This window comes from Flavobacterium sp. AC274, assembly GCF_979258275.1.
In genome coordinates this window covers 4,902,071-4,959,741 of the sequence record NZ_OZ409852.1, presented here as the reverse complement: position 1 = coordinate 4,959,741, position 57,671 = coordinate 4,902,071, and the positions used below count along the sequence as shown (strand labels likewise).

Annotated in this window: 33 protein-coding genes and 2 rRNA genes (2 of these 35 running past the window's edge); 29 read left to right on the top strand and 6 right to left on the bottom strand. The window is 35.4% G+C overall.

Features of this window, described 5'->3' with window-relative positions:
* Together ACZZZT_RS22390 and rrf are read left to right on the top strand one after the other, a co-directional pair.
* Positions 1-1,461 (top strand): 23S ribosomal RNA (locus ACZZZT_RS22390) (it extends 1,418 nt beyond the left edge of the window).
* Between the two features lie 150 nt (positions 1,462-1,611).
* Positions 1,612-1,721: ribosomal RNA gene (gene rrf / locus ACZZZT_RS22385) — 5S ribosomal RNA — on the top strand.
* A gap of 572 nt (positions 1,722-2,293) precedes the next feature.
* Here rrf and ACZZZT_RS22380 read toward each other — a convergent pair.
* On the bottom strand, positions 2,294-3,313 hold the full coding sequence (locus tag ACZZZT_RS22380; RefSeq protein ID WP_073392705.1) for a proline-specific peptidase family protein: 1,020 nt from the start codon (positions 3,311-3,313) through the stop codon (positions 2,294-2,296).
* 212 nt (positions 3,314-3,525) lie between these two features.
* On the opposite strand from ACZZZT_RS22380, the gene ACZZZT_RS22375 reads away from it, so the two are divergent.
* Both ACZZZT_RS22375 and nagB read left to right on the top strand, forming a co-directional pair.
* Positions 3,526-5,625 carry an alpha-L-fucosidase gene (locus tag ACZZZT_RS22375; RefSeq protein ID WP_463462004.1) on the top strand — a complete coding sequence of 700 codons (2,100 nt, stop codon included), beginning with the start codon at positions 3,526-3,528 and terminating at the stop codon, positions 5,623-5,625.
* A 144-nt stretch (positions 5,626-5,769) separates the two neighbouring features.
* Complete coding sequence (gene nagB / locus ACZZZT_RS22370; RefSeq protein WP_042566718.1) at positions 5,770-7,683, top strand: glucosamine-6-phosphate deaminase; 1,914 nt, start codon at positions 5,770-5,772, stop codon at positions 7,681-7,683.
* A 433-nt stretch (positions 7,684-8,116) separates the two neighbouring features.
* Here the strand turns inward: nagB and ACZZZT_RS22365 are convergent, their stop codons facing one another.
* The 3 genes from ACZZZT_RS22365 to ACZZZT_RS22355 form a co-directional block, all read right to left on the bottom strand.
* Entirely contained in the window at positions 8,117-8,830 is a 714-nt protein-coding gene (locus ACZZZT_RS22365; protein ID WP_463462003.1) for a LytR/AlgR family response regulator transcription factor, read from the bottom strand.
* Positions 8,831-8,897: 67 nt separating this feature from the next.
* Positions 8,898-9,467 (bottom strand): sensor histidine kinase, encoded by a 570-nt coding sequence (locus tag ACZZZT_RS22360; RefSeq protein ID WP_463462002.1) that lies wholly within the window; start codon positions 9,465-9,467, stop codon positions 8,898-8,900.
* Between the two features lie 17 nt (positions 9,468-9,484).
* A complete protein-coding gene (locus ACZZZT_RS22355) occupies positions 9,485-9,955 on the bottom strand; it encodes a hypothetical protein (RefSeq protein ID WP_463462001.1) in 471 nt (156 codons plus the stop codon).
* 121 nt (positions 9,956-10,076) lie between these two features.
* Between ACZZZT_RS22355 and ACZZZT_RS22350 the strand changes: the two genes are divergently transcribed.
* From ACZZZT_RS22350 to ACZZZT_RS22270, 17 genes are all read left to right on the top strand, one after another.
* Entirely contained in the window at positions 10,077-12,320 is a 2,244-nt protein-coding gene (locus tag ACZZZT_RS22350; protein ID WP_463462000.1) for a GH92 family glycosyl hydrolase, read from the top strand.
* A 34-nt stretch (positions 12,321-12,354) separates the two neighbouring features.
* A complete protein-coding gene (locus tag ACZZZT_RS22345; RefSeq protein WP_463461999.1) occupies positions 12,355-14,232 on the top strand; it encodes a sodium:solute symporter family protein in 1,878 nt (625 codons plus the stop codon).
* Between the two features lie 206 nt (positions 14,233-14,438).
* The gene (locus ACZZZT_RS22340; RefSeq protein WP_073394232.1) at positions 14,439-15,404 is read left to right on the top strand and encodes a glycoside hydrolase family 130 protein; all 966 of its coding nucleotides are present in this window, start codon (positions 14,439-14,441) and stop codon (positions 15,402-15,404) included.
* An 8-nt stretch (positions 15,405-15,412) separates the two neighbouring features.
* Positions 15,413-16,483 carry a carbohydrate-binding family 9-like protein gene (locus ACZZZT_RS22335; RefSeq protein WP_463461998.1) on the top strand — a complete coding sequence of 357 codons (1,071 nt, stop codon included), beginning with the start codon at positions 15,413-15,415 and terminating at the stop codon, positions 16,481-16,483.
* Positions 16,484-16,490: 7 nt separating this feature from the next.
* The gene (locus ACZZZT_RS22330) at positions 16,491-17,570 is read left to right on the top strand and encodes a putative glycoside hydrolase (protein WP_463461997.1); all 1,080 of its coding nucleotides are present in this window, start codon (positions 16,491-16,493) and stop codon (positions 17,568-17,570) included.
* Between the two features lie 212 nt (positions 17,571-17,782).
* Complete coding sequence (locus ACZZZT_RS22325; RefSeq protein WP_042566710.1) at positions 17,783-18,808, top strand: isoaspartyl peptidase/L-asparaginase family protein; 1,026 nt, start codon at positions 17,783-17,785, stop codon at positions 18,806-18,808.
* 477 nt (positions 18,809-19,285) lie between these two features.
* Positions 19,286-22,426 (top strand): beta-galactosidase, LacZ type, encoded by a 3,141-nt coding sequence (lacZ, locus tag ACZZZT_RS22320; protein WP_463461996.1) that lies wholly within the window; start codon positions 19,286-19,288, stop codon positions 22,424-22,426.
* Between the two features lie 7 nt (positions 22,427-22,433).
* Entirely contained in the window at positions 22,434-24,755 is a 2,322-nt protein-coding gene (locus ACZZZT_RS22315) for a glycoside hydrolase family 20 protein (protein ID WP_463461995.1), read from the top strand.
* 98 nt (positions 24,756-24,853) lie between these two features.
* The gene (locus ACZZZT_RS22310) at positions 24,854-26,338 is read left to right on the top strand and encodes an alpha-L-fucosidase (RefSeq protein WP_463461994.1); all 1,485 of its coding nucleotides are present in this window, start codon (positions 24,854-24,856) and stop codon (positions 26,336-26,338) included.
* A 10-nt stretch (positions 26,339-26,348) separates the two neighbouring features.
* The gene (locus ACZZZT_RS22305; protein ID WP_463462483.1) at positions 26,349-28,589 is read left to right on the top strand and encodes a GH92 family glycosyl hydrolase; all 2,241 of its coding nucleotides are present in this window, start codon (positions 26,349-26,351) and stop codon (positions 28,587-28,589) included.
* Between the two features lie 12 nt (positions 28,590-28,601).
* Positions 28,602-31,262, top strand: coding sequence for a glycoside hydrolase family 3 protein (locus ACZZZT_RS22300; RefSeq protein WP_463461993.1), 2,661 nt, complete (start codon positions 28,602-28,604; stop codon positions 31,260-31,262).
* A gap of 255 nt (positions 31,263-31,517) precedes the next feature.
* Positions 31,518-33,200, top strand: coding sequence for a SusC/RagA family TonB-linked outer membrane protein (locus ACZZZT_RS22295; RefSeq protein WP_463461992.1), 1,683 nt, complete (start codon positions 31,518-31,520; stop codon positions 33,198-33,200).
* Positions 33,184-34,626, top strand: a complete 1,443-nt coding sequence (locus ACZZZT_RS22290) for a TonB-dependent receptor domain-containing protein (RefSeq protein WP_463461991.1) — start codon at positions 33,184-33,186, stop codon at positions 34,624-34,626. The genes ACZZZT_RS22295 and ACZZZT_RS22290 overlap by 17 nt, the downstream gene beginning before the upstream one ends.
* A gap of 25 nt (positions 34,627-34,651) precedes the next feature.
* Positions 34,652-36,253, top strand: coding sequence for a SusD/RagB family nutrient-binding outer membrane lipoprotein (locus ACZZZT_RS22285; protein ID WP_463461990.1), 1,602 nt, complete (start codon positions 34,652-34,654; stop codon positions 36,251-36,253).
* Between the two features lie 195 nt (positions 36,254-36,448).
* Positions 36,449-37,777, top strand: a complete 1,329-nt coding sequence (locus tag ACZZZT_RS22280) for a sugar MFS transporter (protein ID WP_463461989.1) — start codon at positions 36,449-36,451, stop codon at positions 37,775-37,777.
* A 73-nt stretch (positions 37,778-37,850) separates the two neighbouring features.
* Positions 37,851-38,897, top strand: coding sequence for a sialidase family protein (locus tag ACZZZT_RS22275; protein WP_463461988.1), 1,047 nt, complete (start codon positions 37,851-37,853; stop codon positions 38,895-38,897).
* Between the two features lie 199 nt (positions 38,898-39,096).
* Entirely contained in the window at positions 39,097-40,080 is a 984-nt protein-coding gene (locus ACZZZT_RS22270; RefSeq protein WP_463461987.1) for a M20/M25/M40 family metallo-hydrolase, read from the top strand.
* 226 nt (positions 40,081-40,306) lie between these two features.
* Here ACZZZT_RS22270 and ACZZZT_RS22265 read toward each other — a convergent pair whose 3' ends face one another.
* Complete coding sequence (locus ACZZZT_RS22265) at positions 40,307-40,897, bottom strand: hypothetical protein (RefSeq protein WP_463461986.1); 591 nt, start codon at positions 40,895-40,897, stop codon at positions 40,307-40,309.
* Positions 40,898-41,151: 254 nt separating this feature from the next.
* Positions 41,152-41,604, bottom strand: a complete 453-nt coding sequence (locus ACZZZT_RS22260; protein WP_463461985.1) for a DUF1810 domain-containing protein — start codon at positions 41,602-41,604, stop codon at positions 41,152-41,154.
* A gap of 782 nt (positions 41,605-42,386) precedes the next feature.
* On the opposite strand from ACZZZT_RS22260, the gene ACZZZT_RS22255 reads away from it, so the two are divergent.
* From ACZZZT_RS22255 to ACZZZT_RS22220, 8 genes are all read left to right on the top strand, one after another.
* Complete coding sequence (locus tag ACZZZT_RS22255; protein WP_463461984.1) at positions 42,387-47,600, top strand: hypothetical protein; 5,214 nt, start codon at positions 42,387-42,389, stop codon at positions 47,598-47,600.
* A gap of 258 nt (positions 47,601-47,858) precedes the next feature.
* Positions 47,859-49,778, top strand: coding sequence for a hypothetical protein (locus ACZZZT_RS22250; RefSeq protein WP_463461983.1), 1,920 nt, complete (start codon positions 47,859-47,861; stop codon positions 49,776-49,778).
* Positions 49,779-50,887: 1,109 nt separating this feature from the next.
* Complete coding sequence (locus tag ACZZZT_RS22245; RefSeq protein WP_463461982.1) at positions 50,888-53,062, top strand: hypothetical protein; 2,175 nt, start codon at positions 50,888-50,890, stop codon at positions 53,060-53,062.
* A gap of 916 nt (positions 53,063-53,978) precedes the next feature.
* Entirely contained in the window at positions 53,979-54,563 is a 585-nt protein-coding gene (locus tag ACZZZT_RS22240; protein WP_463461981.1) for a hypothetical protein, read from the top strand.
* On the top strand, positions 54,511-54,801 hold the full coding sequence (locus tag ACZZZT_RS22235; RefSeq protein ID WP_463461980.1) for a hypothetical protein: 291 nt from the start codon (positions 54,511-54,513) through the stop codon (positions 54,799-54,801). Before ACZZZT_RS22240 ends, ACZZZT_RS22235 begins: the two co-directional genes overlap by 53 nt.
* Positions 54,764-55,279 (top strand): gliding motility-associated C-terminal domain-containing protein, encoded by a 516-nt coding sequence (locus tag ACZZZT_RS22230; RefSeq protein WP_463461979.1) that lies wholly within the window; start codon positions 54,764-54,766, stop codon positions 55,277-55,279. Before ACZZZT_RS22235 ends, ACZZZT_RS22230 begins: the two co-directional genes overlap by 38 nt.
* A gap of 30 nt (positions 55,280-55,309) precedes the next feature.
* Entirely contained in the window at positions 55,310-56,224 is a 915-nt protein-coding gene (locus tag ACZZZT_RS22225; RefSeq protein WP_463461978.1) for a PorP/SprF family type IX secretion system membrane protein, read from the top strand.
* Between the two features lie 19 nt (positions 56,225-56,243).
* Positions 56,244-57,671: the 5' portion of an OmpA family protein gene (locus ACZZZT_RS22220; protein ID WP_463461977.1), read on the top strand. The gene runs 555 nt beyond the window's last position; the window shows 1,428 of its 1,983 coding nt (coding positions 1-1,428); its start codon is at positions 56,244-56,246; the stop codon falls past the right edge of the window.

The following is a 57,671-nucleotide window of genomic DNA, read 5'->3' as shown; positions in this document are numbered from 1 at the left end:
AATATTCCCGTACTACTAATTACTGTGATGGGGTGACGGAGTGATGAAAGCGCCGCGAACTGACGGAATAGTTCGTTGAAGTACCTACCTATAAGATCTGCAGGCAAATCCACAGATCTTGGGGAAATACGATAGTACTCGGAGTCTTCGGACAAAGAGATAGTGCGCCTAAGGGCTTCCAAGAAAAACCTCTAAACTTCAGGTAATTAGTACCAGTACCGTAAACCGACACAGGTAGTTGAGGAGAGAATCCTAAGGTGCTCGAGAGATTCATGGCTAAGGAATTAGGCAAAATAGACCTGTAACTTCGGGAGAAAGGTCGCCAGCGCAAGCTGGCCGCAGTGAAGAGGTCCAGGCGACTGTTTATCAAAAACACAGGGCTCTGCAAAATCGTAAGATGAAGTATAGGGCCTGACACCTGCCCGGTGCTGGAAGGTTAAGAGGAGATGTTATCTTCGGAGAAGCATTGAATTGAAGCCCCAGTAAACGGCGGCCGTAACTATAACGGTCCTAAGGTAGCGAAATTCCTTGTCGGGTAAGTTCCGACCTGCACGAATGGTGTAACGATCTGGACACTGTCTCAGCCATGAGCTCGGTGAAATTGTAGTAACGGTGAAGATGCCGTTTACCCGCAGTGGGACGAAAAGACCCTGTGCACCTTTACTATAGCTTAGTATTGACCTTGGATAAATGATGTGTAGGATAGGTTGGAGACTGTGAAGTGGCGTCGCCAGGCGTTGTGGAGTCATTGTTGAAATACAACCCTTTGTTTATCTGAGGCCTAACCCCGTTTTGCGGGGGACATTGCTTGGTGGGTAGTTTGACTGGGGTGGTCGCCTCCAAAAGAGTAACGGAGGCTTCTAAAGGTTCCCTCAGTACGCTTGGTAACCGTGCGTAGAGTGCAATGGCATAAGGGAGCTTGACTGAGAGACATACAGGTCGATCAGGTACGAAAGTAGAGCATAGTGATCCGGTGGTTCCGCATGGAAGGGCCATCGCTCAAAGGATAAAAGGTACGCCGGGGATAACAGGCTGATCTCCCCCAAGAGCTCATATCGACGGGGGGTTTGGCACCTCGATGTCGGCTCGTCACATCCTGGGGCTGGAGAAGGTCCCAAGGGTTGGGCTGTTCGCCCATTAAAGTGGCACGCGAGCTGGGTTCAGAACGTCGTGAGACAGTTCGGTCTCTATCTACTGTGGGCGTTAGAAATTTGAGTGGATCTGATTCTAGTACGAGAGGACCGAATTGGACAAACCTCTAGTGTATCTGTTGTCCCGCCAGGGGCACCGCAGAGTAGCTACGTTTGGAAGGGATAAGCGCTGAAAGCATATAAGCGCGAAACCCACCACAAGATGAGATTTCTTTTAAGGATCGTGGAAGATGACCACGTTGATAGGCTATAGATGTAAAGGCAGTAATGTCATAGTCGAGTAGTACTAATAATCCGTAAGCTTATGTACACCCTTTTCTCCCGACTACGGTCGGGAGAAGAAACTTTCTAAAAAACACTTTTTTCTTTATCTCAGTATGTTAAGATATTGTTTAATTGATAATTAACAATTTATAATTGATAATTAATAATTAAAAGTTACCTCAAGTAACAACGACCTTAAGGTGGTTATTGCGGCGGGGCTCACCTCTTCCCATCCCGAACAGAGTAGTTAAGCCCGCCTGCGCAGATGGTACTGCAGTTATGTGGGAGAGTATGTCGTCGCCTTTCTTTTGAAAAACCCTATCCTAATCGGATAGGGTTTTTTGTTTTTAAAACATTTTGAAATATAAAAACTTCTTATTTTGGAATTTAGAGCTAAAACAGATTAATTCAAATCTGTGCAACAACAAAATTTATGCATAAATGTTTAGTATAGTCTAAAAAGAAATAAATCTACATTTTTGACACCTCTGAATTGTGATCTAAAACTTTTATTTTGCATTAAAAGAGTCTGTCGGAAGCATTGGTGTTTCTGTTTATATGATTTGATAGGTTTATTCTCGTTCTAATATTGCATTGAATGATTTAAATCCCGATTGGTTTACTTTTTCATGCCATTTGATCGTCTGGAAAGATCAATGATTTTATTGGTTATCTTTTAAAGATATTATACAAATTCTGGTAGGCTATATGCTTTTTAGATATCCGGAATTCAAATAATAACACAGACTCTGTCTTGATTGCTCAAACCATTTGATTTGTTCTTTTATATAAATGTAGTGACTAATAATTATAAAAAAAACTCCTAAGTAAGGAGTTTTGATTACAATGTTAACTTTATTTTTTTTAAACTTTTTAAATTAAAATTTATCATTATTTACATCATTTACGAATTGGATAACCCCATTCATAAAGACTTTTTGATCATCCCACATTGCTAAATGACTTCCATTAGGACAGTAAAGGTAACGTCCTTTTTGAACTAATTTACTTTGCTCTTCCATTGCTTTTGGATCCATAGTGTCATATTTTGCCCCAATCATTAAAGTTGGTATTGTAAGTTCATGAAGACGATTCTTAATGTCCCATTTGGCTAAACGCCCACTAATCCCGAATTCACTTGGTCCCTGCATCAAGGTATAGATCTCTCCATTTACATGTTTGCTGGCTCTGTTTAGACCATCCGGCCATTCTTTTAAGCGGCATAAATGTTCTTTATAGAAATTTGGGATAAGTAATTCCATGTAACGTGGATTATTGAAATCTTTTTTAGCTTCTAATGCTCTTATTTCTGCAAGAATTTCCGGTTTCATTTGTTTGGCTAATACTTCATCTGCATATTTTCCATATTCTGGCGCACTGGCAACCATATTTGCGACTAATAGACCTTTTATGTTTTTTTGGTATTTTAAAGCATATTCCATAGCTAGAATCCCTCCCCAAGAATTTCCTAAAACATAAAAATTGTCTTTATCAGCACCAATTGCTTTTCGAACTTGTTCTACTTCATCTACGAAACGCTCTGTTGTCCATAAACTACTGTCTTTTGGCTGGTCGCTGTAATATGATCCTAATTGATCGTATTCATAAAACTCAAAACCTTCACGTTGAAAATAGGTTTCGAAACACTCCATATATTCATGTGTCATGGCCGGACCACCATGTAATAATAAGATTTTTATTTTTGGATTCTTTCCAAAACGTTTTGTCCAAACTTTAAATTCCCCAACTGGTGTTTTAATTGGAATCATTTTTACTCCGGCTGATTCCACAGCGGTATTTTGACCATAGGTAAAATAATCTGAAAGTGTTTGTGATTTATTTTCATTTTTACAGGAAATAAATAAAGCAACGAATGCTAGAAGGATGATAGAACGCATATTTATAATTAAATTATTAGTTTCTGGTAGATTTATTCTACATCTAAAATACAAATTTTAATTATACTTTGATATTTATGTTTTACGAAGAAAAAACATCCCAATACTCTTTAAAAAACGTCATTGGTCGAAATACTATACAATCAAATACTCATTTACATTAAATTTATATTTTTAATTAGCTAACCACCAAAATTTTAATTGCAATCGTAATGAAAAACCTTTTTCTTTTACTGAGTTTTTTTTGTTTACTATCATCATCTGTCAATAGTCAGGAATTGGTAAAATCTCCGGAACCTTTTGGGCCACTTCCTACGCAAAAACAGATAGATTGGCAGGAAATGGAGTTTTATGCTTTTGTGCATTTCTCCTTAAATACTTTTACAAATAAAGAGTGGGGCTATGGCGATGAGTCTCCGCAACTTTTTAATCCAACGAATTTAGATGTTCGTCAATGGGCGCGCGTGGTAAAGGCAGCCGGAATGAAAGGGATTATATTAGTAGCCAAACATCACGATGGTTTTTGTCTATGGCCTTCTGCTTATACGGAACGTTCTGTCAAAAATTCTCCATGGAAAAATGGGAAAGGTGATCTTGTTAAAGAGTTAGCTGCCGCTTGCAAGGAATATGATTTAAAACTAGGCTTATATCTTTCGCCTTGGGATAGAAATCATCCGGAATACGGAAAACCAGAATATATTACTTACTTCAGAAATCAGTTAAAAGAATTATTAACTAATTATGGTGATGTTTTTGAAATGTGGTTTGATGGTGCTAACGGTGGTGATGGATATTATGGTGGAGCAAACGAAACAAGAAAAATAAATACGCTTGAATATTATAATTGGGATGAAACTTATAAAATGATTTATGAGTTAGCTCCAAAAACATTAGTTTGGGGAGTTGGACCTGCAGAAGCAAGATGGATTGGAAATGAGGAAGGCCGGGCTGGAAAAACAAATTGGTCGCTTTTACGCCAGAAAGATGAATTGGCTGGTAAAGTACATTATACCGAATTTATGTCAGGACATGAAAATGGTGAAAAATGGGTTCCAGGTGAGGCCGACGTATCCATAAGACCGGGATGGTTTTACCATAGTGTTGAAGATGACAAAGTGCGTCCTTTGGATGAAATGGTTGATATTTATTATGAATCTATTGGTCGAAATGCTACTTTATTATTGAATCTTCCTGTGGACAGAAGAGGTTTGGTTCATGAAAATGATGAAGCAAGATTAAAAGAATTGGTGGCAACAATAAAAGAAGATTTTAAAACTGAATTATTGGCAGGAAGTAAAATAAGTGCCGATAATGTTAGAGGAAAGAGTAAAGAATTTGTTGCCAAGAATGTTACTGATGGAAATAAAAATACATATTGGGCAACAGATGACAATGTAAAAACTGCATCAATTGTGTTTGAATTTGATAAACCAACTGCTATTGATCGTGTTCTGCTTCAGGAATATATAAAATTAGGACAGCGTGTTAAGGCTTTTAACATTGAAGCTAAAGTTGATGGAAAATGGAAAACTGTTGCAACTGAAACAACCATTGGTTACAAAAGAATTTTAAGAATTGACCGGGTTATTGCTTCGGCATTAAAAGTGAATATTACAGATTCGAAAGCTAATATTGTAATTTCAAATATTCAGGCTTTTAATGCACCTACTTTTGTTCGAATGCCGGAAATTCAACGTGATAAAAATGGAAATGTTACTATAAAATCTGAAGAAGGAAATAGTATTTATTATACCGTTGACGGAAGTAATCCAACAACAAAAAGCACATTCTATAAAGATATATTTAAATACAACAAAGCCGTTCAGATAAAAGCGGTTGCATTCAATAAAGAAGAAAAAATATATAGTGCTGTTAAAACGGCAAAGTATGGAATTTCTAAAGAAAAATGGAAAATTGTTGCTGTTTCGAGTGGAGATTTAAATTCATCTATCAAAATAATCGATGGAAATCCAAATACAGATTGGGGATTTGGAAATGAAACCAATAAACTTCCGCAAGAAGTATCAATTGATATGGGAGCAATTCTTAAAATTGCTGGTTTTACTTATGTTCCGCAGCAAGTTGGAAATAATCTTAATTTGATTTCAAAATATGAATTCTATACAAGTTTGGATAACGTAAAATGGACATTACAATCTGATGGTGAGTTTTCGAACATCAAAAATAATCCAATAGAACAAGTAAAAACATTTGCCGAAACGAAAGCAAGATACCTTCGTTTTGTAGCAAAATCTGCTGAAGGAAAAGGACAGACAGTTTCTATCAGCGAAATAAATGTAGTTGAAAAGTAAAATAAGACATCTCAATTAGAAGAAAAAAATTTTAAAGTTTCTAATTATGTCTTTTACCGAAGCTAACGGGTCATTAGTCGAATTTTTAATTTTATCGGCAGAGTAATTCTTAATTTTATATTATAAATTAAATGAAACAGGCAAATGATTAAAGAAGGCATAAATTTTAAAGAAGCTGGAAAATTCGAAGAAACTCGTTTTGAGAAGATTCATAACGTGATTTTCGAATCATCAAAAGAGGCTTCAATATTAGTTGCTCAGGAAATAGCAAACATAATTCAAAGAAAAGAAGAATTAAACGAGCCTTGTGTTTTAGGATTAGCAACAGGATCTTCGCCAGTAAAAGTTTACGAAGAATTGGTTCGCTTGCATAAAGAAGAAGGTTTGAGTTTCGCAAATGTAGTAACCTTTAATCTGGATGAATATTATCCAATGGATAAAAATAATATTCAGAGTTACTATCATTTTATGCATGAGCACCTTTTTAATCATGTTGATATTCATCCGGAAAATGTAAATATTCCGGACGGAAAAATAAGTAATGAAGATTTACAACAATATTGTATCGATTATGAAATGAAAATTAAAGCCTACGGAGGTTTAGATTTTCAACTTTTAGGAATTGGAAGAACAGGTCATATTGGTTTTAACGAACCGGGATCTCACGTTAATTCAGGAACGAGAAGTATTACATTGGATCATTTGACTCGTACAGACGCGGCATCATCATTTTTAGGAATAGATAATGTACCTAGAAAAGCAATTACAATGGGAATTGGTACTGTAAAAAATGCCAAAAGAATTGTACTTCTTGGATGGGGAATCAGCAAAGCTGAAATCATTAAAAAAACAATTGAAGGAAATATTTCTTCGCAAGTACCGGCAACGTATCTACAACAGCACAACAACACAACTTTTGTTTTAGATACCGAAGCTTCATCAGAATTAACACGAGTAAAAACTCCCTGGTTGGTAAAATCAGTGATTTGGGACGAAGAGTTAAAACTGAAAGCTGTAGCCTGGTTAAGTGAATTGACGAAAAAACCTTTCCTGAAATTAACAGACAAAGATTATAACGATAACGGTATGTCTAGTGTGTTGACGGAAGAAGGAACTGCGTATGATTTGAACATTAAAATGTTTAATAAAATGCAGCAGACTATTACGGGATGGCCAGGTGGAAAACCAAATGCCGATGATACTTACAGACCTGAACGTGCAACGCCGGAAAGAAAAAGAATTATCATTTTTAGTCCGCATCCAGATGATGATGTTATTTCGATGGGAGGAACTTTTGACAGATTGGTAGAGCAGGGTCACGATGTGCACATTGCATATCAAACTTCAGGAAATATTGCAGTTTCTAACGAAGAGGCTTTAAAATTTGCTGAGATTTCGTTGTCATTAAATCCGAACTCTTCTGAATCTGAAAAGATCATTAATTTTTTGAAAACCAAAAAGCACAATGATATTGATTCTTTAGAAGTTAGAAAATTAAAAGGAAGAATTAGAAGAAGCGAGTCTTTGGCTGCTACAAGATATTTAGGTTTACCGGATACGAATGTTAACTTTTTAGATCTACCATTTTATGAAACTGGAACAGTTAAGAAAAATAACCTTGGAGAGGCTGATATTCAAATTATGTGTGATATTATCGAAAGGATAAAACCACATCAAATATATGCAGCAGGAGATTTAGCAGACCCTCATGGAACCCATAAAGTTTGTTTAGATAGTTTGTTTGAAGCTTTAAAAAGATTAAAGCACAAGAAATTTATGGACGAATGCTGGGTCTGGTTATACAGAGGAGCGTGGCATGAATGGGAATCATACCAAATCGAGATGGCGGTTCCGATGAGCCCTGATCAGGTTCTTAAAAAACGTCATGCCATTTTCTATCACCAATCTCAAAAAGATGGAGTTATGTTTCAGGGAGATGATAGCAGAGAATTCTGGGTAAGAGTTGAAGACAGAAACAGATTAACAGCAGAAAAATATCATGCTTTAGGTTTGGCAGATTATTCAGCTATTGAGGCGTTCAAAAGATATTATTTTTAGTTAATTTTTTTACAATACAATAAATTATTTTTTAAATGGTTTATTTTGGTTAGTTACCTGTATGAAGATGCGGCCTTTTGGCCGCATTTTTTTTGCTTTTTTGTTTGTGAGTTTTACTGCAAAGAGTGCAAATATTTTTCGCATAGTGCGCGAAGATTTTTATCTGAAAGTAATTATAAGTTTTAGAAGTTCGCTAAGCTTGTAGAAGTTTAAACTCATTTTATGTCATACTGAGCGTCCCGAAGCTTCAGGAGAAGGACAGCAAAGTGATTTCTCAATCAAAATAAAAAAATATAAAAAGTTGCAATGACAAACCAACCCGACAGGTTTTTAAAATCTGCCGAGTTTAGAAACATACACGTCAAAATAAAAAAAACCTTTGTCAAAGTTTTAAACTTTGACAAAGGTTTTCTCATAATATAATAAGTAATTTTTAAATCGAAGAATTCAAAATTCTCTGTTTTACATGATCAATATATGATCTTCCAATTACATATCTAAGACCTTCAATTTCAATGCTATTTCCTTCAACGGCATCAATTTTATCAATTGCAATGGTGTAAGATCTGTGTATCCTTAAGAAATTTCTTTCAGGTAATAAATCGGTAAAGTCAGATAATGTACTGTGTATAATATATTTTCCTGTCAGGGTATTTATTTTTAAATAATCTTTTAAACTTTCGATTACTAAAATTTCATTAAAAAAGATTTTTTTCATTCTCTTCTTATCAATCTTAACAAATATAAAAGGACTTTCAGGGCTACTTTCCTGAGGAAGACTGTTGTTGCTGTTTAGTCTTTTGCTAATTTTGTTTAGCGTTTTCATTAACCTTGGAAATTCTATAGGTTTTACCAAATAATCCAAAACGTCCAATTCGTAAGTTTCTATTGCAAACTGACTGTAAGCACTTGTTATTACAAGTATCGGCGGATTATCCAGACTTTTTATAAAATTTATACCATCAAGAACCGGCATGTTAATGTCCAGAAAAATGACATCGACTTTGTTGTTTTTTAAAAAATTTAGACCTTCTATCGGATTACTAAAAGTATTTATAACCTCAAAATTTTCAATAGGCTCCAGATAGTTTTTGATAACATTAATCGCTAATGGTTCATCATCTATGATCAAACAGTTTATTTTCATTTTCGATTATTTTGGTGAGAGAAATAATTTTAGTAAGTATAGTTGGTAAAAAAGATGCTAATGCTTGCTAAGAGACCTTGATTACAAGCTTTACGACAAAAATATCCTTTTTATTTTTAAATGAAAGCTTATAGTCGTTTTTATTATAACCTAATTCGAGTCTTTTTTTGACATTCTCTAAACCTATACCACTAGACTTGTTAAAATTGTCCTTATGTTGCGTAATTTCAGGCATAGGATTACTAATAGTGAAATGCAGAAAATCTCCTTTTACCTTGAATTTGATATCGATTAGTACTTTTCCCGTGTTTTTATTAACGCCATGTTTGAATGCGTTTTCCAGAAACGTTAATAATATAATAGGACTAATTTCTTTATCATGAATGTCTCCCGTAATTTCCATATTTACTTCCAGGCGATCATCGTTTCTGATTCTTTCTAAATCCAGATAATTTTGAATGCATAGTATTTCATTTTCTAAACTTTGTCTGGTGCTTTTTGTGTCATACAGCATATAACGCATTAATTCAGATAGTTTAAGAACGATTTTTGGCGTTTTGTTTGATTTTTCTACCGATAAGGAATAAATATTATTAAGCGTATTAAAGAAGAAATGCGGAGAAATTTGAGATTTCAAAAAAAGCAATTCCGTTTCTAACTGTGATTTTTCAAGATCTGTAACTCTTTTTGTTCTTTCAAAAAGTCGAAAGTAATCTTAATTGCCGTTACAAAAGTCATCACATAAAGTTCTCCCATCATCATATCAATAGTATAATTGAGTGTCAATTTATCTATCGTTTCAGGACCTTCGGGCCAAACTTCGTGTGTTATTAATAAATAGGTAAGATTAAATTTCAAAACTACCATTATAAAGATAGCGCATAAAATAGAAATAACATACTGCAGGTATTTCTTTTTATAAACCAAATTAGGCATCAAAACCAAAATATTCAAATAACATAACGCCATGTGAATTGGAAAACCCAACAAATTTGTTTTGAACGAATAACCATAATCATTAAAATAACTTCCCCATCTAAAAGTATTAAATATGAAATAAGTTAACCAAAATATAATGTGATACTGCAATTGAATGCGGTATAACCTGCTTGAATTTAAAATCATAATAATGTGACGTTTTGTGACTTTTTTTGATGTTTATCTAAGTTTATACGTCATCCGTCTAAATTAGTTTTGGTAAAAGTCGTATTTGTTTAAATTTAAAGTTAAATTAAGATTGTTTTATATGAAGAAATTTACTCTGCTTGTTTTGTTCGTCATTTTGGTTACAAGTTGCAAAATAAATGTAAACAAAAATAACCAACAAGATAATTTTTTTACTAATCACGTAAATCCTTTTATCGGTACAGGCGGTCACGGACATACTTATCCGGGTGCAACTGTTCCGTTTGGAATGCTTCAGGTAAGTCCGGACAATGGTATTTCGAGCTGGGATTGGTGTTCAGGGTATCATTATTCAGATTCTATCGTTGCAGGTTTCAGTCATTTACACTTAAGCGGAACAGGAATTGGAGATTTGGCAGACATATTATTAATGCCAACAAATAAAAAACTTGATTTAACTACAAAAACAACTTCACGAGATCAATTACCTTATAAATCAAAATACAGTCATGTTAACGAAAAAGCAACACCGGGCTCTTACCAAGTTTTTCTTGAAGATCCTAAAATCAATGTAGAATTAACTTCTTCACAACGCACCGCATTCCATAAATATACATTTGCCAAAAACGATAAACAATCTGTTGTAATCGATCTTGGTTTTGCAATTAATTGGGATAAAGCCTTAAAAACTTCCATAACAGTTGAAGATCAATTTACTATAAGTGGTTATCGATATAGTATGGGCTGGGCAAAAAATCAAAAAGTATTTTTTGTTGCAAAATTTTCAAAACCTATTACAGAATCTGTTTTATTGGCTAATAAACAAATAGTTACAGGTAAATCTGCAGAAGGAGAAAACACAGCAGCACAATTATTTTTTGATGCCAAAAATAATCAGGAACTATTTGTAAAAGTAGCCTTATCATCTGTTAGTGTGGCTAATGCCAAAGATAATCTGGATGATGAAAATTCAAATTTTGAAAACACAAAAACAAACGCAGTCAATATCTGGAATACTGCATTAAATAAAATAGAAGTCGAAACGCCGGTCGACTCGTTAAAAACCATCTTTTATACCGCGATGTTCCACACCCAAGTTGCCCCTGTAGCCTATAGTGATAAAAACGGTCAGTTTAGAAGAGAGGATGATCAAATTGTTACAGCAAAAGATTATACCGCTTATTCGACCTTATCACTATGGGATACTTTTAGAGCCGAAAATCCTTTATTGACTTTATTGGCACCAAAGCAAACATCAGACATTGTAAACTCAATGTTAGCGTATTACGATACTAAAAAAATATTACCGGTTTGGACACTCTACGCCAACGAAACAAATACAATGACAGGATATCATTCCATTCCGGTAATTGTTGACGCTTATCAAAAAGGTATAAAAGGTTTTGATGCCGAAAAAGCCTATCAAGCCATGAAAGCCACCATGATGCAGGACGAACGCGGATTGAATTTCTACAAAAAATACGGTTACATTCCGTATAATTTATTGGACGAATCTGTTACCATAACTTTAGAATATGCTTATGATGACTGGTGCGTGGCACAAATGGCAAAAGCGTTGGGTAAAACTGAGGATTATCAATTTTTCTTAAACCGTTCAAAAGCTTATCAATATTTATTTGATTCGAAAACCGGATTTATGAGAGGAAAATCGGAAGATGGAAAATCATGGAACGAACCTTTCGATCCAAAACATTCGAATCACAGAGAACACACCGATTATACCGAAGGAAACGCCTGGCAGCATAGTTGGTTTGTGCCTCATAATGTAGACGATTTTATTGCGCTTCACGGAAGTAATGAAGTGTTTACAAAACGATTGGAACAGCTTTTTACAGAAAGTTCAGAAATTACAGGAAGCAATGTTTCTGCAGATATTTCAGGATTAATAGGTCAATATGCACACGGAAACGAGCCAAGCCACCACATTGCTTATATGTTTAATCACGCCAATCAGCCGTGGAGAACGCAATATTGGGTGCGTCATATTTTAGACACACAATACAACACAACACCAAACGGATTGAGCGGCAACGAAGATTGCGGACAAATGTCGGCGTGGTATGTTTTCAGTTCAATGGGATTATATCCAATGAATCCCGCTTCTGGCGAATACGAAATAGGAAGTCCGATTTTCGAAAAAGCAAAAATCAATCTCGAAGGAGGAAAATCTTTTGTAATCGAAGCAGAAAATGTTTCAAACAAAAACTTTTATATACAATCGGCAACGCTTAACGGTGTTCCTTTCAATAAAACAGTAATCACCCATAAACAAATACTACAAGGCGGAATTTTGCATTTTGTGATGGGAGCGGAACCCAATAAAAATTGGGGAACAAAACATTAAAACCACGTAACTAACTAAAAAACAAATAAAATTAATGGACATTATTGACGTATCAATCATCGTAGCTTATATCCTGCTCTCCGTGGGAATAGGAATTTGGATTTCAAGAAAAGCATCAAAAGGATTAGATGATTATTTCCTTGGCGGGAAAACAATTAAATGGTATTTCCTTGGTCTGAGCAACGGATCTGGAATGTTTGATGTTTCAGGAACTTCCTGGATGATTGGCGTACTGTTTCTATATGGTGTAAAAAGTTTTATGTTTATGTGGCTGTGGCCGATATGGAATCAGATTTTTGTAATGATGTTCCTTGCAGTCTGGATCAGAAAATCGAAGGTAATGACAGGTTCTGAATGGATTTTAACCCGTTTTGGGAGCGACAGAGCCGGAAAAGCATCTCATATTATCGTTGCCATTTTTGCCATTATTTCTACAATTGGTTTCATCGCTTACTTTTTTGAAGGAATCGGGAAATTTGTAACCATCATTCTTCCTTGGGATTTAACGCTTCATTACGGCGATTTAATTCTCCTGACTTCAGAAAGATCTTATGCCTTAATAATTATTTTGTTAACTACAATTTACACTGTAAAAGGCGGAATGTTTTCTGTAGTAGCAACAGAAGTTGTACAATATTTAATCATGATTGTTGCCGGAGTTTTAATCGCCGGTTACGCTTTTATCAACTATACAGATTTACAAATCAATTCTGTCATTACAGAAGAATGGAAAAATGTTTTCTTCGGATGGCAGTTTGAAACCCAATGGGGTGATAAATTCCAAACCTTCAATAATTTAATTGATTCTGAAGGATATAAAATGTTTGGTGCTTTTATCGGAATGACATTGTTTAAAGGATTTTTTGCCAGTGTTGCAGGGCCAACCCCAAGTTACGATTTACAAAGAATTCTTTCTACAAAATCTGTAAAAGAAGCCGCTTACATGAGTGGTTTTACCAACCTGATTTTGTTCATTCCAAGATATTTACTAATTACCGGAATTGTAGTAATTGCATTAGTAAACCTTGCGCCGGAGTTAAACGCAAACACAGGTTTAACAGGAGCTGATTTAGAGTTATTAATGCCAAAAGTCGTTAACTTGTACATTCCCGTTGGAATAAAAGGAATTCTTCTTGCTGGTTTATTAGCCGCATTTATGTCTGGATTCTCTGCTTTTGTAAATGCAGGCCCGGCTTATATCGTAAATGATATTTATAAAAAATATTTTAAACCTGTTGCAACAAACGCACATTATATTAAGGTAAGTCAGATTTCTTCTTTCCTTGTTGTTGGCTTAGGTGTTTTCATGGGATTCTTCGCAGATTCCATAAATTCATTAACGCTTTGGATTACAAGTGCTTTATACGGAGGTTACGTAGCGGCCAATTTCTTAAAATGGATTTGGTGGAGATTTAATGGCTGGGGTTATTTCTGGGGAATGTTCGCCGGATTAGTCGTAGCGTCTTTACAATTTGCTTTAGGACAAGCCAAAGGAAGTTTATCCGAAGGTTCATTCTTGTATGATTTAGCGCAAGTACAGGCAATTTATTTATTTCCAATAATATTCGGTTTCTCAATTTTAGGATGTCTTTTAGGAACTTTATTAAGCAAACCAACAGATATGGAAGTTTTAAGATCTTTTTACAAAAACGTAAGACCTTGGGGTTTCTGGAATCCGGTTTATAAAACATTAAAAGCAGAAGATCAGGCTTTCGAAAAAAATAATGATTTCTGGACAGATATGATGAATTGCGCCATCGGAATTGTATGGCAATCGAGTATGATTTTATTACCGATATTTTTCATCATCAGAGATTATCCAAAAGCAATTACAGCATTGGTTGTGTTTTTAGTGACAACAACAATTTTGAAATTTACATGGTTAGATAAAGTTCGCAGAATAGAAGATTAGATAATTAGCCAATTAGATAATTAGTCAATTAGAAAATTAAAAGAACTACGACAGCTTTGTCAAATTTTTAAACTTTGACAAAGCTTAACAACCCAGTTTGTCATTCCGAGGAATGACAAGATTGCGCGGAGCTTCAATTTTTTTTCAGAACAACAAACAAAAAAACAACAAACAAAAAACAAACTATAATAATAAAGAAAGAGAGCATGAGTACAATTCCTTGGCAAGACAGACCCGAAAACAGTAACGATGTAATGTGGAGATATTCTGAAAATCCAATTATTGACAGATACGCAATTCCATCATCAAATAGTATTTTTAACAGTGCAGTTGTTCCTTTTGGAGACGGATTTGCAGGTGTTTTCAGATGTGATAACAAAGCAGTTCAAATGAATATTTTTGCCGGTTTTAGTAAAAACGGAATCGATTGGGACATTAATCACGAACCAATCGTAATGCAGTCTGGTAACACAGAAATGATCGAATCGGCTTATAAATACGACCCACGTGTGGTTTGGATTGAAGATCGTTACTGGATCACTTGGTGTAATGGTTACAACGGACCTACAATTGGTATTGGTTACACTTTCGACTTCAAAGAATTTTTTCAGTGTGAAAATGCCTTTTTACCATTCAACAGAAATGGAGTTTTGTTTCCACAAAAAATAAACGGAAAATACGCCATGTTAAGCCGTCCAAGTGATAACGGACATACACCTTTTGGAGATATCTGGATCAGTTACAGTCCGGATATGAAATATTGGGGAGAACACCGTTTGGTGATGAAACCATCTCCATTTGAGCAAAGTGCATGGCAATGTACAAAAGTAGGAGCAGGACCAATCCCAATTCTTACCGAAGAAGGATGGTTAATGTTATACCACGGTGTTATCAATACTTGCAACGGTTTCCGTTATGCAATGGGAGCAGCACTTTTAGAAGAAAATGCACCAGATCAGGTAAAATACAGAACACAGCCTTATTTATTAGGACCTGCAGAAATTTATGAGCAAGTTGGAGACGTAGGAAACGTGGTTTTCCCATGTGCTGCTTTACATAACATCGAAGAAGATAAATTAGCCGTATATTATGGTGCAGCAGATACTGTTGTAGCAATGGCATTTGGTAAATTAAGTGAGGTAATTCAGTTTACAAAAGATAATAGTTTATAGAAAAAAGCATGCATTTAAAATTTAAATGGTTAACATTTGTTTTAGTATTTTTTTCGATTGCGGGTTTTTCGCAATCGAAAAAAAATACCGTTATACCTAAAACTTACGTAGCGGGTAAAACTATAAATCCAATTGTAATCGATGGAGACGAGTCTGATGCTGCCTGGAGCAAAACAGATTGGACAGACCTTTTTGAAGATATAGAAAATGGCATAAAGCCAAAATATGGAACAAAAGTTAAAATGCTCTGGGATGAAACCAATTTTTATATATTAGCAAAGCTTGATGAGCCACATGTTTGGGCAAATTTAAAACAACGCGACACCATTATTTTTTACAACAACGATTTTGAAGTTTTCATTGATCCCGATAGCGACACTTTTAACTATTATGAATTAGAAATTAATGCTTTAAATACAGCTTGGGATCTGTTTCTGTCAAAACCTTATAGAGAAAATGATAACGTAGTATTAAATGACTGGAATATTCCGGGCCTGAAATCAGCGGTAAAAATCAACGGAACGCTTAATAACCCAAACGATACTGATGAAGGTTGGGTACTTGAAATGGCAATTCCCTGGGCATCTTATAGAAAATCCTATAATGAACAAAATGTGCCCGCAGATAAATTTTGGAGAGTCAATTTCTCAAGAGTTAATTGGCAGCATACCATAAAAGACGGAAGTTACGAAAGAAAGAAAGATGCCGAAGGAAAATTTTTACCCGAATACAATTGGGTTTGGTCGCCAATGGGTGTAATCAATATGCATGAGCCGGAAAAATGGGGTTATGTTTATTTTTCTTCGAAAGAAGGAAAAGAGACCTTTACAATTCCGCAGGAAGAAAAAGTGAGATGGGAATTGTACACGTTGTTCAGAGCTCAAAAAGAATATTATCAGAAGAATAAAACGTGGGCAAAATCAATACAAAATCTTACTAAGGAAACCATTAGTGTCGACGGTAAAATTTTAAAACCAGTATTAGAAAATCACGCTTCAGGATACAATATTTCAGTAAAAAGTCCTTTTTCTAACCAAACATTGATCATAAGGGAAGATGGCAAAATAATATCAAAATAAACCAACTATGAAACTACCAAAACTATTACTTTTTTTATTGACGCTGAGCCTTTTTTCATGTGTTGAAAAAGAAGAACCAACCACTTTTAAATTTGGCGTATGGACCACTGCAGATCCTAAAAAATCAGATGCAGATTATACCAAAGAATTTAAAAAATATAAAGATGGCGGAATCGACGAAGTATTAATCAATACATCAACAGACCCAAAACTCTTAAAAAGATTAGTGCCTCTGGCTACAAAAGAAGGCCTAAAAGTTCACGCCTGGATTATGGCTATGAACAGACCCGGAGATTCAATTGCATTACAGCATCCGGATTGGTATCAGGTTAGTAAAGACGGAAAATCTTGTTTTGATAATCGTCCTTATGTAGATTATTACCAATGGTTGTGTCCAACAAGACAAGAATCAAGAAATCATGTTTTAAATTTGGTAGAAGAATTAGCAAAAGTAGACGGAATCGAAAGCGTTCACTTAGATTATATTCGTTTTCCGGATATCTTTTTACCAATAAGTTTATTGCCAAAATACAACCTAGTTCAGGACACAGAATTACCTCAATTCGACTTTTGTTATTGTGATGAATGTATCAAAGCATTCGAAAAAATCCATCATAAAAATCCAAAAAACAGTCATAACACTTCTATTGATATGGAGTGGAAAAACTTCAGATTAAATGCCATAAAAGCAGTTGTTGATGATGCGTATAAAATTGCTCACAAACACAATAAACAATTAACTGCAGCCGTATTTCCTTATCCTGAAATGGCAGATCATATGGTACGTCAGCGTTGGGACAAATGGAATATCGACGAAGTTTATCCAATGATTTACCATAGTTTTTATGACGAAGAAATTGACTGGGTAGGTTACGCAACAAAACAAGGCGTTGCCGATTTAGAAGATAAAAAGACAAAAATAAATACAGGAATTTATATTCCGGGTTTAAAATCAGATAAAGAATTAAAAGAAGCAATTTTATTGGCAAAAGATAATGGAGCCACTGGAGTTTCGTTTTTTGACGGAAATGCTTTAACAGCAAGTAATTTAAAAACCATCAAAGAAACAAAAGACGGTTTAAAATAAAGAGTTAGAAGATTGTTTAACATATAGAAACATAGATTTAAATTAAAAGTCATTTTTATAAATCCTATTTTTTTCGCATACAACTATTAGATTTATTTTAAGTAAAAGGACTTTTTTATATATTGAGAACTATGTTTCTATGTGTTAAAATAAATTGTAAAGAACTCAACAAAAATAAAATATCACAGGGATTTCAACTAAAAAATAAGCATATGTCAAATAGAAGAGATTTTATCAAAAAAACAACTTTAGGCACATTGGCCGTAAGTTCAGTTTTAGGCTATAGCGGATTTGCAAATAGCAGGGAAGATGAAAAAGAGGAAATAGAAAATCCTTTGAAAAAGACAAAAAAGCCAGTCGTAATTTCAACTTGGAATCACGGTTTGCCAGCTAATCAGGAAACCTGGAAAGAATTAAAAGCCGGAAAATCAGCCTTAGATGCGCTCGAAGCCGGTATGAAAATTCCTGAAGCAGATCCGAATGTCCGCAGTGTTGGTTATGGAGGATATCCGGATCGCGAAGGAAAAGTTACATTAGATGCCTGCATTATGGATCATAATAGTAATTGTGGTTCAGTATGTTTTTTACAGGGAATTATGCATCCCATTTCGGTTGCAAAAAGAGTGTTGCAAAATACCCCTCACGTCATGCTGGCCGGACAAGGCGCCTTACAATTTGCATTATCAGAAGGATTTAAAGAAGAGAACCTGTTAACTCCGGAATCTGAAAAAGACTGGAAAAAATGGTTGGAAGATTCAAAATATAAACCCGTGATTAATATCGAAAATCACGATACGATAAGCATGCTAATGTTAGATCAAGATGGAAATCTTGCCGGAGGCTGTACAACAAGTGGCGCCGCCTGGAAAATGCACGGACGCGTTGGTGACTCCCCAATAATCGGCGCGGGTCTTTTTCTGGATAATGAAGTCGGCGCCGCTGCGGCAACTGGTTTAGGTGAAGCCGTTATTAGAACTGCAGGAAGTGCAATGGTTGTAGAATTAATGCGTCAGGGGAAATCGCCTTTTGACGCCTGTAAAGAAATTACAGAACGTATTTACAACAAGCATAAAAACCACAAAGACATGGAATATCTTCAGGTTGGTTTTATCGCTTTGAATAAAAATGGAGAACACGCTGGTTACAGTTTAAGATCCGGTTTTAACTACGCCGTTTCTGATGACGAAAACGGACACAGAATGGAAGATGCAAAATTTAAAATGTCGTGGGATAAATAGGAATGCGATTATGGAACGCGGATGACGCGGATTGAGCAGATAAAGCGGATTTTTTTCCTGCGCATTTAATAACCTTTTTGTCATTTCGACGGCGGAGAAATCACATCCAGAGAGCGACGTACTATATGTCTTCACTTTATGTGATTTCTCCGCCGAAATGACAAAGTAGACGAAAATATTTCTTATGAAAATGATTGCCCTAGCCCCGATAGAAGTGGAAATCCTTTTGTGTAATGAAATGGAGCAAAAGATTGCAACGGATAGCGGGATTTGCTCCTAAAAAAATGATTTATCATAGAAATCGAAAAGACAAATTTTGCAGAAAATTGAATAAACTAAAATTTAAACACATAGAAAAAACATAGATTTTACTCTCTCATAAGATTAGAATTAAAGCCCCACACCTTTTTTTTTAACTTGAAAATCTATGTTCTATGTGTTTTAAAAAAATACAAAGAGAGAATAAAAATACAAATAATGAAAAAAAGAATATCCATATTACTATTACTAATAGCTTCAATATTTTCGGTTAAGGGACAGGATAAAACTCCTTTTTGGCAAAATGAAAAAATCAATGAAGATAATAGAGAGCCCATGCACGCTGCTTATTATGTTTATGAAAATGAAGCATTGGCAGCTAAAAATGAATGGAGAGAATCTAAAAATTATTTAGATATCAACGGAGCCTGGAAATTTAAATATGTTGACAGCCCGGCTGCACTCCCAAAAGATTTTGAAAAAACAACTTTTGATGATAAAACCTGGGATAACTTCAAAATTCCGGCAAGCTGGGATGTTAATGGTTACGGATATCCTGTTTATGTAAATACGACTTACGATTTTGATTATTTAATGGCACCAAATCCGCCGTTTGTACCCACAAAATACAATCCGACAGGAGTTTACAGAAGAGAAATTACAATTGACAAATCATGGGAAGGAAAAGATATTTTTCTTCATATTGGTACAGCAAAATCAAATCTTACTGTTTGGGTAAATGGTGTTTATGTAGGTTACGGTGAAGATGGAAAACTGCCATCAGAATTCAACCTGAATAAATACGTAAAAACCGGAAAAAACAGCATTGTTTTGCAGGTTATGAAATGGAATGACGGTTCGTACTTAGAATGTCAGGACATGTGGAGAATGAGCGGAATCACAAGAGATTCTTACTTGATTGCCAGAAACAAAGCGCATTTAAAAGATTACGAAATCATTCCTGATTTAGATGCTTCTTATGTAAACGGAACTTTAAAAATCTCGACGGAATTTTCAAATTTAAATACAAAAGACGGTTACACTTTAGATGTTCAGTTAAAAGACGGCGATAAAATTATTACTTCAAAAGTTATTTCCGCTTTAAGCGAAAAACAAACATTTGATTTCGCAGTAAATAATCCTAAAAAATGGAGTGCAGAAATTCCGAATTTGTATCAGGTAAGTTTTCTTTTAAAAGATAAAAAAGGAAACGTTATTGAAGTTATCAATCAAAATGTTGGATTCAGAAAAGTAGAAATCAAAGGTGGACAACTTTTAGTAAACGGAAAAGCAGTTTACATAAAAGGGGTAAACCGTCATGAAGTTGATCCGGTTACGGGACAAACCATTTCAAGAGATAGAATGGAAGAAGATATTAAATTAATGAAACAATTTAATATCAATGCGGTAAGAATGTCGCATTATCCAAACGATGAATATTTTTATGAATTATGCGATAAATACGGAATTTATGTTGTTGATGAGGCAAATATAGAATCGCACGGAATGGGTTACGATATTACCAAAACTTTGGGGAACAAACCAGATTGGGAATTAGCGCACATTCAGCGTATGCAGCGTATGATCGAAAGAGATAAAAATCATACCTCGGTAATTATCTGGAGTATGGGTAACGAAGCCGGAAACGGTTATAATTTTTACAGAGGATATTTGTGGATAAAAAACAGAGATAAATCAAGACCAATTCAGTACGAAAGAGCGACAGCAGGAGCATGGGACGGAAAAGATTTAAAATTTGAATGGGATTCTGATATTATTGACCCGATGTACAGTTCTCCAAACAAAATGGAAGAATATATTTTGGCAAATCCAAATCCTTCAAGACCTTACATTCAATGCGAGTATGCGCACGCGATGGGGAATTCTATGGGGAATTTCAAAGATTATTGGGATGTAATTCGTAAATATCCAAACTTTCAGGGAGGATTTATTTGGGATATGATCGATCAGTCTGTTTATAAAACAACGGAAGATGGAACTCGCATTTTGGCTTACGGTGGAGATTTTGGACCAAAAGATGTAAAAAGCGACAACAACTTCGTAAATAATGGTGTATTCACAGTTGACAGAAAACCGAATCCACATGCATTAGAAATGCGAAATGTGATGCAAAATATTTTAACTTCGTGGGAAGATAAAACAACAGCAACTATTAAAGTATATAATGAATTTTCGTTTAAAGATCTAAGCAATGTTAGTTTACATTGGAAATTGGTTTTGGACGGAAAAGATGATGCAATGGGAACAATTGATAATTTAGACATACAACCAAGAGAAACTAAAACGTATCAGCTTCCGGTTAATGTAGAGCAAAAAGAGTTTCAGGAAGCTTTTATTGTGGTAACATATCACATTAAAGAAGAGGAACCGTTTTTGCCAAAAGGATTTCAAATTGCAACAGACCAATTGCCTCTTACCGGAACCTGGAAAAATGATATAAAAATCGCGGGTACAGGAAAAATTTCAATAGAAAAACAAGCCAATGCAACGGTATTTAAAAGTGACAAAACGACTATAACTTTTGATAAAAAAACAGGGTTTATTACAGGTTATACATTCAATAATGAGCCTATTTTAAAGGATGGATACCAATTGCGACCAAACCTTTGGAGAGCGCCAAACGACAATGATTTTGGAGCTAATTTTCAGGTGAATTTAAAAGTCTGGAAAGATGCAACAGAAAACCCGATACTTGTAAACTGGGTATCTTCTGTAACAAAAGACAATAAAATTTTAGTAACAGCAACGTATAATTTACCAACTGTTTCTTCAAAAATAATCTTAAATTACGAATTCAACAGCAACGGAGAATTAAACGTAAAAGAACAATTGAATATCGATAAAAATAAAGAAATACCAATGCTGCCAAGATTTGGTATGGAAATGATTTTGCCGAAAGATTTCAGCTCAATTACTTATTACGGAAAAGGTCCACAGGAAAATTACATCGACAGAAATTACAGTTCACAAGTCGGAATTTACAATCAAACCGTTTCAGAACAATATTATCCTTATATCCGTCCGCAGGAAACCGGAAATAAAACAGAAGTTCGCTGGTTAGAATTATCAAATGATAAACTGAAAATAAAAGTGACATCAGATGAATTTTTGGCAACTACGGCTTTACATTTTTTAAATGAAGATTTAGACGATGGATTGCAAAAAGACCAAAGACACGCTGCCGAATTGAAAGAAAGAGATTTAACCAGTTTAAAAATCGATTCGAAACAAATGGGAGTGGGCGGAATCGACAGCTGGCAAGCCTGGCCGATGAAAAAATATTTGCTTGAAGAAAAAGCGTATCAATATCAATTTAAAATTACACCATCCATAAAATAATTCAATTATGAGGGTTTTAAAACCATTCCTTATCGTAATCTTCCTGACTGTTTTTAATTTCGGCTACAGCCAAAAAATATATACAGAAAAGGATATTCAGATTATACCAAAACCAACGCAATTATTAATTAATAAAGGTGTTTTTGAATTTTCTGCTGCGACAAAATTTGTAGCAGTTACAGATTTTCAAAAAGATATTTCAAATGCTTTGATCAGTAAGTTTGAAAAAGCAGGAGGATTTCGTCCTCAGCTTTCTACGGCAGTTCCGCAAAGTAATTTTATACAGTTTAAAGTCGATCAGAATTTAGAAAAAGAAGCGTATATATTAGATGTAAATTCTAAAAATATTACAATTACGGCAAAAGGAAATGCAGGTTTTATTTATGCTTTAGAAAGTATCAGACAATTGCTTCCGGTTGTTATCGAAAGTAAAAATGCGCTGCCAAACCAAAAATGGCAAATTCCAAATGTGGTTATAAATGATAAGCCTCGTTTTCAATGGAGAGGATTAATGCTCGATTTATCACGTCATTTCTTTGATAAAAACTACGTTATAGAAACCATAGATCGTTTGGCAATGCACAAAATGAATGTTTTGCATTTGCATTTAGTAGACGATCAGGGCTGGAGAATCGAGATAAAAAAATATCCAAAATTAACCGAAGTAGGAGCCTGGAGAGTGGATCAGGAAAACCTTGCCTGGAATGCAAGATTAACTACAAATCCGGATGAAAAAGGAACTTATGGCGGATTTTTAACGCAGGAAGAATTAAAAGAAATTGTAAAATACGCAGCAACAAAAAACATCGAAATTATTCCGGAAATCGAAATGCCGGCGCACGTAAGCAGTGCCATTGCATCATATCCGGAACTGGCTTGTTTTGATCAGCGTATTGGCGTTCCGTCAGGCGGATTATGGCCTATTACAGATATTTATTGTGCAGGAAAAGAAACAACATTTGAATTTTTGCAAAATGTAATTGATGAAGTGATTACCATTTTTCCATCAAAATACATTCATATTGGAGGTGATGAAGCGACAAAAACCAATTGGGAAAAATGTCCGAACTGCCAAAAAAGAATGAAAGATAACGGATTGAAAAATACCCACGAATTACAAAGTTATTTTGTAAAAAGAATGGAGAAATACATCAATTCTAAAGGCAAAAAAATCATTGGATGGGATGAAATTTTAGAAGGCGGTTTGGCTCCTGATGCAACCGTAATGAGTTGGAGAGGAACACAAGGCGGAATTGATGCCACAAAACAAGGTCACGATGTGATCATGACACCAGAATCTCCGTGCTATTTTAATTTTTACCAAGGTCCTCAAAACGAAGAACCTGTAGCTTTTGATGCTTATAATCCTTTGAATGAAGTGTACAAATTTGATCCGGTTGTTCCCGGAATGACCCCTGAAGAAGCCAAACATGTTTTAGGCGGACAGGCAAATTTATGGGCAGAACATCTACCTGGGCCAAAAGATTCAGAATATATGATTTTCCCGAGATTGGCCGCTTTATCAGAAACTTTATGGAGTACAAAAGAAAGCCGTAACTGGAATGATTTTACGCCAAGATTGATTTCGTTAATGCAGCGTTACAATTATTTAGGAATCAATTATGCAAAAAGTGCTTATTTGGTAACTGCTTCTTCAACTGCAGATTTGGCTAAAAAACAAATTAATGTCACGTTGAAAAATGAGTTTCCAAACCCTGACATTCGCTATGTTTTGGGAGATAAAAACATCGAACATAATCCAATAAAATATACAAGTCCAATTGAATTTAAAGAAACTACTATTCTTAAAGCATCTTTATTTCAGGATGATAAACCAGTTGGAAAAACATTTATAGATACTATTATTTTTCATAAAGGATTTGCCAAGAAAGTAAGTTACTTAACTCCTTTTAATGATAATTATAAAGGAGACGGAAAAACGACGATGATTAATACCGTTAGGGGTTCGAAGAATTTTCATGACGGACAATGGCAAGCCTGGTTGGTAAACGATATGGAACTTGTAGTTGATCTTGAAAAACAAGAAAGTATTCAGGAAGTAACCATTGGAGCTTTAGAAAGTCAGGGCGCAGGAGTTAATTTCCCAACTCAGATAAAAGTTTTGGTTTCGAATGATGGAATTACCTATAAAGAGGTTGGAAAAATAACACGTCCGTATGCTGCGAATGTAAGTTCGGAGTTGAAAGATTTTAAAATCAGTTTTGAAAAACGAAATGCAAGATTTGTAAAAGTAATCGCCTATAACTTGAAGAAAAGCCCAAAAGGCGAATCTTCATGGTTGTTTGTTGATGAAATTTTAGTGAATTAAATACACGCAGAAGCTTTGTCAAAGTTTAAAACTTTGACAAAGCTTTGATTACGCATAATACCAAAAACAAAGAATAATAAACAATAAACAGATTAAAGATGAAAAGAGGAATATTCATAATCGCACTTTTATTTTCGGTTCAAATGTTTTCACAAGCCATTTACGAAGATGAGCGCTATGTACCGGAAACGGATCCGCTGGTGTTGAAAAATTTAGATGAATGGCAAGGCAAAAAATTCGGATTGTTAATGCACTGGGGAACATATAGCGAATGGGGAATTGTAGAATCATGGTCTATTTGTCCAGAAGATTATGGATGGTGTGAGCGTAAAAAAGGAAGCAATCCAGCTAATTATAATCAATATGTAAAAGATTATGAAGGCTTGAAAAAAACATTTAATCCAACCAAATTTGATCCTGCGAAATGGGCAAAAGCCGCTAAAAATGCAGGAATGAAATACATGGTTTTTACCACAAAACACCATGACGGATTTAATATGTATGATACTAAATATTCTGATTATAAGGTAACCGACGCAGGATGTGCTTTTAGTACAAACCCAAAAGCAAACATTGCCAAAGAAATTTTTAATGCTTTTAGAGCCGAAAATATTTCAACAGGAGCGTATTTCTCTAAACCAGACTGGCATAACGAAAATTACTGGGATCCTTATTTTCCTCCTTTCGACAGAAACGTAAATTACGATCCGTCTTTATATCCTGAAAAATGGCAGAAATATGTTGATTTTACACACAATCAAATCTTAGAATTATTATCTGATTACGGTAAAATCGATATTTTATGGTTAGATGGTGGATGGGTTAGAAAAAGAGACCAACAAAACCTAAAAGAAAACTACGAAGAAAAATTCGCAGAAAACGAATCTAAAAATGGTTTCATCAAACACAGAGTTGTAGATCAGGATCCTAAAATGGATGAATTGGTTGTAAAAGCACGTCAAAAACAACCGGGATTAATTGTGGTTGACAGAGCGGTTCACGGAAAAAACCAAAATTACTTAACTCCTGAAAACAGAGTTCCTGAAAAGACCTTGCCTTACCCGTGGGAATCTTGTATTACTTCTGGAGGTGGCTGGTCTTATACTCCGGATGCAAAATATTTAACCGGAAGACAAGGAATTCATATGCTTATTGATGTTGTTGCAAAAGGCGGAAATTTATTATTGAATGTTGCTCCAAGCCCTGAAGGAGAATGGCAGCAAGGTGCGTACGATTTATTGGCAGCTTACGGCGATTGGATGAAAGTAAACAGCACAGCGATTTATAACACAAAACCAATCGAACCTTTTAAAGAAGAAAATATTTGTATGACGCAAAACAAAACCGGAAATGTTTTCTTGTTTTATTTGGCTAAAGAAGGAGAAGATAAAATTCCTGCAACAGTTACAGTGAAAGCTATCAATCCTAAAAAAGGAACAAAAATCACAATGTTAGGTTCAAAAACATCTTTGAAATGGACAAAAGAAGCAGAAGGTTTTAAAGTTGTAATTCCGGAAAGCTTGAGAAACAATTTACCTTGTAAAGAGGCATGGACTTTAAAAATTGAAGCTATTAACAGATAGAAAAAAGAATATGTTTTTAAACAAAAGGATAACTATAAAAACAGCATGTATTTTTTACATGCTGTTTTTTAGCATCAGTATTTTTGCGCAGCAGCCCGCTGATTTTGTAAATCCGTTTATCGGAACTTCAAATTACGGAGCCACTTTTCCGGGACCAATTGCGCCAAGAGGAATGGCTAGTATTAGTCCGTTTAATGTTGCCGGAAAGCAAAATAAATTAGAAAAAGACAGTCAGTGGCTTTCGAATCCTTATGTAAATGAAAATACATTTTTAACAGGATTCAGCCAGATTAATATAAGCGGCGTTGGCTGTCCGGAGTTAGGGGTTTTAATACTAATGCCAACAACGGGAGCTGTTGAAACCAATCATTTAAAATACGGTTCAGCCTATAGAAACGAAGTTGCAAAAGCTGCCTATTACAGTGTAGATATTGATAAATACAATGTAAAAGCTGAGTTTACAGCATCAAAAAGAGTAGGCGTAAGCAAATTTACTTTCCCGAAAGGACAATCGAATATTTTACTGAATCTTGGTTTAGGTTTAACCAATGAAGAAGGTGCGATGGTAAAAGTGGTTTCTTCTACAGAAATTGAAGGAATGCGTTCCGTTGGTTCGTTTTGTTATAATAGTCCCGAAGATGCTTATCCTGTATATTTTGTGGCGAAGTTTTCAAAACCGGCAGATAAATTCGGCGTTTGGAAAAAGCCATCAAAATATGAAGGTACAGAAGCGCAATGGATGACCTACAACGGCAAAACCAGAATGATGGACAATACCATTAAAACGGTTGTTGGCGATAGTATTGGAACTTATTTTACCTATAAATTTAATAAACAGGAAACTGTTGAGGTAAAAATTGGAATTTCGTATGTGAGCGTTGAAAATGCAAGAGAAAATTTAGAAAAAGAAACCGGAAACAAATCGTTTGAAGCTGTTTATAAAGACACTTACAACGAATGGAATGAAGAACTTTCGAAGATTTTAGTTGAAGGCGGATCTGGAGACGATAAAACGATTTTTTATACCGCATTATATCACACTTTAATTCATCCCAATACTTTAAACGATTATAACGGAGAGTATCCTGTAATAAAAAGAACCAAGATTGCTAAAACCGAAGATACTCGCTATACCACATTTTCTTTATGGGATACGTATCGAAATATGCATCCGTTAACGTCTTTAGTTTATCCTAAACAACAATCGGATATGATAAAAAGCATGTTAGAAATGTATGATGAAAACGGCTGGCTGCCAAAATGGGAATTAAATTCGACAGAAACATTTACGATGGTAGGCGATCCGGCGAGCATTGTTATCGTTGATGCCTGCTTAAAGGGAATTCAGGATTTTGATATTTACAAAGCCTATTATGCAATGTTAAAAGGTGCAGATCAAATCGAAAATAATCCGTTGCGTCCGGGGCTAAAAGAATATATTGAAAAAGGGTATTTGTCAACTAATTATCGTGGACCAGTTTCTACAACACAGGAATATAATACTTCAGATTATGCGATTTCACTTTTAGCGAAAGCTTTGGGTAAAAAAGATGATTATAACCGTTTTACGAAACGCTCATTATCCTACCGAAAATTATATGACAGCGATTTAAAATTACTTCGACCAAGAACGGCTAACGGAAAATGGTATGAACCGTTTGATCCTGTATCCGGAGCAAACTTTGAAGAAAATGTTGGTTTTATCGAAGGAAATGCGTGGCAATATGCTTTTATGGTGCCGCATGATATCAAAGGATTAATCAAATTAATGGGCGGTGAAAAAGAGTTTTCCGACCAATTGCAAAAAGTATTCGACATCAAACAATTTGATATGGCAAATGAGCCCGATATTGCAAATCCTTATTTGTTTAATTATGTAAAAGGAGACGAATGGAAAGCGCAGGAAATGGTAAAAAAACTGGTGAAGGAATATTTTCAAAATAAACCAAAAGGATTGCCTGGAAATGACGATACCGGAACAATGTCGGCTTGGTTGGTATACTCTATGATGGGAATTTATCCAATTTCTCCGGGAGATCCAATTTATACCATTACAACGCCAATGTTTGATAAAATAACCATCAAATTAGATCCAAAATATTATAAAAAAGAAAATATTGTAATTGAAAAAGAAATCAATACTGATGGAAAAATCAATTCAATTGAATTAAACGGAAAAACACTAAATAGCTTTTTCATTTCTCATGAAGATTTTGTGAATGGAAAAACACTAAAAGTGATTCAAAATTAAAAACACACAACTATGTTACAATTAAGAATTAAAAAAACAGCCATTATCCTCGTAATGGCTGTAGGTTTTTTTAACCAGAGCCATGCGCAGAAAAAATACCCTTACCAAGATTCAAAATTACCTGTTGAAGACAGGGTAAAAGACTTGTTAAGTAGAATGAGTTTGGAGGAAAAAGCCCGCCAAATGGATATGTACAGAGGAGAACTTTTTAAAGAAAAAGAAGATTTTTCTAAATCAAAATCTAATGCCAAAATTGGAAATTTAGGAATTGGAGCGATTCATGATCTTTATCCTCGTTCGGCAAAAATGATCAACGACCTTCAAAGTGAAGTAATTAAAAATAACAAATGGGGAATTCCGGCACTTATTATGTGCGAGATGCTTCATGGATATCTGGATGACGGAAGTACGGCTTTCCCGATGAACATAGGTCTGGGCGCAACCTGGGACACCAATGTAATGGACAAAGTAGGTAAAGTAATTGCCATGGAAGCCAGAGCGCACGGAGTTCATTTTGGTTTAGGACCAAATTTAGATTTAGGTCGCGAACCAAGATGGGGAAGAGTTGCAGAAACTTTTGGAGAAGATGCTTACTTAAACAGCGAGATTGGTTTGGCGATGATTAAAGGGATGCAGGGCGATGATTTAAGATCAGATCGTACTATAATTTCAGAACCAAAACACTTCGCTGTTCACGGAATTCCGCAAGCGGGAGGAAATTCATCTCCAATTTTAGTGGGAGAACGTTCGGCTCGTGAAGATCATCTTCCATCATTTGAAAAAGCATTTAGAAAAGGCGGAGCATTGGGAACCATGTGTGCTTATTCTGAATTAGACGGAATTCCTTGTGCTGCAAATCATTGGTTATTGACAGATGTTTTGAGAAAAGAATGGGGTTTTAAAGGAATTGTAGTTTCAGATTTAGGCGCGATTAAATACCTTCAAACGACACATTATGTAACGAACTCTCCAAAAGAAAGTATTAGAGAAGCGGTTGCTGCAGGAGTTGATATGCAGTTTTATGATTTTACGAATGAATTTTGGCAACAAAGCATCATAGAATTGGTAAGCGAAAAGAAACTGACAATGGAGCAAATTGACCGTGCTGCCGGCGGTGTTTTAAGGCTGAAATTTTTATTGGGATTATTCGAAAACCCATACACAGATAAAAACTTAATTAAAGAGCGTTTTCATACAAAAGAAAATCAGGAAGCTGCTTTAGAAGCGGGTCGAAAATCTATTATCTTATTGAAAAATGATAATAATATTTTGCCTTTAAGCAAAGATATTAAAACAGTTGCCGTTATCGGACCAAATGCTGATGCATCGAGATTAGGGGGATATGCTGTAAAAAACAAAGTAGGAACTACGGTTCTTGAAGGCATTAAGCAAGTTGCCGGTGCAAAAACAAATGTGCTTTATGAAGAAGGTGTTTCTTTAATTGTAAAAGGACAAATTATTCCGTCGAAATTTTTATTTACTCCTGATGGTTCTCAAAACGGATTAAAAGGAGAATATTTCAATAATAGAAATGTAGAAGGAAATCCGGTATTAACGCGTATTGATAGTCAATTGGAATTTGACTGGCCTTGGTCTCCTGGCGATGGCGTTACAGATGATGATTTCTCTATTCGTTGGACAGGTTATATTCAATCAGAAAAATCATTTGACGGCTGGTTAGGTTTAAGTTCAGATGACGGAATCAGAATGTGGGTTGATGATCAATTGGTTATCGACAACTGGACAAAAGGTGCTACAAGTATGGTGACAACGCCAAAAAATATTGAAGCAGGTAAAAAATACAAAGTCCGCATAGAAATGTGGGAAGGCGGCTGGGGAGCCAGAGCGCACTTGCGTTGGAATTTAGAAAAAGTAAACTTTCAGCCAGCTATAGATATTGCTAAAAAAGCAGATGTTGCGATTGTGGTTTTAGGAGAATCAAATGAATTGGTTGAAGAAAACAGAGACGTAGCGAGTTTAGACTTACACGGAATGCAACAGGAATTGATCGAAGCGATTCAAAAAACAGGAACTCCTGTAGTTTGTGTGTTGTTAAACGGTCGACCACTTTCAACAAATTGGATTAGCGAAAATATTCCGGCACTTGTCGAAGCCTGGTTTCCGGGTGAAGCAGGAGGAAGAGCTGTGGCCGATGTTTTATTTGGAGATTATAATCCAGGTGGAAGATTGCCAATTACAGTTCCAAAATCAGTTGGGCAGCTACCTATATATTATAACCAAAAACCATCTGCAATTCACAGATATGTTTCTGAAAGCGAAAATCCGTTATACACATTCGGTTACGGTTTAAGTTATACCAAGTTTGAATATTCAAATTTTGCTATTAACACCAAAGAAATTAAAGCCGACAGTGAATTGAAAGTAAGTGTAGATGTTAAAAATACAGGAAATTATGATGGAGATGAAGTCGTACAATTATATATTAAGGATGTATATAGTAGTGTAACGACTCCAAGAAAAACATTAAAAGGTTTCAAAAGGTTGTTTATTAAAAAAGGAGAGACCAAAAAAGTAGAATTTACATTAACGGCTGATGAATTATCTATCTGGAACAGAGAAATGAAGCGTGTCGTGGAGCCTGGTGACTTTGAAGTTATGGTAGGCGGGAATTCTACAGATTTACAAAAGTTAAATTTTAAGGTTGTGGAATAGTATTTTCGACGAAGGGGAAAGTAAAATACGTAGTGTTTTAAGTGTTTTATTTCGAATTCCTTTAAGAAACTGATAAAACGTAAAGATTAATAATATGTAACCCCTGAAAACGTAAGGATTTTAATAGTAAAATCAGGGGTTTTGAACAAAAGTTTGTCGAACACCTTTTCAAAGATGTCATTTGTCGAAATAATGATTTAGTTAACAAACGGGATCCTTAAATTTAACATGTTATTAACTCAAAAAACAACCTATATGATTAAAGACGTACTAAAATTATTGTTGTTGGTTTGCTTGTTCGGATTTCAAAATCTTCAGGCACAAACTACAACAGTAAAGGGAATGATAACAGATGCTTCTAGCGGAATTCCGATCCCTGGAGCAAATGTTGTCGTTAAAGGAACGAAAACTAGTGTATCAACAGATTTTGATGGTAAATTTAGTATCAATGTTCCCAATCAATCAGCAGTTTTAGTTTTCTCTTATGTTGGTTCTGCCTCAAAAGAGATTCCTGTTTCAGGACAAACTACTATCAATGTAACTTTAGGTGCAGATACGCATCAGTTAGGCGAAGTAGTAGTAACTGCTCTTGGTATTAAAAGAGAGAAAAAAGCGGTTACTTATTCTGCTCAGAACATTGATGTAGCTGAGGTATCTCAAGCGAGGTCTTTAAACGTTGCCAACTCACTTTCTGGTAAGGTAGCAGGACTTAACTATTCTACCACTTCAAATGGTGTAGGAAGTTCATCAAGAATTACTTTAAGAGGTAACAGGTCTCTTAATGGTAATAACCAACCATTGTATGTAGTAGATGGTGTGCCAATTAGTAATGGAACTACAACTGGTAATCCTGATATTGATACAGGAGGAACTACACAGCCAGATGGTATTTCAAACATTAACCCGGAAGACATTGCTTCGATGACAGTTCTTAAAGGACCATCTGCTGCAGCACTTTACGGAAACAGAGCGAGTAATGGTGTTATCATTATTACTACTAAGTCTGGTAAAGCTGGTAAAACTTCAGTTTCATTGTCATCTAACTTTATGGCTTCTACAGCTTACAATTTGACAAATTTCCAAAACGAGTACGGTCAGGGAGATGGAGGAGTTTATAATCCTATTTCTGTATCAAGCTGGGGAGGAAAATTAGACGGAAGACAGGTTTCGGCATGGCAGTTGCAACGTAATCCTAATTATGCAGGACCCGCAACTACAGATTACAGCCCACAGCCAAATAACGTTATTGATTTTTATAAAACAGGTTACAATTTAGCCAATACATTATCTATCACTACCGGAAATGAAAAAGCACAAGGGTATTTCTCTTATACAAATACGCGTGCAGAAGGTATCGTTCAGGGTAATGCTTTAGACAGACATAACCTTAACTTAAGATTGACTAGTAAATTATCTGATAAATTTTCTTTGGATGTAAAAACAAACTACATCGTTCAAAACATTGATAATTTATTAAGAACTGGTGAGGAGTCTATTGGTACTTCAGCTTATTTATTGCCTCGTAGTATTAAATTTAACGAATACAAGGATTTTGAATATATAGACGCTGCATCACAAATACAACAAAATTATTTTATAGATCAGGCAGGTTCTCCTGGAGGTAACCCATATTGGTCTGCATTACGTGACGATTCACGCGATGACAGAAGAAACAGATTCATTGGTCTTGCATCTCTTAAGTACGATATTACAAATACTTTAAGTTTACAGGTAAGAACAGGTTTAGATCAAATGACTAACAAAACGATTAGAAATAGATATGCTACAAGAGCATTTAATAGCAACTTGGGTTCATATAGTGAGAACTATGAAACAGTAAGTGAATTTAATACTGATGCATTACTTTCTTATAAAGAGAAATTTGGAGATTTCACAATTGGTTCTAAATGCTGGTGCCAACATGTTGAAACAATCTAGTTCTGCATTAACATCTGGTGGTGTTTTAAGTAAAAGAAACTATTTTTCATTAATTAATGTTGCAACAGTTACTTCTACAGCAACAATGTCAGAAAAACAAGTAAACTCTGTTTATGGATTTTCTCAAATTGGTTTCAGAAACTATTTGTTCTTAGATATCACAGCAAGAAATGATTGGTCTTCTGCTTTACCTTCTCAAAACAGATCTTTCTTCTATCCATCAGCAGGTCTTTCAGCAGTAATCTCTGATATGGCTACTTTACCTGAAGTAATCAGTTTTGCAAAAGTTAGAGCTTCTTACGCAAAAGTAGGTAATGATACAGACCCTTACCAAACAAGTTCACAATTATCTTACATTGGTGGTAATGGTGGTATGTTGTATTCTCAGACTACAGCTGCAAATCCTAATTTAAAACCAGAGATGTCAAGTTCTTCTGAGTTTGGTGCAGATGTTAGATTCTTTAAAAATCGTTTAGGATTGGATTTTACCTATTTCCAAACAAAAACTTCAGATCAGATTTTCTACATCAATACACCAGAATCGTCTTCAATATCAAGAAAGGTATTAAACGGAGGAGATATTGAAAATAAAGGTATTGAGCTTACGCTTACAGCAACTCCTATTCAAACAGAGAATTTCTCTTGGGATGTTATGGCGAATTATGCTTCTTATAAATCTAAAATTACTTCTATCTACGATAACAGAGAGGAATTGGTTATTGGTGAAGGAAGATTGGTTAGAAGTAAAGTAATTAAAGGTGGAGAATACGGTGATTTATACATCAAAGGATTCCAAAGAACTCCAGATGGTCAAATGATTGTAAATGCTGCAGGTATACCTTTAGCAACTGATGATTTTAGTGTTCGTGCCGGTAACTTTAACCCGGACTGGACTGCAGGATTAAAAAATAATTTCAAATACAAAGATTTTTCACTAAGTTTCCTTGTTGATTTCAGAATTGGTGGAGAAGTGATCTCTTATACACAAGCAAGACAAGCTGGTTTAGGTGTAAGTGATATTACTTTGGCAGGAAGAGAAGGCGGAATTGTTGTTGATGGTGTTGTAGGAACAACTACTGGTGGTGTAACTACTTATGCTCCAAATACAACAAGTATTACAGCAGAACAATATTGGACAGCAATCGGACAAAGAACTCCGGTAGCAGAACCTTTTATTTATGATGCTACAAACATTAGATTAAGAGAACTTGTTTTTGGATATTCTCTTCCAAAACGTATGTTACAAAACACTGGTTTCGCAAGTATTGACTTCTCAGTAGTTGGAAGAAACTTATTTTTCTTCTTAAATGAAGCAAAATACTTTGACCCAGAAGCTGGAGCAGGTACAGGAAATTTACAAGGTATTGAATCTTTTAACATTCCTTCAACAAGAGAGTACGGTGTTAATGTAAGGTTTGGATTTTAATTTTAATTTAAAAAAGAGAGATAATATGAAAAATTATAAAATTAAAACAATAGGAGTTGTCGTGTCGATGCTCGCTGTTTTTTCAAGCTGTACTAAGGATTTTGATGAAATAAATACGAACAAAAATACCTTAACAGAAGATCAGTTAGATCAAACTCTTGCAGGTCCTGCGTTTGCATCAGCATTATATGCAGGGATACACAACGGTTCTTATTCATCTCCAGGAGTTGATGATCAGGGAACCTGGGGTATTGCAACAGGTATTTTACCATCAACGTTTACACAATATCTTAGTTGTGGATATGGTACAGAAAGAAATGCTTTCGTAAATGGTTATGAAGGACGTGGATGGTTAAGATTTTACACAGTTGCTGCACCAGCTTTGAATAATGCTATTAAAGCATCTCAAGGAAATGAAGAAGCTCTTGCTGTATTAAAAATATGGAAAGTATTCATGTACAATCAAATGGTAGATTGTTATGGTCCAATTCCTTATACACAAGCAGGAAATAAACAAGAAAAAGTACCTTATGACAGTGTAGAATCTATCTACGAAGACTTTTTTAAATTGTTAGACGAAGCAGATGCTACACTTAATGCTACTTCTATAACAACAGTACCTACATTACAGCCTAATGACAGAGTATATTCAGGAGATATAGCAAGCTGGAAAAGATTTGGAAACAGTATGAGATTACGTTTAGCATTAAGAATTTCAGATATACAACCGGCAAAGGCAAAAAGTCAGGCAGAGGCTGCAGTAGCAGCAGGTGTTATAGAAACTAATGAGCAAAGTGCTACATTTAAAGTTAGTAATATTACACCAAACAACCTGAATATGATTGTAAATGCATGGGGTTACTACATGACAGCTTCTATGGAAAGTTTACTTGTAGGATACGATGATCCTAGGCTTACTAAATGGTTTGCACCTATTGATCCTTTAGCTACCTCTAAAGTTTACAGAGGACGACCTGTTGGTGGTTTAGAAGGTCAATTTGGAACTACTAAATTCTCTGCATTTAACGATGCTGTACTAGGAAATGGAGTAAATCCTGGTGTTAGCCTTAGTGAATCTAAAAATATTGAAATCTTCATGGCTTCTGAAAATTATTTAAGCAGAGCTGAAGGTGCATTGAATGGATGGAATATGAGCGGTACTGCACAATTTTTGTACGAGCGAGGTATTGCGCTATCATTGAGACAATGGGGAATTACTGATGAAGATGCAATTGCAGATTATATTGCAGGAACTTCTGCTCCATCTGTACCAAATGCAGCAACACTTTATCCAGGTATAGGATTAGAGACAGTTCCAGTTACACTTCCTGTAGCATGGGACGCTTCTGAAGCAAACCAACGTACACAAATTGCGGTTCAAAAATATTTAGCAATATTCCCTGAATCTTGGGAAGCATGGGCTGACTTACGTAGAAGTGATGCAAAAGTAATCTACCCACCCATTAACACAGATAATGTTGAAGCAGGTGTTGGAAAAAGTTTAATGAAACGTGTAATCTTTGTTACAAACGAATATTCTTCAAACAGAGATGCCGTTACAGATGCTATCACAAAACTTGGAGGCCCGGACTCAGGAGGTACAAGACTTTGGTGGGACATCAAATAAATAAATAAATAAAGTAAAGATAAAGAGATTCGTTACTTTAAGGATAAAAGGAGAGGTAACTCTCCTTTTGTTTTATACGACTATTTCTAAAATAGCAAAAAAACAATGAAAACAGAATAATAAAAAAGGTTATCTCAATTTTAATGTGAGTCAATTAAAAATGAAGAAAGAAGATAATCAGCAAAAAATAAAATTATGGCTAATACCAATAAACCATCCTCATCTAACCAAACCACATTAATACCAATACTAATTATTGCCGGACTATTTTTCATTTTTGGATTTGTAACCTGGATTAATGGCGCATTAATCCCGTTTATGAAAACAATAAACGAATTGACATCCGCGCAATCACTTTTAGTGGCATCGGCTTCTTATATATCATTTGTCGTGATGGCTTTGCCTGCCTCTTATATTTTGAGTAAAATCGGATATAAAAAAGGAATGTCTTTAGGGCTATTTGTTATGGCAGTTGGCGCTTTGGTTTTTATTCCGGCGGCAGAAGCCAGAACCTATTGGATGTTTTTAACGGGTATTTTTATTCAGGGAACAGGAATGACCTTACTGCAAACGGCATCAAATCCTTATATTACAATTCTTGGCCCAATTGACAGCGCTGCGAAACGAATTGCTATTATGGGAATTTCGAATAAAATAGCAGGAGCTTTAGGATCGCTTATTTTTGGAGCCATTTTATTATCAGGAATAGATGAAATTCAGCAAAAATTAAGTGTTGTAAGTGCTAAAGAAAAAGCACAGTTATTAAATACAATGGCAGATAGCGTTGTAACTCCATATTTGGTTATGGCTATTGTTTTATTTATTTTAGGAATCTTAATAAGAAAAGCACCATTACCGGATGTTGAAGCCGCACCAATTGAAGAACCAAAAGAAGGAGAAACAACAAAAACAAATATTTTTCAGTTTCCGCATTTATGGCTGGGAGTATTAACTTTGTTCATGTATGTTGGTGTTGAGGTTATTGCTGGAGATACTATTATTGCTTATGGTATTTCGTTAGGATTTCCTGCAGCAGATGCTAAGTTTTTTACAACGTTTACTTTAATGGCAATGGTAGGTACTTATATTTTGGGTGTATTTTTAATTCCGAAATTTATTACTCAGGCTTTGGCTTTAAGAATAAGTGCTATTTTAGGCATCATATTTTGTTTTTGCATTGTATTCACGACAGGTTTTGTTTCCATACTTTTTGTGGCAGCGCTAGGAATTGCAAATGCACTTGTTTGGCCTGCAATATGGCCATTAACATTAAAAGGTTTGGGAAAGTTTACCAAAACAGCTTCGGCATTGTTGATTATGGCAATTTCCGGAGGAGCAGTTATTCCGCCTTTATATGGAAAAATTGTAGATTTAACCAAAGCCGATATGGTTTCGTTTGGAATCAATGATACTTTTGCAACAGCTCATGCAGCTACAGAAGGATATTGGATTTTGTTGCCATGTTATATCATTATTTTATACTATGCTGTTTGGGGACATAAATTAGGCCTGAGCAAAAAATAATTCCCGCCATTAAATTGAAAAGTGAGATTTGAAATTGCCATTCAAATTTCACTTTAAAAACTTTTACAATACAATGATTTCAAAATTTCATTCAATACTATTATTCGTTTTGATAAGTATTACGTGTACTTCTCAAAAACAGAACCCACAAGCTTATAATATTAGAAATAATTTTATAACAGAAAAACCAATTACTACAAACAGTCACGCTGCAACTTTGGTCGAAATAAAACCAAACGAAATTATGGCGGCTTGGTTTGGCGGAAGTTACGAAGGTGCAAAAGACGTTGGAATTTATTTCTCAAACTATAAAAACAAAACCTGGTCTGCACCGCAAAACTTGATTAAACCTTTAGTAAAGGAAAAAGACACTCTGGCTTGTTGGAATCCGGTTTTATTTAAAGCCAAAAGTAAAACCTTATACTTGTTTTATAAAGTCGGTAAAAATCCAAGAGAATGGTTTGGAGCCATGATTACCTCTAAAGATGATGGAACGACATGGAGTAATCCCGAATACTTACCAGAAGGTATTTTAGGACCAATAAAAAACAAACCGATTGAAGCAACCCCGGGAGTTATTTTATGCGGAAGCAGTACCGAAAGTGTAGAAAAAAACGAATGGAGAAGTCACGTAGAAACCTACACGGAAGCAACCGGAAAGTGGGAGAAAATAAACATCGAAAACAAACAGAATTTCGATATTATTCAGCCAACGTTTTTGGTACATTCTGATAAAAAACTACAGATGTTGTTTAGAAGTAAACACAATAAACTAATTACAAGCTGGTCTGAAGATAGCGGTCAAAGTTGGAGTCAAACAGATAGTATAAATGTTGTAAATTCAAATTCAGGAATTGATGCTTTAAGTTTATCTAAAAAATCTTTCCTGGTAGTTAATAACCCACTAAAACAAGGAAAAGACTGGTTTAATGGAAGAAATGTATTAGATGTTGAACATTCAAAAGACGGAATTCATTGGAACAAACTTTTCGATCTTGAATATCAACCCGAAGGAGAATTTAGTTACCCCGCTATTATTCAAACCTCAGATAAAAAAGTACATGTTTTATATACTTATAATCGAAAATATATCAAGCACGTAAGTTTTGATGTGAATTAGATAAATAGCATAACTCGTTGCTATAATTTGTTTTAACACATAGAAACATAGATTTATATTGAAATGAGTAAAAAAAGAATATAAAAAGAAACTAGTTTCTCACACATAGTCCCAAAGAAACTATGTTTGTTAATGCAAGTGAAACGCCTTTTTTAAGCTACGAATACTATGCCTCTATGTGTTAAATTAATAAACGCTTATGATGAAACTTTTTAAAAATTCAAAATTTAAGACCGTATTACTATTTACATTATTTGCCAATATTGCAATTAATGCTCAAAATGGAATCAATCCCAAAATATTTTATAAACACGATAAATATCTTTCGTCAGATAAAATGCAAGGCCGTTTTCCGGGAACAAAAGGCAATGATGATGCTGCAGTCTATATTGGAAAGTATTTTAAAAAATATGGCTTAAAAAAGTTCAACGATAGTTATTATCAGTCTTTCAGTCTTTTTGTAAAAGAAGGATTGAATAAGGTGAAATCAGACAGCGTTAAAACCCAAAACGTTGTCGGTTATATCGAAGGATCTGATGAAAATCTAAAAAACGAATTTATCGTTATTGGAGCGCACTACGATCATTGGGGTTGGGGCGGACAAGCTTCCGGAAGTAAAAAGAAAGATGTTGTAGCGATTCACAATGGAGCAGATGACAATGCATCCGGAGTTTCGGCTTTGTTGTGTATATTAGAAGAATTATCGAAAGCCAAAACAAAACCAAAACGAAGTATCATTTTTATTTCCTTTAGCGGAGAAGAAGAAGGCTTATTAGGATCTAAATATTTCGTTTGGCATTTACCAGTCGAAAAAAGCGCCGTAAAAGTAATGCTTAACATGGATATGGTGGGAAGATTAAATGCAGAAAAACAAATCTACATGGGTGGCGCCGGAACTTTCCCCGACGGAGTAGAACTAATGAAAAAACTTGGAGAAAACAGTGGCCTCAATCCTGTCGTACACGCCGGAGAAGTGGGAGGGTCTGATCATGTTTCGTTTTACAAATCGGGAATATCTGTAATAGGTTTCCATACCGGAGGACATCCACAATATCATACTCCCGAAGATGATGTTGATTTAATTAATATTGATGGTGGGGCTTTGGTGGCGAGGTATATTTATAAGGCTTTGATATCAATTGCAGATTATGATGAAGAGTTATTTTTTATAAATCAGGATTAGAAAATATTGACATGGTGCTAAAAATCTATGACAAGCAGAATTTAGAAGCTTGTTATGTGTCTGAAAGTTTTATAAAGGCTACTTAATGTTTAACGATTTTTGGTGTATTGATAAAATTTCCATTGGTTTATATATGAATATTACAACATAAAAAAGCAACCCAGTTACGAGTTGCTTTTTGTTTTGATTTATTTGTGTCTGTTGCGGGCAAAGAAAGAATTCCACGTTATCGTCGCGTTAATATATCTGAACCATCTGGTTCATTGTAATTTGGTAATCGGAAAAAAACGTCAACACCTCCATCCCCCATAATTAGAAAATAATTTTCTGACTTTGAAAATCCTAAATATTTATTTCCCTCATAACTATTTTGTTGCAACTCTAAAAAATATTTTTTTCCATTCTTACAATTTAAGAGTCTAGGCACCTTAATATTCCAAGTAATATCAAAATTTTCTATGTTCCATGTATGATCTTTTGTTAATAAATTTCCACCACCACCTCTTAATCCAAAAATAAATACAGTTTCAGACTTACTTTGAACAAAATAAGTCAGATTATCATCAGATATATTTTTTCTAAATGAATTCTCATAATCACTAAATATGATATTCTTTTTAAGAATATCATAAATAAAAATTCCATCTGTATTAATTAGTAAAATATTATCATCTGAAAGCCATCCAATTGCTATTATTCCATTTAGCCGAATAGCCGAATAGTACTCCCATCCAGCTGCTTTTCCGACTAAGTTTTCGTCTGATAACTCATTAAATACACTGGCTTCATATTTGTTTTTTAACTCTCGTAATCTCATAATTGTAGATTTATAATTCTACCACTACCCGGAACTTGTCACTTAAGAAAACCGTTTATTTTATTGGAATGAACCCCGCTCGTGTACGTTCAAAGATCTATAAAAATTAAACAAGTTTGAAAGTCTTTTTAAATTTATATTATAAGCTGGAAATAATTTCCAGACATTTTGATACAAAAAAAACTATTGAAAACTTTGTTATCAATAGTTTAGTAAGATTAGGGAATTAATTATATCCCACTATATTTTTAAAATTAAGCCACAGCCAACTTCACACTAGAAGAATTAATTAATGACAAAGTTTGTGAATCTAACTGACCAGAAAAAAATGTATTTAAAACATCTCTAAAAACCGGATCGGCATTTTCTACCTGAGAGAAAAGCGTCATTGAAGAACGTAGTTTACGAGCATCCAAATCTCCCAAAATAGACTCAATAGATTTTCTTTTAAAAGTCAGTAAAAGTTTTGAAATTTCTATAAGATGTTTTGCTAATACGGGATGCTGCAAAAATTCGCCAGCTTCCTTAAGATCATTTATAGCATAATAGTTTGCAACGCTGCTAGTGCCAAGTCCTTTTATTTGTGGAAAGATAAACCACATCCAATGAGTTTGTTTTTTGCCTTTTTTGATTTCTGAAAGTGCAGTAAGATAAAGTTTGTTTTGTGCATCTAAAAATCGCATTAAGTCAGTATCTAAGTAAACCATTTGTATTGAATTTTAAAAGGATTCATAAAAGTTTTGAGTGTTCCTATGTTTGATTAAGTTGAATAAAAGTTCTGATTTGATTTCTATTCAATCTATCTCAACAACGGCTCAAATGTAAATGCTGAATTGGATTTATTGGTTATATAATTTTAGTCACTTGTTATATAATAACAACATTAAAACAATTGTCATGCATTTTTCTAGTACCTAACCACATTTTTCACCACAATATTATTTTCTGTATTCGAAATTATATTAGCCGTTAGATTTTATCCAAAAGATTATTAACGACAATTCGATAAATACAGGAGCTGTCTTTTTACTAGATTTTTGTGAAGCATCTATATTGCTCAGATTATTATTTGATTATCTATTACAATTTTCATTGAAGAAAATCTGCATTTTTGATTCTTTACCAGACCCCTTTAGCAAGCTTAAGTCATCCAGTGATAATTCATCTTTGAAAAATTGTCGCTTTTTGTAGATCAAAAAAATCCATATAGCTTATTAGACATTTTAAATTACACAAATAGTAAAGATGAAATTGAATAATAAGTATCCTTTTTTTAGCCAATATGAGATTTGTGTTGTGTATGTTGTTGATTTACAAGTGTTATTGATGGTTTTTTTAGCCTCTAATATTTGAAATACCCTAATTTATAATTTTAAAGACGTATGCCGATAAAAGTCTTTAATATTTAGAAAGACCTTTGCATCGTCAAACTTTTAGATGTTTGAATAATAAACACTTAAGAAAATTAATTACAGAATAATTAAATGTTATGAAAAATAGATTACTCCCTTTGTTTGTTGTTTTGGGATGCTATACAGGCTATTCACAGGTAGGTATTGGAACATTAACTCCAAAATCTTCCGCACAATTAGAAGTTTTTTCTAATAATAAAGGTGTATTAATACCTCAGGTAGCTTTACAAAGTATTACAGACCAAACAACTATTATTAATGGTAATGTTAATAGCTTACTGGTTTTTAATACTACTAACAATTCTAATATCACTCCTGGTTACTATTATTGGTTTGATAATAAATGGAATAGAATGCTATCTGCTGGAGATGTTAAATCATCATCTGAGATTGAAAGTGGCAATGGTGTACCAGGTGCTAAAGGTCAGGATGGTTATCCTGGAGAAAGTGTAAAATTTTATATAGATAATTCTACAAAAACAGTTTACGTTCAAAATGCAGACGGAACCTGGACACCTATCACCGGAGCCAAAGGAGATAAGGGAGATAAAGGAGAAGTTGGCGTTGCCGGCGGAACTGGAGCTCCTGGAAACAAAGGAGAAGCAGGATACCCTGGAGAAGGCGTTACAATGTATGTTGACAATTCAACAGGAATTGTTTACGTTCAGGATGCAGATGGTAAATGGACACCGATTAATGGAAAAGATGGTAAGGACGGAAAAGACGGGGAAGTTGGCGTTGCCGGCGGAAACGGAGTTCCCGGAGCCAAAGGAGAGGCAGGTTACCCTGGAGAGAATGTAAATATTTATACAGATAATTCTACAAGTACAGTTTACGTTCAAAACGCAGACGGAACCTGGACACCGATCACTGGAGCCAAAGGAGATAAGGGAGATAAAGGAGAAGTTGGCGTTGCTGGCGGAACTGGAGTTCCTGGAAACAAAGGAGAAGCAGGATACCCTGGAGAAGGTGTTACGATGTATGTTGACAACACAACAGGAGTTGTTTACGTTCAGGATGCAGATGGTAAATGGACACCGATTAATGGTAAGGACGGAAAAGACGGGGAAGTTGGCGTTGCCGGTGGAAACGGCGTTCCCGGAGCCAAAGGAGAGGCAGGTTACCCTGGAGAGAATGTAAATATTTATACAGATAAAGAAACAAGTACAGTTTACGTTCAAAACGCAGACGGAACCTGGACGCCTATCACCGGAGCAAAAGGAGATAAGGGAGATAAAGGAGAAGTTGGTGTTGCAGGCGGAACCGGAGTTCCTGGAAACAAAGGGGAAGCAGGTTACCCTGGAGAAGGCTTTACAATGTATGTTGACAACACAACAGGAGTTGTTTACGTTCAGGATGCAGATGGAAAATGGACACCAATTAATGGTAAAGACGGAAAAGACGGAGAAGTTGGCGTTGCCGGCGGAAACGGAGTTCCCGGAGCCAAAGGAACAGATGGCTACCCTGGAGAGAATGTAAATATTTATACAGATAATTCTACAAGTACAGTTTACGTTCAAAATGCAGACGGAACCTGGACACCGATCACTGGAGCCAAAGGAGATAAGGGAGATAAAGGAGAAGTTGGCGTTGCTGGTGGAACTGGAGTTCCTGGAAACAAAGGAGAAGCAGGATACCCTGGAGAAGGCGTTACGATGTATGTTGACAACACAACAGGAGTTGTTTACGTTCAGGATGCAGATGGTAAATGGACACCGATTAATGGTAAGGACGGAAAAGACGGGGAAGTTGGCGTTGCTGGCGGAAACGGCGTTCCTGGAGCTAAAGGAGAAGCAGGCTACCCTGGAGAGAATGTAAATATTTATACAGATAAAGAAACAAGTACAGTTTACGTTCAAAACGCAGATGGAACGTGGACACCTATCACCGGAGCCAAAGGAGATAAGGGAGATAAAGGAGAAGTTGGCGTTGCTGGCGGAAACGGAGTTCCTGGAGCCAAAGGAGAAGCTGGCTACCCTGGAGAGAATGTAAATATTTATACAGATAAAGATACCAATACAGTTTACGTTCAAAACGCAGATGGAATCTGGACACCTATTACCGGAGCCAAAGGAGATAAGGGAGATAAAGGAGAAGTTGGCGTTGCTGGCGGAACTGGAGTTCCTGGAAACAAAGGAGAAGCAGGTTACCCTGGAGAAGGCGTTACGATGTATGTTGATAATTCAACAGGAGTTGTTTACGTTCAGGATGCAGATGGTAAATGGACACCGATTAATGGTAAGGACGGAAAAGACGGAGAAGTTGGCGTTGCTGGCGGAAACGGAGTTCCCGGAGCCAAAGGAGAAGCGGGTTACCCTGGAGAGAATGTAAATATTTATACAGATAAAGAAACAAGTACAGTTTACGTTCAAAATGCAGACGGAACCTGGACACCGATCACCGGAGCCAAAGGAGATAAGGGAGATAAAGGAGAAGTTGGCGTTGCTGGCGGAAACGGAGTTCCCGGAGCCAAAGGAGAGGCAGGTTACCCCGGAGAGAATGTAAATATTTATACAGATAAAGAAACAAGTACAGTTTACGTTCAAAACGCAGACGGAACCTGGACACCGATCACTGGAGCCAAAGGAGACAAAGGAGATAAAGGAGAAGTTGGCGTTGCTGGCGGAACTGGAGTTCCTGGAAACAAGGGAGAAGCAGGTTACCCTGGAGAAGGCGTTACGATGTATGTTGATAATTCAACAGGAGTTGTTTACGTTCAGGATGCAGATGGTAAATGGACACCGATTAATGGAAAAGATGGTAAGGATGGAAAAGACGGGGAAGTTGGCGTTGCCGGCGGAAACGGCGTTCCTGGAAATAAAGGAGAAGCAGGTTACCCTGGAGAGAATGTAAATATTTATACAGATAATTCTACAAGTACAGTTTACGTTCAAAACGCAGACGGAACCTGGACACCGATCACCGGAGCAAAAGGAGCTGACGGAGTTGCCGGAACAAACGGGGTTGATGGAAAATCAGCATTTGAGATCTGGCAAGAACTTCCTGGAAATGACGGAAAATCAATCACAGAATATTTAGCCGGATTAAAAGGAGCAGACGGAGTTGCCGGAACAAACGGGGTTGATGGAAAATCAGCATTCGAGATTTGGCAAGAGCTTCCTGGAAATGATGGAAAAACTATCACAGAATATTTAGACGGATTAAAAGGAGCAGACGGAGTTGCAGGTGCAGATGGAAAATCAGCATTTGAGATCTGGCAAGAACTTCCTGGAAATGACGGAAAATCAATCACAGAATATTTAGACGGATTAAAAGGAGCAGACGGAGTTGCAGGTGCAGATGGAAAATCAGCATTTGAGATCTGGCAAGAACTTCCTGGAAATGACGGAAAATCAATTACAGAATATTTAGACGGATTAAAAGGAGCAGACGGAGTTGCGGGAACTAACGGGGTTGATGGAAAATCAGCATTCGAAATCTGGCAAGAACTTCCTGGAAATGATGGAAAAACTATCACAGAATATTTAGACGGATTAAAAGGAGCAGACGGAGTTGCAGGAACTAACGGGGTTGATGGAAAATCAGCATTCGAGATTTGGCAAGAACTTCCTGGAAATGATGGAAAATCAATCACAGAATATTTAGACGGATTAAAAGGAGCAGACGGAGTTGCAGGAACAAACGGAGCAGACGGAAAATCAGCATTTGAGATCTGGCAAGAACTTCCTGGAAATGATGGAAAAACTATCACAGAATATTTAGACGGATTAAAAGGAGCTGACGGAGTTGCCGGAACAAACGGGGTTGATGGAAAATCAGCATTCGAAATCTGGCAAGAGCTTCCTGGAAATGATGGAAAAACAATCACAGAATATTTAGACGGATTAAAAGGAGCTGACGGAGTTGCAGGAACTAACGGGGTTGATGGAAAATCAGCATTTGAGATCTGGCAAGAACTTCCTGGAAATGATGGAAAAACTATCACTGAATATTTAGACGGAATAAAAGGAGCAGACGGAGTTGCAGGTGCAGATGGAAAATCAGCATTCGAAATCTGGCAAGAACTTCCTGGAAATGACGGAAAATCAATCACAGAATATTTAGACGGATTAAAAGGAGCAGACGGAGTTGCAGGAACAAACGGAGTTGATGGAAAATCAGCATTTGAGATCTGGCAAGAGCTTCCTGGAAATGATGGAAAATCAATCACAGAATATTTAGACGGATTAAAGGGAACTGACGGAGTTGCGGGTGCAGATGGAAAATCAGCATTTGAGATCTGGCAAGAACTTCCTGGAAACGACGGAAAATCAATCACAGAATATTTAGACGGATTAAAAGGAGCTGACGGGGTTGCAGGTGCAGATGGAAAAGATTTCAAATACACAGATTTCACCTCTGAGCAATTAGCAGGTCTTAAAGGAGAAACTGGAGTTGCTGGAACTGCAGGAACCAATGGTGTTGATGGAAAAGATTTCAAATACACAGATTTCACGCCTGAACAATTAGCAGGTCTTAAAGGAGAAACCGGAGTTGCTGGAACTGCAGGAACAAATGGTATTGATGGAAAAGATTTTAAATACACAGATTTTACACCTGAACAATTAGCAGGTCTTAAAGGAGAAACCGGAGTTGCTGGAACTGCAGGAACAAACGGTGTTGATGGAAAAGATTTCAAATACACAGATTTCACGCCTGAACAATTAGCAGGTCTTAAAGGAGAAACCGGAGTTGCTGGAACTGCAGGAACAAATGGTATTGATGGAAAAGATTTCAAATACACAGATTTTACACCTGAACAATTAGCAGGTCTTAAAGGAGAAACTGGAGCAACAGGTCCAATCGGATTAACCGGAGCAACTGGAGCCAAAGGAGATGCCGGAGTACAAGGTCCAATCGGATTAACTGGAGCAACAGGTCCAAAAGGTGATACTGGTGCAACAGGAGCTCAAGGGCCAATCGGATTAACTGGAGCACAAGGTATTCAAGGTCTTAAAGGAGACACTGGAGCAGCTGGAGTTGGTGGTGTAACAACACAAGGAACAAATGTTACTATAACAGGGGCAGGTACAGTTGCTAGCCCATATGTTGTAAATGCAAACGTTCCTCAACAAGCTATCGATGAATTTACTGCTGCAGTAGGTCAGACTAGTTTTACATTAGCTGCAACACCTTCATCGTTGTCTAAAGTTAAGTTATACATTAACGGTGTTCGTATTGATAAAGACGCGATAACAGTTAGTGGTAATGTATTAACGTACAACAATGCAAATAACGGTTCTTATGCTTTAATGGCTGGGGATAATATTATGATTGATTATTTAAAATAATAGCATTAGAATTTAAGTAGGAAGCACATTCTTTCTATAAAGAATGTGTAACCTTTTAACTTCATAAAGTCTTATCTAAAAACAAAGAAAATTTTATCTTAAGTTGTTGTTTTTTAAATGTTTAATTGCAATTAATTTTGTAAGGTACAGATAACTTTGCACTATGTTTTAGAACGATTTAACCTAGGAAGTTTATGAAGATTAATTTCTTCTTTAGTTTAATGCGATTAATGAATCATAAAAAAATATTTCAGAAAAATGAAAAAAATAATATGTATGCTGCTTTTAATCCAGGGAGGATTTCTAATGGCACAAACAGAAACAGTAGTCACCGTAAATGGTAAAAAAGTGACAATTAATCCTAATGCTCTTAATACAGCAAATAACGGATTGACGGTAACGGGCGGTAACGTTCAGTTAGGAGGGGATTTAACAAAACCTTCCGTTTTAACCACAACATCTGCTTTTACCTTAGCATTAAAAGGTTTGCAAACTGGTGCCGCTACAGACAATATAGTGGTAACAGATGCTAATGGAGTTTTAAAATCTGTAACAAAGGCAAGCTTAGGGGATAACCTTGGTAATCATTTTGCTACACAAAATCTAGATATGAATGGTAAAAATATCAATAATATTTTTACTGGTTTTATTAAAAGTGAACTGCAAATATTAGACAGAACAGCGGGAAATACAAATTATTTCGGACTTTATAAAAACGATGGTCTTTTTGGTATTTGGAATAGCTTAAGAAAAAGTAATGATTTTAGTATAGATGAAGTAACTAGAAAAACAAGTGTACATAATTTAGCTATTTATAGAGGTACTGATGATTCTGCACCGGCAGCAGGTTATGTGGCCGTTGCGGCAGATACAAATGGTAATGTAGTTTGGAGAGCCGCTTCAGCAATAGCTGGAGCAACGGGAGCAACTGGAGCACAAGGACCTCAAGGGGTTGCCGGACCAGCTGGTGCTACAGGACCAGCAGGAGCTACCGGAGCAACGGGAGCACAAGGACCTCAAGGGGTTGCCGGAGCAACAGGTACATTTGATACGGGATCATTATATGCACTTACCTCTGCAAATAGTGCTTTAACAGTAACAGGAGGAGGTAAATTATTAACTGCAGCAACAGCTTTAGATATTAAAGGTGGTACAGCAGGACAGGTTTTAAGCTCAAACGGTACGGGATCTGCAACCTGGAAAGATGCTGTAGGGGATAATCTTGGTAATCATACTGCTACACAGGATTTAAATATGAGCAGTAAAAATATTCTTAATATTAATAATGCTTATGTTAAGAATGATTTACAGATAGCTGATAGAACAACTTCTAATACAAATTATTTTGGACTTTATAAAAACAATGGTATTTTGGGTATTTGGAATAACTCAAAATCTACTAATGATTTAACTATAGATGAAGCAACCAGAAAAACAGGTGTAAATAATTTATCTATTACTAAAGGTACTGATGGTTCTGTGCCTGCAGCAGGTTATGTAGCTGTTGCGGCAGATGGAAATGGTAATGTAGTTTGGAAAGCAGCATCAGTAATAGCGGGAGCAACTGGAGCTACCGGAGCAACTGGAGCACAAGGACCTCAAGGGGTTGCTGGGGCAACGGGACCTAAAGGAGATACTGGAGTAACAGGACTTACAGGAGCGCAAGGAGTTGCCGGACCAGCTGGTGCTACAGGACCAGTCGGAGCTACCGGAGCAGTGGGAGCACAAGGCCCTCAAGGGGTTGCCGGAGCAGTGGGAGCAACTGGACCTCAAGGAGCAACAGGAACATTTGATACAGGATCATTATACGCACTTACCTCTGCAAACAGTGCTTTGACTGTAACAGGAGGAGGTAAATTATTAACAGCAGCAACTGCTTTAGATATAAAAGGTGGTACAGCAGGTCAGCTTTTGACTTCAAATGGTTCAGGATCTGCAACTTGGAAAGATGCTCCGGATGCTGGTATCGTCCCTACTGATACTGGTACTGTTATTGCGATTGATGGTAAACTTGTAGTAGCGCAGGAAATTACAGCACAAATGACGGCAAATTATACTACAAATGGGGGATTAGTGCAAATTGGAAATATTACAAATGTAGTTATTGATAATAAAAAAGATTTACAAGCTCAAGTAGCGGCAATAGTTTTAATGTACTTAATTCAGGAATTTATCTAATTACAATTAATGTTCAAATATCAGCTGTAGGTGCTGGAGCACATGTAATTGGTATTGTTGATAATACGACAGGTAAATGGGTAGCTAGGGTAAATGATTATTATGCGACACCAAATGCGCTTCAGACATATACACTTATTACTTCGATTGATATGGATTCAACGCATTCTTATTCTTTTGGTTGCGCAGCATCAAATTCGGCAGTGACTATTATGGCTTATAGTACAGGAGGTACAGGTACTGGTCCAGTTAGTTTTTCTCTTTGAAAAGATTAAAATAATTAAATTTAATAAAGGTAAATCTATATATTGGATTACAATGTCCATTTATCATAATTGAAAATTAAAAAAAGCGGTAGCGAAAGTTGCCGTTTTTTTGCTAAAGCTTTTATAGATTATTTTGGTTATGATAGACTATTTATTATATGAAGTTAATAGTTGAATTTATAAGAAATGGAATTTTTAAGTATTTCCTGTAATAAGAAAAAACTAGCAGCTATTTATAAAAGGAATAATTGGTGATCGGTAAAAATGGTTGCTATTTTCTATCTAATTGCGTCAAGAGAATAAAATAAAATTTTCTATTAACACAGTCAATAACAAGGCATATATAAATGACTTAATATACAATTCTAAAAAGCTCTTAAGGCTAAGTTTAAATTATTACATAAGAATTTAGTACTGTAAAATTAAAAGAGTTAAATCACATGTAAGTGATTGATTGTTAATGAAATAATAATTATATTTAATCCTGTTTTAATACAGGAAAGACTTTGATAGGTTATCCATGTTTTGATTCCGAAGTAATTTTGCATCATAAAATAATAATGTGATTTATACCAAAAATTATATAAACATGAAAAAATAATACTTTATATAAAGTAAATAATAAGGATACAGATCGTTTTATTAAAGGCGGTTCAATTTGTAGCTTTTGCCTTTTGACTGGTTTGCTGGCTTCTTACAAAGGACATGCCTAGTTTTATGACAAAGGGAAGTTGTAACAGGACAAAACTATTTTGTCAATGCATTAAGATTGATTTCTTCTTTAGTTTAATGCAATTAATGAATCATAAAAAAATATTTCAGAAAAATGAAAAAATAATATGTATGCTGCTTTTAATCCAGGGAGGATTTCTAATAGCGCAAACAGAAACAGTAGTCACAGTAAAGGGTAAAAAAGTCACAATTAATCCTAATGCTCTTAATACAGCAAATAATGGATTGACGGTAATGGGCGGTAACGTTCAGTTAGGAGGGGATTTAACAAAACCTTCAGTTTTAACCACAACATCTGCTTTTACCTTAGCATTAAAAGGTTTGCAAACAGGTGCAGTTACAGACAATATAGTGGTAACAGATGCTAATGGAGTTTTAAAATCTGTAACAAGTGCAAGCTTAGGGGATAATCTTGGTAATCATTTTGCTACACAAAATCTAGATATGAATGGTAAAAATATCAATAATATTTTTACTGGTTTTATTAAAAGTGAACTGCAAATATTAGACAGAACAGCGGGAAATACAAATTATTTCGGACTTTATAAAAACGATGGTCTTTTTGGTATTTGGAATAGCTTAAGAAAAAGTAATGATTTTAGTATAGATGAAGTAACTAGAAAAACAACTGTACATAATTTATCTATTTATAGAGGTACCGATGATTCTGCACCGGCAGCAGGTTATGTAGCCGTTGCGGCAGATACAAATGGTAATGTCGTTTGGAGAGCAGCTTCAGCAATAGCTGGAGCAACGGGAGCAACTGGAGCACAAGGACCTCAAGGGGTTGCCGGACCAGCTGGTGCTACAGGACCAGCCGGTGCTACTGGAGCCACGGGAGCGCAAGGGCCTCAAGGGGTTGCCGGAGCAGCAGGAACATTTGATACAGGATCATTATATGCACTTACCTCTGCAAACAGTGCTTTAACTGTAACAGGAGGTGGTAAATTATTAACTGCAGCAACAGCTTTAGATATTAAGGGTGGTACAACAGGACAGGTTTTAAGCTCAAACGGTGCGGGATCTGCAACTTGGAAAGATGCTGTAGGGGATAATCTTGGTAATCATACTGCTACGCAAAATTTAGATATGAGCAGTAAAAATATTCTTAATATTAGTAATGCTTATGTTAAGAATGAATTACAGATATCTGATAGAACAACAACAAATACAAATTATTTTGGACTTTATAAAACCAATGGTTCTTTTAGTATTTGGAATAACTCCAAATCTACTAATGATTTAACTATAGATGAAGCAACTAGAAAAACAGGTGTAAATAATTTGTCTATTACTAAAGGTACTGATGGTTCTGTGCCTGCAGCAGGTTATGTAGCTGTTGCGGCAGATGGAAATGGTAATGTAGTTTGGAAAGCAGCATCAGCAATAGCGGGAGCAACTGGAGCTACCGGAGCAACTGGAGCACAAGGACCTCAAGGGGTTGCTGGGGCAACGGGACCTAAAGGAGATACTGGAGTAACAGGACTTACAGGAGCGCAAGGAGTTGCCGGACCAGCTGGTGCTACAGGACCAGCCGGAGCTACCGGACCAGTGGGAGCACAAGGCCCTCAAGGGGTTGCCGGAGCAGCCGGAGCAACTGGACCTCAAGGAGTAAAAGGAGCATTTGATACTGGATCATTATACGCACTTACCTCTGCAAACAGTGCTTTGACTGTAACAGGAGGTGGTAAATTATTAACAGCAGCAACAGCTTTAGATATAAAAGGTGGTACAACGGGTCAGATTTTGACTTCAAATGGTTCAGGGTCTGCAACTTGGAAAGATGCTCCAGATGCTGGTATCGTCCCTACTGATACTGGTACTGTTATTGTTGTTGATGGTAAACTTGTAGTAGCGCAGGAAATTACAGCACAAATGATGGCAAATTATACTACAAATGCGGGTGGAATAGTGCCAGTTGGAAATGTTACAAATGTAATTATTGATAATAAAAATAGATTTACAAGCTCAAGTAGCGGCAATAATTTTAATGTAGTTAATTCAGGAATTCATCTAATTACAATTAATGTTCAAATATCAGCTACAAGCGGTGGACGACGACCAGAAATTGGTATTGTTGATAATACAACAGGTAATTGGGTGGCTAAGGTAAATGATAATTATGCGACAGCAAATGCGCTTCAGACGTATACACTTATTGCTTCGATTGATATGGATTCAACGCATTCTTATTCTTTGGCCGTATCAACAGCAGGTTTGCAAATGACGATTATGGCTTATAGTGCAGGAGGTACAGGTACTGGTCCAGTTAGTTTTTCTCTTTGAAAAGATTAAGATAATTAAATTTAATAAAGGTAATCTATATATTGGATTACAATGTCTATTTATCATAATTGAAAATTTAAAAAAAGCGGTAGCGAAAGTTATCGCTTTTTTGTTGTTAAAGCTTCTTTGTAGATTATTCGGGTTATGACAGATTATTTATTATATGAAGTTAATAGTTGAATTTATAAGAAATGGAATTTTTGAGTATTTGCTGTAATAAGAAAAACTAGTAGCTATTTATAAAAGGAATAATTGGGTGATCGGTAAAAATGGTTGCTATTTTCTATTTAATTACATCAAGAGAATAAAATAAAATTTTCTATTAACACAGTCATAAGTAAGACATATTAAAATAGCTTAATTTATAGCTTATTAACCTTAAAATGGGTATTATACTGCCTTATTATCTGGATATTTGTGTATTATTTTTCATTACTTCTAGAGGAGTAAAATAATATTTTCTTAACTGTTTTTTTTAGGATGAGGAGGTTTAAGCTTCCTCATTTTTTTTAAGTGTTTTACATTTTTTAAAAACACACAAAATCCCAATTATTTTTGCCATCATTAACTTAATAAGCTTTTAATAAATAAAAGTAATTCTAAAAAAACGAACAGTATATATGAGTTTTTAATTTACTATTTAAACTATAACATACAATCGATTTAACCTGCAATTCTATAAACTTTTATAGATAAAAACACAAATTTTCACACAAGGATTTTACATTATAATAATAGGATATAAAGATTTTAGCTGACTTGTTAAATGTTTATATGTGGTTGATTATGTGATGATAGCATGTTATTTAATCCTATTGTAATACACTAATGACCTTGACAGGTTATTTAAGTTTTATAGTCGAAGTAATTTTGCATCATAAATTAACAAATGATTTTTACCAAAAATTATATAGATATGAAAGACAATACTTTATATAAATTAAATAAGCAAAAGGAGACAGATCGATTTATTAAAAACGGTTCAGTTTACGGTTTTTGCCTTTTAACAGGATTACTCACTTCTTACAAAGGAAATGCCCAGTTTTATAACAAAGGAGAAGTTCTGGTACAGGATAAGACTATTTTGTCTGTCTACGAAGATTATCAAAATGATAATTCAGGAAACTTTATCAATGATGGTGAGGTTTATATATTTAAAAACTGGAATAACAACGGTGTAGTTGATTTTAGTGATACTAAAAATGGTAAAACATTTTTTAACGGTCAGGGAGATCAATTTATAGAAGGAAAAAAACAGTCAGATTTTCAAAATATCAAATTTGATAACGTATCTGATCCTGTTCCTTTCTATTTGGGTACAATGATTTCTGTAAACAAAAAAGCAGAGTTTGTACAAGGTGTTATAGATGGAGTTAGTTTACCGGATGCCCTGGTAATCTTTAATGAAAATGCTGAACATGAAAAAACTAGCGACAAATCGTTTGTCGATGGTAAAGTTCAGAAAAAGGAAAAAGGATTTTCAGTTTCCGGTAGGATCTGAGAAATTCTATAGACCATCTTTTCATGGGGCTGTTTCAGAAAACAATACATATACGACACAATATTTTCATAAAAACTCTGCAGATCTTCATTCTCATTCTAATAAAGAAGAATCTATCATTGAGATTAATGATCAGGAATATTGGGAAGTGAGACAAGATAAAGGTACAGAGAAAATAGTACTAAGTCTTACACTTGACAATGATACAACCCCTGCTACTTTTTTCAGAAACATCTGACACTCAAATTGCTATTGTACGTTGGGATGAAGAACAATCAAAATGGGTAAATGACGGCGGTAAACTTAGTGAACCTGTAAGTGGAGAACCCTATACAAATTTATTGACAAGTCAGGTAAGAGGATATGGCTTGTTTACTATGGCAATTGTTAAGAAAACAACCGAAGAACCAGATGATTTAATAGTATACAATGCAGTATCTCCAAACGGAGATGGTATTAATGATACTTTCCATATTAAAGGAATAGATAAATATCCGGACAACTCTGTTGAAATTTACAACAGATGGGGAGTTAAAGTATACGATGCAAAATCATACAATGAAAGTGATGTAATGTTTGCCGGTTATTCTGATGGACGTGCAACAATCAAGAGAGGAGAAAAACTTCCTACCGGAACTTATTTCTACATATTAAAATATAATAATGGTAAAAAAGGGGTTGAGAAATCCGGATACTTGTATATCAACAATCAATAATAAAAATTGATAATAAAAATTAATTAAGTAATGAAAAATATTTATCACATAGTAATACTATTGTTGGTGGGAGCCTTTAGCGCATCAGCACAACAAGAGTCACAATATTCGCAATACATGTACAACACAATGACTTTTAACCCTGGATATACCGGGTCAAGAGAAGTAGTCAGTGCAATGGGACTATATAGAACACAATGGGTTGGATTGGATGGAGCTCCAAAAACAATGAACTTTTCACTTCAGAGTCCTTTAGGATCTCATGCTAATGGTATCGGTTTAAATGTAATTAGTGACCAAATCGGACCAGTAAAAGACGTAGATGTTACGGCTAATTTCGCTTATACAATTCTAGGTAGTACAGAGGTGAAATATTCATTTGGGATATCTGCAGGAGTCGATAATTTTTCAGTTGATTACAGCAGATTGAACCAGGAAAGTCCGGATCCTTATATGAATGGGGTAGAATCCCGAATTTCTCCTAATGTTGGAGCTGGATTTTATGTTCACTCCTATAATTGGTATGTTGGTTTGTCTGTTCCTAAATTGTTAAAAACAAGTCATTTTGATGATGTTGCTGAAACGGTTTATTCTACAAAATCACACTTTTATTTAATAGGAGGTTATGTTTTCGATCTTAATCCGTATTTAAAGTTTAAGCCGGCAGTTTTAGTAAAAGCTGTTGCCGGAGCGCCACTTGCAGTTGACATGTCGGCAAACTTTTTAATCCATGACAAATTTACTATTGGAGCAGCTTATCGCTGGGATGCCAGTGTAAGTGCATTGGCTGGATTTCAGATTTCAGATGGTATACAGGTTGGATATGGATACGACTATGATACAACCAATTTAGGACATTATAACTCAGGATCTCACGAGCTTTTTTTACGATTTGATTTAGTAAGCAAATCAAAATCAAGATTAGTTACTCCTAGATTCTTCTAATAACTTAATACAGAATAAGATGATTCATAGAAAATTAAAAACAGGGTTTATTTTCCTTATGGTTTGTATGTTGCATATAAGTGTTATACAAGCGCAGGATAAAAAATTGAGTAAAGCAAATGAGGCTTATAATAAATTTGCTTTTGTAGAGGCAGCAAAGCTGTATAAAGAAGAAATAAAAAAAGGAAATAATTCTATAGAAGTTTACACTAAACTGGGGGATTGTTATTATTATAACGGAAATTATCCCGAGGCAATTCAAAATTATTCTAAGATAGTAAATTCTGCAACAGCTGTAGATCCTGAATATTATTTTAGATATGCACAGGCTTTAAATAATAGTCAAAAGTACAAGGAAGCAGAAGATGTTATGAAGATCTACTATTCAAAATCAGGTAAAACAGATTTGAGTGCAGATTGGAATGAGATAAAATTAATGGAAAAAATTAAAAGACAATCAGGACGATATACTTTTAAGCCTGTAGAAGTTAACTCTCCGTTTTCAGATTTTGGAGCTGTATTTTATGGTAATGATAAAGTGATCTACGCTTCTGCAAAAGATACCGGATCAATTATAAAACGCAAGCATAGCTGGAATGAAAAATCCTTCTTAAAACTATACTCAGCAGATGTAACCGTTGATGGAGGTTTGCAAAATCCTGTACTTTTAAAAGGGGATGTAAATACAAGATATCACCAAAGTACTCCAGCTATAACAAAAGATGGTAAAACAATGTATTTTACCAGAAATAATTATGTTGATGGAAAATTAGGAACAGATAAAGAAGGGACCACTTATCTAAAAATTTATGTGGCACAGAATATTGATGGAGAGTGGAAAAATATAAAAGAATTGGGTTATCCAATTAATAATGATGGATTTTCTTCGGCACATCCGGCTTTGAGTGCTGACGAATCTGAGCTTTATTTTGTTTCTGATAGAAATAATAAATTTGGAAATTCTGACATCTATGTTGCGAGTCTTAAAAAAGGTGGTTTCGTTGGTAATGATGTTAAAAAATTAGGCGATGAGATTAATACATTAGGAAGAGAAACATATCCGTTTGTAGATGAAGCAGGAGTTCTGTATTTTTCTTCAGATGGGCATCCGGGACTTGGTGGTTTAGATGTATTTGCAGCGATTAAAGATGATAATGGTTTATATCATGTAGTGAATCTTGGAGATGGAGTGAATACTAATTCAGATGATTTTGCTTATGTGATTAATGATAAAACAAGAAAAGGATATTTTTCTTCTAACAGAAGTGGAAATGATGATATTTATTCTTTCATAGAAAACAGAAAAGCAGTTTTTGATTTTAATATCAATCCAATTGTATTTGGACAGTTAAAATATACAGATGGTACTCCAATTGAAGGTATCGCTATTGAAATTTATAATGCAGCTGGCGGTATCGTAAAAACTGTTTATAGTGATAAAGAAGGT

Bases quoted from the DNA above. Each gene is read 5' to 3' on its own strand.
- ACZZZT_RS22310 (WP_463461994.1), top strand. From the start codon at position 24,854: ATGAAAAGAGGAATATTCATAATCGCACTTTTATTTTCGGTTCAAATG.
- ACZZZT_RS22230 (WP_463461979.1), top strand. From the start codon at position 54,764: ATGATACAACCCCTGCTACTTTTTTCAGAAACATCTGACACTCAAATT.
- ACZZZT_RS22330 (WP_463461997.1), top strand. From the start codon at position 16,491: ATGAAACTACCAAAACTATTACTTTTTTTATTGACGCTGAGCCTTTTT.
- ACZZZT_RS22255 (WP_463461984.1), top strand. From the start codon at position 42,387: ATGAAAAATAGATTACTCCCTTTGTTTGTTGTTTTGGGATGCTATACA.
- ACZZZT_RS22235 (WP_463461980.1), top strand. From the start codon at position 54,511: ATGGTAAAGTTCAGAAAAAGGAAAAAGGATTTTCAGTTTCCGGTAGGA.
- ACZZZT_RS22355 (WP_463462001.1), bottom strand. From the start codon at position 9,955: ATGATTTTAAATTCAAGCAGGTTATACCGCATTCAATTGCAGTATCAC.
- ACZZZT_RS22280 (WP_463461989.1), top strand. From the start codon at position 36,449: ATGGCTAATACCAATAAACCATCCTCATCTAACCAAACCACATTAATA.
- nagB (WP_042566718.1), top strand. From the start codon at position 5,770: ATGATTAAAGAAGGCATAAATTTTAAAGAAGCTGGAAAATTCGAAGAA.
- ACZZZT_RS22305 (WP_463462483.1), top strand. From the start codon at position 26,349: ATGTTTTTAAACAAAAGGATAACTATAAAAACAGCATGTATTTTTTAC.
- ACZZZT_RS22260 (WP_463461985.1), bottom strand. From the start codon at position 41,604: ATGGTTTACTTAGATACTGACTTAATGCGATTTTTAGATGCACAAAAC.
- ACZZZT_RS22270 (WP_463461987.1), top strand. From the start codon at position 39,097: ATGATGAAACTTTTTAAAAATTCAAAATTTAAGACCGTATTACTATTT.
- ACZZZT_RS22300 (WP_463461993.1), top strand. From the start codon at position 28,602: ATGTTACAATTAAGAATTAAAAAAACAGCCATTATCCTCGTAATGGCT.
- ACZZZT_RS22380 (WP_073392705.1), bottom strand. From the start codon at position 3,313: ATGCGTTCTATCATCCTTCTAGCATTCGTTGCTTTATTTATTTCCTGT.
- lacZ (WP_463461996.1), top strand. From the start codon at position 19,286: ATGAAAAAAAGAATATCCATATTACTATTACTAATAGCTTCAATATTT.
- ACZZZT_RS22345 (WP_463461999.1), top strand. From the start codon at position 12,355: ATGGACATTATTGACGTATCAATCATCGTAGCTTATATCCTGCTCTCC.
- ACZZZT_RS22225 (WP_463461978.1), top strand. From the start codon at position 55,310: ATGAAAAATATTTATCACATAGTAATACTATTGTTGGTGGGAGCCTTT.
- ACZZZT_RS22295 (WP_463461992.1), top strand. From the start codon at position 31,518: ATGATTAAAGACGTACTAAAATTATTGTTGTTGGTTTGCTTGTTCGGA.
- ACZZZT_RS22265 (WP_463461986.1), bottom strand. From the start codon at position 40,897: ATGAGATTACGAGAGTTAAAAAACAAATATGAAGCCAGTGTATTTAAT.
- ACZZZT_RS22365 (WP_463462003.1), bottom strand. From the start codon at position 8,830: ATGAAAATAAACTGTTTGATCATAGATGATGAACCATTAGCGATTAAT.
- ACZZZT_RS22375 (WP_463462004.1), top strand. From the start codon at position 3,526: ATGAAAAACCTTTTTCTTTTACTGAGTTTTTTTTGTTTACTATCATCA.
- ACZZZT_RS22340 (WP_073394232.1), top strand. From the start codon at position 14,439: ATGAGTACAATTCCTTGGCAAGACAGACCCGAAAACAGTAACGATGTA.
- ACZZZT_RS22290 (WP_463461991.1), top strand. From the start codon at position 33,184: ATGTTGAAACAATCTAGTTCTGCATTAACATCTGGTGGTGTTTTAAGT.
- ACZZZT_RS22245 (WP_463461982.1), top strand. From the start codon at position 50,888: ATGCTGCTTTTAATCCAGGGAGGATTTCTAATAGCGCAAACAGAAACA.
- ACZZZT_RS22315 (WP_463461995.1), top strand. From the start codon at position 22,434: ATGAGGGTTTTAAAACCATTCCTTATCGTAATCTTCCTGACTGTTTTT.
- ACZZZT_RS22285 (WP_463461990.1), top strand. From the start codon at position 34,652: ATGAAAAATTATAAAATTAAAACAATAGGAGTTGTCGTGTCGATGCTC.
- ACZZZT_RS22350 (WP_463462000.1), top strand. From the start codon at position 10,077: ATGAAGAAATTTACTCTGCTTGTTTTGTTCGTCATTTTGGTTACAAGT.
- ACZZZT_RS22335 (WP_463461998.1), top strand. From the start codon at position 15,413: ATGCATTTAAAATTTAAATGGTTAACATTTGTTTTAGTATTTTTTTCG.
- ACZZZT_RS22325 (WP_042566710.1), top strand. From the start codon at position 17,783: ATGTCAAATAGAAGAGATTTTATCAAAAAAACAACTTTAGGCACATTG.
- ACZZZT_RS22250 (WP_463461983.1), top strand. From the start codon at position 47,859: ATGAAAAAAATAATATGTATGCTGCTTTTAATCCAGGGAGGATTTCTA.
- ACZZZT_RS22275 (WP_463461988.1), top strand. From the start codon at position 37,851: ATGATTTCAAAATTTCATTCAATACTATTATTCGTTTTGATAAGTATT.
- ACZZZT_RS22240 (WP_463461981.1), top strand. From the start codon at position 53,979: ATGAAAGACAATACTTTATATAAATTAAATAAGCAAAAGGAGACAGAT.